General features: G+C 68.5%; 54 protein-coding genes and 1 pseudogene. 21 read left to right on the top strand and 34 right to left on the bottom strand.

What is annotated here, in order from left to right:
- Positions 1-197: 197 nt before the first annotated feature.
- Positions 198-839 carry a LysE family translocator gene (locus DFR50_RS23450; protein ID WP_113891691.1) on the bottom strand — a complete coding sequence of 214 codons (642 nt, stop codon included), beginning with the start codon at positions 837-839 and terminating at the stop codon, positions 198-200.
- A 268-nt stretch (positions 840-1107) separates the two neighbouring features.
- On the opposite strand from DFR50_RS23450, the gene DFR50_RS23445 reads away from it, so the two are divergent.
- From DFR50_RS23445 to gltS, 3 genes are read left to right on the top strand one after another with little or no spacing between them, the layout of a single operon-like run.
- On the top strand, positions 1108-1992 hold the full coding sequence (locus DFR50_RS23445) for a transglutaminase family protein (RefSeq protein WP_113891690.1): 885 nt from the start codon (positions 1108-1110) through the stop codon (positions 1990-1992).
- Entirely contained in the window at positions 1989-2984 is a 996-nt protein-coding gene (glsA, locus tag DFR50_RS23440) for a glutaminase A (RefSeq protein ID WP_210209016.1), read from the top strand. Before DFR50_RS23445 ends, glsA begins: the two co-directional genes overlap by 4 nt.
- 58 nt (positions 2985-3042) lie before the next feature.
- Positions 3043-4248, top strand: a complete 1206-nt coding sequence (gene gltS / locus DFR50_RS23435; protein ID WP_113891689.1) for a sodium/glutamate symporter — start codon at positions 3043-3045, stop codon at positions 4246-4248.
- Positions 4249-4456: 208 nt separating this feature from the next.
- Here gltS and DFR50_RS23430 read toward each other — a convergent pair whose 3' ends face one another.
- Genes DFR50_RS23430 through DFR50_RS23420 form a run of 3 tightly spaced genes read right to left on the bottom strand, consistent with a single transcriptional unit; the run spans position 4457 to position 6713 of the window.
- Entirely contained in the window at positions 4457-5377 is a 921-nt protein-coding gene (locus tag DFR50_RS23430) for a sugar kinase (RefSeq protein ID WP_113891688.1), read from the bottom strand.
- The gene (locus DFR50_RS23425; RefSeq protein ID WP_113891687.1) at positions 5374-5982 is read right to left on the bottom strand and encodes a LysE family translocator; all 609 of its coding nucleotides are present in this window, start codon (positions 5980-5982) and stop codon (positions 5374-5376) included. Before DFR50_RS23425 ends, DFR50_RS23430 begins: the two co-directional genes overlap by 4 nt.
- Complete coding sequence (locus DFR50_RS23420; RefSeq protein ID WP_113891686.1) at positions 5982-6713, bottom strand: TerC family protein; 732 nt, start codon at positions 6711-6713, stop codon at positions 5982-5984. The genes DFR50_RS23425 and DFR50_RS23420 overlap by 1 nt, the downstream gene beginning before the upstream one ends.
- Before the next feature lie 732 nt (positions 6714-7445).
- Between DFR50_RS23420 and DFR50_RS31625 the strand changes: the two genes are divergently transcribed.
- Positions 7446-8126: a hypothetical protein gene (locus DFR50_RS31625; protein ID WP_147262877.1), complete on the top strand. Its 681-nt coding sequence runs from the start codon at positions 7446-7448 to the stop codon at positions 8124-8126.
- A 373-nt stretch (positions 8127-8499) separates the two neighbouring features.
- On the opposite strand, the pseudogene DFR50_RS33705 reads toward DFR50_RS31625, so the two are convergent.
- From DFR50_RS33705 to DFR50_RS23400, 5 genes and pseudogenes are all read right to left on the bottom strand, one after another.
- Positions 8500-8757: pseudogene (locus DFR50_RS33705) on the bottom strand (ScoMcrA-related endonuclease); the annotation flags it as partial.
- A 175-nt stretch (positions 8758-8932) separates the two neighbouring features.
- Positions 8933-10090, bottom strand: coding sequence for an extracellular catalytic domain type 2 short-chain-length polyhydroxyalkanoate depolymerase (locus DFR50_RS23415; RefSeq protein WP_170153360.1), 1158 nt, complete (start codon positions 10088-10090; stop codon positions 8933-8935).
- Between the two features lie 86 nt (positions 10091-10176).
- A complete protein-coding gene (locus tag DFR50_RS23410; protein WP_113891728.1) occupies positions 10177-10656 on the bottom strand; it encodes a ferritin-like domain-containing protein in 480 nt (159 codons plus the stop codon).
- Between the two features lie 79 nt (positions 10657-10735).
- A complete protein-coding gene (locus DFR50_RS23405) occupies positions 10736-11623 on the bottom strand; it encodes a 2Fe-2S iron-sulfur cluster-binding protein (protein ID WP_113891727.1) in 888 nt (295 codons plus the stop codon).
- Between the two features lie 313 nt (positions 11624-11936).
- Positions 11937-12404: an SRPBCC family protein gene (locus DFR50_RS23400; protein ID WP_113891684.1), complete on the bottom strand. Its 468-nt coding sequence runs from the start codon at positions 12402-12404 to the stop codon at positions 11937-11939.
- A 56-nt stretch (positions 12405-12460) separates the two neighbouring features.
- Between DFR50_RS23400 and DFR50_RS23395 the strand changes: the two genes are divergently transcribed.
- Complete coding sequence (locus tag DFR50_RS23395; RefSeq protein ID WP_113891683.1) at positions 12461-13546, top strand: adenylate/guanylate cyclase domain-containing protein; 1086 nt, start codon at positions 12461-12463, stop codon at positions 13544-13546.
- Between the two features lie 269 nt (positions 13547-13815).
- Positions 13816-16095: a hybrid sensor histidine kinase/response regulator gene (locus DFR50_RS23390; RefSeq protein ID WP_113891682.1), complete on the top strand. Its 2280-nt coding sequence runs from the start codon at positions 13816-13818 to the stop codon at positions 16093-16095.
- Between the two features lie 18 nt (positions 16096-16113).
- On the opposite strand, the gene DFR50_RS23385 is transcribed toward DFR50_RS23390, so the two are convergent.
- From DFR50_RS23385 to DFR50_RS23360, 5 genes are all read right to left on the bottom strand, one after another.
- Positions 16114-16731 carry a 2-hydroxychromene-2-carboxylate isomerase gene (locus DFR50_RS23385; protein ID WP_113891681.1) on the bottom strand — a complete coding sequence of 206 codons (618 nt, stop codon included), beginning with the start codon at positions 16729-16731 and terminating at the stop codon, positions 16114-16116.
- Positions 16731-17474: an SDR family NAD(P)-dependent oxidoreductase gene (locus DFR50_RS23380; RefSeq protein WP_113891680.1), complete on the bottom strand. Its 744-nt coding sequence runs from the start codon at positions 17472-17474 to the stop codon at positions 16731-16733. Before DFR50_RS23380 ends, DFR50_RS23385 begins: the two co-directional genes overlap by 1 nt.
- Positions 17467-19158, bottom strand: a complete 1692-nt coding sequence (locus DFR50_RS23375) for a lysoplasmalogenase family protein (protein ID WP_210209015.1) — start codon at positions 19156-19158, stop codon at positions 17467-17469. The genes DFR50_RS23380 and DFR50_RS23375 overlap by 8 nt, the downstream gene beginning before the upstream one ends.
- 476 nt (positions 19159-19634) lie before the next feature.
- Positions 19635-19967, bottom strand: a complete 333-nt coding sequence (locus DFR50_RS23365) for a BrnT family toxin (protein WP_210209014.1) — start codon at positions 19965-19967, stop codon at positions 19635-19637.
- A gap of 194 nt (positions 19968-20161) precedes the next feature.
- A complete protein-coding gene (locus tag DFR50_RS23360; RefSeq protein WP_245428084.1) occupies positions 20162-21382 on the bottom strand; it encodes an NRAMP family divalent metal transporter in 1221 nt (406 codons plus the stop codon).
- Positions 21383-21852: 470 nt separating this feature from the next.
- Here DFR50_RS23360 and DFR50_RS23355 point away from each other — a divergent pair, with 470 nt between their 5' ends.
- Positions 21853-24528, top strand: coding sequence for a PAS domain S-box protein (locus tag DFR50_RS23355; RefSeq protein ID WP_113891676.1), 2676 nt, complete (start codon positions 21853-21855; stop codon positions 24526-24528).
- 23 nt (positions 24529-24551) lie between these two features.
- Here DFR50_RS23355 and DFR50_RS23350 read toward each other — a convergent pair whose 3' ends face one another.
- Positions 24552-27071: a glycogen/starch/alpha-glucan phosphorylase gene (locus DFR50_RS23350; RefSeq protein ID WP_113891675.1), complete on the bottom strand. Its 2520-nt coding sequence runs from the start codon at positions 27069-27071 to the stop codon at positions 24552-24554.
- 631 nt (positions 27072-27702) lie between these two features.
- On the opposite strand from DFR50_RS23350, the gene DFR50_RS23345 reads away from it, so the two are divergent.
- Genes DFR50_RS23345 through DFR50_RS23335 form a run of 3 tightly spaced genes read left to right on the top strand, consistent with a single transcriptional unit; the run spans position 27703 to position 28543 of the window.
- Positions 27703-27978 (top strand): type II toxin-antitoxin system VapB family antitoxin, encoded by a 276-nt coding sequence (locus DFR50_RS23345; protein WP_113891674.1) that lies wholly within the window; start codon positions 27703-27705, stop codon positions 27976-27978.
- Between the two features lie 9 nt (positions 27979-27987).
- On the top strand, positions 27988-28266 hold the full coding sequence (locus DFR50_RS33665; RefSeq protein WP_425376090.1) for a PIN domain-containing protein: 279 nt from the start codon (positions 27988-27990) through the stop codon (positions 28264-28266).
- Between the two features lie 28 nt (positions 28267-28294).
- On the top strand, positions 28295-28543 hold the full coding sequence (locus DFR50_RS23335) for a PIN domain-containing protein (RefSeq protein WP_113891673.1): 249 nt from the start codon (positions 28295-28297) through the stop codon (positions 28541-28543).
- Between the two features lie 42 nt (positions 28544-28585).
- Here the strand turns inward: DFR50_RS23335 and DFR50_RS23330 are convergent, their stop codons facing one another.
- The 5 genes from DFR50_RS23330 to DFR50_RS23310 form a co-directional block, all read right to left on the bottom strand.
- On the bottom strand, positions 28586-29476 hold the full coding sequence (locus DFR50_RS23330; protein ID WP_113891672.1) for an NAD-dependent epimerase/dehydratase family protein: 891 nt from the start codon (positions 29474-29476) through the stop codon (positions 28586-28588).
- 195 nt (positions 29477-29671) lie between these two features.
- Positions 29672-29968, bottom strand: coding sequence for a nucleotidyltransferase family protein (locus DFR50_RS23325; protein WP_113891671.1), 297 nt, complete (start codon positions 29966-29968; stop codon positions 29672-29674).
- Positions 29969-30049: 81 nt separating this feature from the next.
- On the bottom strand, positions 30050-32449 hold the full coding sequence (locus DFR50_RS23320) for a phosphoketolase family protein (RefSeq protein ID WP_113891670.1): 2400 nt from the start codon (positions 32447-32449) through the stop codon (positions 30050-30052).
- A 42-nt stretch (positions 32450-32491) separates the two neighbouring features.
- The gene (locus DFR50_RS23315) at positions 32492-32713 is read right to left on the bottom strand and encodes a DUF2934 domain-containing protein (RefSeq protein WP_210209013.1); all 222 of its coding nucleotides are present in this window, start codon (positions 32711-32713) and stop codon (positions 32492-32494) included.
- Positions 32714-32785: 72 nt separating this feature from the next.
- The gene (locus DFR50_RS23310; RefSeq protein WP_113891669.1) at positions 32786-32980 is read right to left on the bottom strand and encodes a DUF2934 domain-containing protein; all 195 of its coding nucleotides are present in this window, start codon (positions 32978-32980) and stop codon (positions 32786-32788) included.
- A gap of 194 nt (positions 32981-33174) precedes the next feature.
- On the opposite strand from DFR50_RS23310, the gene DFR50_RS23305 reads away from it, so the two are divergent.
- From DFR50_RS23305 to DFR50_RS23295, 3 genes are read left to right on the top strand one after another with little or no spacing between them, the layout of a single operon-like run.
- Positions 33175-34503: an MFS transporter gene (locus DFR50_RS23305; protein WP_113891668.1), complete on the top strand. Its 1329-nt coding sequence runs from the start codon at positions 33175-33177 to the stop codon at positions 34501-34503.
- A gap of 44 nt (positions 34504-34547) precedes the next feature.
- Positions 34548-34943 carry a cupin domain-containing protein gene (locus DFR50_RS23300; RefSeq protein ID WP_113891667.1) on the top strand — a complete coding sequence of 132 codons (396 nt, stop codon included), beginning with the start codon at positions 34548-34550 and terminating at the stop codon, positions 34941-34943.
- A 21-nt stretch (positions 34944-34964) separates the two neighbouring features.
- Complete coding sequence (locus tag DFR50_RS23295) at positions 34965-35828, top strand: class I SAM-dependent methyltransferase (RefSeq protein ID WP_113891666.1); 864 nt, start codon at positions 34965-34967, stop codon at positions 35826-35828.
- Between the two features lie 43 nt (positions 35829-35871).
- On the opposite strand, the gene DFR50_RS23290 is transcribed toward DFR50_RS23295, so the two are convergent.
- The 3 genes from DFR50_RS23290 to DFR50_RS23280 are packed head-to-tail and all read right to left on the bottom strand — an operon-like array spanning position 35872 to position 37708.
- Positions 35872-36573, bottom strand: coding sequence for a 4Fe-4S dicluster domain-containing protein (locus DFR50_RS23290; protein ID WP_210209012.1), 702 nt, complete (start codon positions 36571-36573; stop codon positions 35872-35874).
- Positions 36563-37099: a YceD family protein gene (locus DFR50_RS23285; protein ID WP_113891665.1), complete on the bottom strand. Its 537-nt coding sequence runs from the start codon at positions 37097-37099 to the stop codon at positions 36563-36565. Before DFR50_RS23285 ends, DFR50_RS23290 begins: the two co-directional genes overlap by 11 nt.
- Before the next feature lie 3 nt (positions 37100-37102).
- Positions 37103-37708, bottom strand: coding sequence for a ubiquinol-cytochrome C chaperone family protein (locus DFR50_RS23280; RefSeq protein WP_245428080.1), 606 nt, complete (start codon positions 37706-37708; stop codon positions 37103-37105).
- A gap of 63 nt (positions 37709-37771) precedes the next feature.
- Between DFR50_RS23280 and DFR50_RS23275 the strand changes: the two genes are divergently transcribed.
- Positions 37772-38248, top strand: a complete 477-nt coding sequence (locus DFR50_RS23275) for an outer membrane protein assembly factor BamE (protein ID WP_113891664.1) — start codon at positions 37772-37774, stop codon at positions 38246-38248.
- Here the strand turns inward: DFR50_RS23275 and DFR50_RS23270 are convergent.
- The 4 genes from DFR50_RS23270 to DFR50_RS23255 form a co-directional block, all read right to left on the bottom strand.
- Complete coding sequence (locus DFR50_RS23270) at positions 38241-39011, bottom strand: endonuclease/exonuclease/phosphatase family protein (RefSeq protein WP_113891663.1); 771 nt, start codon at positions 39009-39011, stop codon at positions 38241-38243. The two genes, DFR50_RS23275 and DFR50_RS23270, sit on opposite strands and share 8 nt — an antisense overlap.
- Before the next feature lie 154 nt (positions 39012-39165).
- A complete protein-coding gene (locus DFR50_RS23265; RefSeq protein ID WP_113891722.1) occupies positions 39166-40698 on the bottom strand; it encodes an acyl-CoA carboxylase subunit beta in 1533 nt (510 codons plus the stop codon).
- Positions 40699-40870: 172 nt separating this feature from the next.
- Positions 40871-41077 carry a hypothetical protein gene (locus DFR50_RS23260; RefSeq protein WP_147262874.1) on the bottom strand — a complete coding sequence of 69 codons (207 nt, stop codon included), beginning with the start codon at positions 41075-41077 and terminating at the stop codon, positions 40871-40873.
- Positions 41078-41153: 76 nt separating this feature from the next.
- Complete coding sequence (locus tag DFR50_RS23255; RefSeq protein WP_113891661.1) at positions 41154-42011, bottom strand: AraC family transcriptional regulator; 858 nt, start codon at positions 42009-42011, stop codon at positions 41154-41156.
- A gap of 117 nt (positions 42012-42128) precedes the next feature.
- Between DFR50_RS23255 and DFR50_RS23250 the strand changes: the two genes are divergently transcribed.
- The 3 genes from DFR50_RS23250 to pstS all read left to right on the top strand — a co-directional run bounded on the left by DFR50_RS23250 (position 42129) and on the right by pstS (position 46324).
- Complete coding sequence (locus tag DFR50_RS23250) at positions 42129-43346, top strand: MFS transporter (protein WP_113891660.1); 1218 nt, start codon at positions 42129-42131, stop codon at positions 43344-43346.
- Between the two features lie 357 nt (positions 43347-43703).
- Positions 43704-45206 carry an MFS transporter gene (locus DFR50_RS23245; RefSeq protein WP_245428078.1) on the top strand — a complete coding sequence of 501 codons (1503 nt, stop codon included), beginning with the start codon at positions 43704-43706 and terminating at the stop codon, positions 45204-45206.
- Positions 45203-46324 (top strand): phosphate ABC transporter substrate-binding protein PstS, encoded by a 1122-nt coding sequence (gene pstS, locus DFR50_RS23240; protein ID WP_113891659.1) that lies wholly within the window; start codon positions 45203-45205, stop codon positions 46322-46324. The genes DFR50_RS23245 and pstS overlap by 4 nt, the downstream gene beginning before the upstream one ends.
- A gap of 200 nt (positions 46325-46524) precedes the next feature.
- On the opposite strand, the gene DFR50_RS23235 is transcribed toward pstS, so the two are convergent.
- From DFR50_RS23235 to DFR50_RS23225, 3 genes are read right to left on the bottom strand one after another with little or no spacing between them, the layout of a single operon-like run.
- Complete coding sequence (locus tag DFR50_RS23235; protein ID WP_113891658.1) at positions 46525-46908, bottom strand: hypothetical protein; 384 nt, start codon at positions 46906-46908, stop codon at positions 46525-46527.
- Positions 46909-46967: 59 nt separating this feature from the next.
- Entirely contained in the window at positions 46968-47714 is a 747-nt protein-coding gene (locus DFR50_RS23230; RefSeq protein WP_113891657.1) for an ATP12 family chaperone protein, read from the bottom strand.
- On the bottom strand, positions 47707-48804 hold the full coding sequence (locus DFR50_RS23225; RefSeq protein ID WP_113891656.1) for an RluA family pseudouridine synthase: 1098 nt from the start codon (positions 48802-48804) through the stop codon (positions 47707-47709). Before DFR50_RS23225 ends, DFR50_RS23230 begins: the two co-directional genes overlap by 8 nt.
- A gap of 108 nt (positions 48805-48912) precedes the next feature.
- On the opposite strand from DFR50_RS23225, the gene DFR50_RS23220 reads away from it, so the two are divergent.
- The 3 genes from DFR50_RS23220 to DFR50_RS23210 all read left to right on the top strand — a co-directional run bounded on the left by DFR50_RS23220 (position 48913) and on the right by DFR50_RS23210 (position 50831).
- A complete protein-coding gene (locus DFR50_RS23220) occupies positions 48913-49497 on the top strand; it encodes a DUF4334 domain-containing protein (RefSeq protein WP_113891655.1) in 585 nt (194 codons plus the stop codon).
- Between the two features lie 119 nt (positions 49498-49616).
- The gene (locus DFR50_RS23215; protein WP_113891654.1) at positions 49617-50009 is read left to right on the top strand and encodes a translational machinery protein; all 393 of its coding nucleotides are present in this window, start codon (positions 49617-49619) and stop codon (positions 50007-50009) included.
- An 81-nt stretch (positions 50010-50090) separates the two neighbouring features.
- Positions 50091-50831: a glutathione S-transferase gene (locus tag DFR50_RS23210; protein ID WP_113891653.1), complete on the top strand. Its 741-nt coding sequence runs from the start codon at positions 50091-50093 to the stop codon at positions 50829-50831.
- 681 nt (positions 50832-51512) lie between these two features.
- Here the strand turns inward: DFR50_RS23210 and DFR50_RS23205 are convergent.
- From DFR50_RS23205 to DFR50_RS23195, 3 genes are all read right to left on the bottom strand, one after another.
- Positions 51513-51860, bottom strand: a complete 348-nt coding sequence (locus tag DFR50_RS23205; RefSeq protein WP_113891652.1) for a cupin domain-containing protein — start codon at positions 51858-51860, stop codon at positions 51513-51515.
- Positions 51861-51862: 2 nt separating this feature from the next.
- Positions 51863-52675, bottom strand: a complete 813-nt coding sequence (locus DFR50_RS23200) for a DUF429 domain-containing protein (RefSeq protein WP_245428076.1) — start codon at positions 52673-52675, stop codon at positions 51863-51865.
- Between the two features lie 198 nt (positions 52676-52873).
- Positions 52874-53095, bottom strand: a complete 222-nt coding sequence (locus DFR50_RS23195; RefSeq protein ID WP_147262873.1) for a hypothetical protein — start codon at positions 53093-53095, stop codon at positions 52874-52876.
- A 438-nt stretch (positions 53096-53533) separates the two neighbouring features.
- Between DFR50_RS23195 and DFR50_RS31620 the strand changes: the two genes are divergently transcribed.
- Positions 53534-54046 carry a hypothetical protein gene (locus DFR50_RS31620; RefSeq protein ID WP_147262872.1) on the top strand — a complete coding sequence of 171 codons (513 nt, stop codon included), beginning with the start codon at positions 53534-53536 and terminating at the stop codon, positions 54044-54046.
- 2 nt (positions 54047-54048) lie between these two features.
- Here DFR50_RS31620 and DFR50_RS31615 read toward each other — a convergent pair whose 3' ends face one another.
- Complete coding sequence (locus DFR50_RS31615; RefSeq protein ID WP_210209011.1) at positions 54049-54345, bottom strand: hypothetical protein; 297 nt, start codon at positions 54343-54345, stop codon at positions 54049-54051.
- Positions 54346-54854 lie beyond the last annotated feature (509 nt).

Here is a 54854-nt window from a genome sequence, read left to right as displayed (position 1 = left end):
GCGTCGCCCTTCGGGCTCCTCGCGAGGACGGCGGGAAGCGTCATCGCCCCCACCTCGGCATTGACGACCGCCCGTCATTCCCAAGGCGCGCCATGGCTTGGGAGTTGCAACCGCCCGAAAAATCCCGCGCAACCGTCTGAAAGGATTGATTCCGCGCCCGAGGCCCGGTGGCGCGCACGGATGCCGCGTCGCCGCGGTCAGCGGCCGCGGCTGAACGCCAGCCTCAGCGCGAAGGCGCTCATCAGCGCGGCGAAGGCGTAGTCGAACAGGCGCAGCGCGCGCGGATTGGCCCTGGCGGCGGCGACGAAGCGGCCAGCGACCAGGATGACGACCGCATTGACCGCGGTCGTGATGGCGATGAAGCCGAGGCCGAGCACGAACAGCTTCGCGCCGGCGTGGGGATCGCGCGCTTCGATGAACTGCGGCAGGAAGGTCACGAAGAAGATCACGATCTTCGGGTTCGTGAGGTTGATCAGGAGGCCGTTCAAAAATGCGCCGCGGAGCCCCCCCGCCCCGGTCCCGGCCTTGACCTTGAGCGCCGTCCCGTGGCGCAGCGCAGCGACGGCGAGCCAAAGGAGATAGAGCGCGCCGGCGATTCTGACCGCCTGATAGCCTGCGGCCGAGGCCGCGAGCAGCGCCGAGAGCCCGAGCGCGGCCGCGCAGCTATGGACGACGAGGCCGGCGTTGGCCCCGGCCTGCGCGGCGAACCCCTGCCCTCTGCCGCCGGCGAGCGTACGCGACAGGAACAGCGCCATGTCGGCGCCCGGGGTCGCGGCGAGCAGCACGCAGGCGAGGCCATAGCCGAGGGCGAGCGCGGGGCTGGGAAAGAACGGAGCCATGGGCGCCGAGGGTGGCGCCGAAGGCGGCCGGGGTCAAAGGCCCTTCTCCGCGAAGCGGGGAAGGTGGCGCGAAGCGCCGGATGGGGTGCGGAAAGCAGGTATGGCCCGAGCGAGGTTCGCGGTGACGGTCGTGCAATCCGACCCGAGGTCGCGTCGGCGGCCCACGCCCCATCCGGCCTTCGGCCACCTTCCCCAGCAAGGCTGGGGAAGGCTCTGCGCGCCGGCGCCGCTCGACACGTCGGCGCGCGGCCTTGCTATAGTGGCGGCCATGGCCAGAATCAAAATCGTCCACACGACGGAATACCGCTACCGCAATCCGGTCGGCCTCGGCCGCCACCGGCTGATGCTGCGCCCGGACGACAGCCACGACCTGAGACTCCACGAGGCCGTTCTCGCGGTCGATCCGAAGCCGTCGCTGATCCACTGGACCCACGACGCCTACGACAATTCGGTGTGCTTCCTCGAATGGCCGGAGACGCTGCGCGCCGACCGCCTGACCATCGTTTCGACCCTCGACCTGACCCATCACCCGGACGGGCCGCCGGCGCCGGTCTACAGCCTCGACCCGAGCGCCGAGTTCTTCCCCTTTTCCTACGACCTCGAGGACCTTCCCGACGTCGCCCGGCTCGCCGAGCGGCAATTGCCCGATCGCAACCGGACGGTTCACGCCTGGGCGCGCCGCTTCGTCGCCGACGTGCGCAACGCCCGCACCCTCCACGTCCTCGAGGCGATGACCCACGCGATCAAGGCCGAGTTCCGCTACGGCGCGCGGCACGAGGAAGGCACGCAGACGGCGGCCGAGACGCTGGCGCTCGGCACGGGCACCTGCCGCGACCTCGCGGTGCTGATGATGGAGGCGTTGCGGAGCTTCGGAGTCGCGACGCGCTTCGTCACCGGCTACCTCTACGACGACCTCAGCGGCGAGACGCGCGGCGGCGGCAGCACCCACGCCTGGTGCGGCGTCTACCTGCCGGGCGCGGGCTGGGTCGAATACGACCCGACCAACGGCCTGATCGCCGGCGCGAACCTGATCCGCGTCGGCATGACGCGCACCGCGGCGCAGGCGATCCCGGTCGCCGGCGGTTATGTCGGCGGCGCCGACGATTCCGAGGGCCTGTGGGTCGACGTGACGGTCACGGGAGCGAAATCGTGAGCGCCGGCGACGCCCGCGCGACGCCGGGCTTCGTCTCGACCGGGCGCCTGCCGGCCCCCGAAACGGTCGCGGCCCTGGTCGACGAGGCCTTCGCACGCTTCCGGGGCGATACCGACGGCGCCGTCTCGAGCGTCTATCCGACGCTGGCCCGCGCGCCCGCCGACGGCTTTGGCCTGTGCGTCGCCGGAACGAACGGGGCCGTTCACACCGCCGGCGACTGGGACACGCCCTTTACAATCATGAGCGTATCAAAACCGTTCGTGTTCGCGCTCGTCTGCGACCGCCTCGGCGCAGACGCTGCGCGCGAAGCCATCGGCGTCAACGCCACCGGCCTGCCGTTCAACGCGCTCGCGGCGATCGAGCGCGACGCGCACGGCCGCACCAATCCGATGGTCAATCCCGGCGCCGTCGCCACGACCAGCCTCGTCCCGGGCGCTCGCCTCGACGAACGCTGGGCCTTCCTGCGGGACGGGCTGTCGCGCTTCGCCGGCCACGCGCTGGCGCTCGACGAGGAGGTGCTCGCCTGCGCGCTCGAAAGCAACGCGCGCAACCGGGCGATCGCCCAGCTTCTGCACAGCTACGGCCGGATCGCCGGCGATCCGGCGGAGGCGCTCGAGCTCTACACCCGGCAATGCGCGCTGACCGTGACGGCGAAGGACCTCGCCGTCATGGGCGCGACGCTGGCCGACGGAGGGGTCAATCCGCTGACCCGGACGCGGGTGGTCGAGCCGGAGAGCGGCAAGCGCGCGCTCGCGGTCATGGCGACGGCGGGCCTGTACGAAACCTCCGGCGACTGGCTCTATGACGTCGGCCTGCCGGGCAAGAGCGGCATCGCCGGCGGGATCGTCGCCGTCTCGCCCGGCAAGGGGGCGCTCGGCGCCTTCGCGCCGCGCCTCGACGCCGCCGGCAACAGCGTCAAGGGGCAGCTCGCGGCCCGCTTTCTGTCCGAGGGACTGGGCCTGAGCCTGTTTGCCTCCAGCGCCGAAGCGTGATTGAAGCGCCGGCCGCGGAGTCGACGCGGGCGCCCGGGGTCCGGAGACGAAACCGAACATGACGTCGATTCAGGTCCCCGGGCTTCTGAGCTTCACCATCGCCATCGTCGTGTTCTTCGTCGGCGCGGGCGTCAACAGCGCGATCAAGCCGCTGAAGACCTGGAACATCCCGGAGGCGGTGACCGGCGGCATGCTGGCGGCGGCGGCGACGCTGGCCGCCTATCTCGTCTTCGGGATCGAGGTGAATTTCTCGCTCGAAGCGCGCGACATGCTGCTGCTCTATTTCTTCACCGGCATCGGCCTCAACGCCCGGCTCGACGACCTGATCTCGGGCGGAAAACCGTTCCTGATCCTGCTCGGGCTGACGCTGGTCTATCTCGTGCTCCAGAACGTCATCGCGGCGGGCGGGGTTTTCGCGCTCGGCCTTCCCGCCGGCATGACCCCGCTGCTCGGCTCCGCCGCCCTGATCGGCGGCCACGGCACGACGATCGCCTGGGCGCCGATCATCGCCGAGCGGTTCGGCCTGAGCAACGCGCTCGAGGTCGGCGTCGCCACCGCGACGCTCGGGCTCGTGGTCGCGAGCCTCGTCGGCGGCCCGATCGCCGGATATCTGATCCGACGCTACGCCCTCGCAGGGCCGAAGGCGCCGGATCCGGTGGTCGGCGTGCCGGACGATCCGGCCGACAAATACGCCGACGACCTCAACCACATCACCTTTTTGCGCACCTTGCTGATTCTCAACCTGGTGATCCTGATCGGCTTCGCGTTGCAGGAACTCGTCGATCGCGGCCCGATCAAGCTGCCGCTGTTCGTCATCTGCCTGCTGGTCGGCATCGTCGTCACCAACATCGTCCCGAGATTGCTCCCCGCCATGCAATGGCCGACCCGGTCGCGCGCGCTGGCGCTCGTGTCCGACCTGTCGCTCAACGTGTTCCTCGCCATGTCGCTGATGAGCATGCAGCTCTGGACGCTCGGCGGGCTCGGCCTCGCGCTGGTCGCGGTGCTCGCGGTCCAGACCGCCGCGGCGGTCGCCTACATCCTGTTCGCGGTCTTCCCGCTGATGGGGCGAACCTATGAGGCGGCGGTGATCTCCGCCGGCTTCACCGGCATCACGCTGGGCGCGACGCCGACCGCGATCGCCAACATGACCGCGGTCACCAAGCTGCACGGCGCCTGCGCCCGCGCCTTCATCATCCTGCCGCTGGTCTCGGCCTTCTTCATCGACATCGCCAACGCGGTCGCGATCGGGCTGATGGTGAGGTAGGGGCGGACGAGCGCGGAGAGCGGCCGTCTATTCCCTCTCCCCGCTTGCGGGGAGAGGGTTAGGGTGAGGGGCGCGGGGATTGGCCGCGGCGGCTCGTCCCCCAAGCCCCTCATCCCGGCCTTCTCCCCGCAGGCGGGGAGAAGGGGCGAGAGGCGCCCGTCTTTCGACGGACAAGGGGTGCGCGAGACGCGCGCCCTCCCATGAAGCTTCACCCGCCCGCCAGCGCCGCCTCGACCTCCGCCCTCCGCGGCAGCGGCGCGACGGCGCCGTAGCCCAAGGTCGACAGCGCCGCCGCGACATTGGCGAAGCGGGCGGCGGCGAAGGGATCGGCGGTGCGCACGAATTCGCCGAGGAAAGCGCCGTCGAAACAGTCGCCGGCGCCGGTCGCGTCGACGGCCGCGACCGCGCGCGGCGCGATCCGCTCGCGCCGCGAAGCGGTCGCCGCCAGCGCGCCCGCCTTGCCGAGTTTCACCACGACGAGGCGCGCGCCGAGGCGGAGGTAGAAGTCGGCGATTGCGTCCGGGTCCGTCAGCCCCGCGAGCTCGCGCGCGTCGTCGAGGCCGGGAAGGGCGATGTCGCACGACCGCATCGCCTCGTGGATCACCGCGCGGGCCCGCCGCAGCGGCCAGAGCTTCAGCCGCAGATTGGGATCGTAGGAGACGAGCCGCCCGGCCTCGTGGGCGATGTCGATGGCGGCGAACACCGCATCGGCGGCCGAGGACGAGATCGCCTGGCTGACGCCGGAGACGTGAAGGATCTGCGTGGCCTTGATCCGATCGACCGGCAGGTCGCTCTCGCCGATCCGGCTCGCCGCCGAGCCCGCCCGCAGGTAGGAGAACTGGTGGCCGTCGGTCCCGTGGGTGACGAAATAGAGCCCGGTGTGCGCCCCGCCGTTGATGACGACCCGGCTCGCGTCCACCCCTTCCCGGAGCCACAGTTCGGTCAGCGCGTGACCGAACCGGTCGGCGCCGATGGCGGTGAAATAGGCGGCGTCCGCCCCGAGGCGGGCCGCCGCGATCATCGCGTTCGAGGTGTCGCCGCCGAACCCCTGCACGAACGGCGCGGCGTCGTTCGCCTGATTGAGTTCGACCAGCGGTTCGCCGATCGCGAGCAGGTCGGACACGCTCATCGCGTCGCCACCGCGACCGCGACCCCGGCCATCACGCCCGCGGCTGTGCGGTGGGCGATGCGCATGGCTTTGGCCGACCGGAACAGCGCGCGCGCCCGGTTGGCGGCCAGCGCATAGGCCGCGAGCGTTCCCGCGATCACCGGAATCGAGATGGCGAGCAGAACCGCGATGCCCGCCGCCGTCAGGCTTTTCACGTCGACCACGAGCGGCATGATCGACAGGAAGAACACCATCACCTTCGGGTTGCCGAGCGTCAGGGAGAGCGAGCCCAGGAATGCGCGAGCCCCACGCGAGGCGGGCGGCGGCGCTTCGCCCCGCGCGGCCGGCGCGGTCGCCGTGCGCCAGGCGAGATAAAGCAGATAGGCGGCGCCGGCGTATTTGACCGCAGTGAAGGCGCCGGCGAAGGCGTTGGCGAGCGCGGCGAGGCCGGTCCCGGCGACGAGCAGCCAGATCATGTCGCCGACCACGTAGCCGAGGATGAACGGGGCGACGCCGACCAGGCCGTAGGCGAGCACCCGCGCCACCAGCGCCGCGAGGCCGGGGCCGGGCGTGGCCACGGCGGCGAAATAGACCGCGGCGAAGAGAAGAAGCGAACCGGGCGTCATCAGACCTTCCGCTGCTTGCGCCGGGCGAGGGTGTTGAGCGTCTCGACCAGCGAGGAGAAGAACATCGCCGCGTAAATATAGCCCCTCTCGATATGGAAGCCGAAGCCGTCGGCGATCAAAGTCATGCCGATCATCAAGAGGAAGCTCAGGGCCAGCATCAGCACCGTCGGGTTGCGGTGGACGAATTCGCCGAGCGGCGCCGAGGCGATCATCATCAGGACAACGGCGACGGTCACGGCGACCACCATGATCGGGAAATGGTCGGTCATGCCGACCGCGGTGATGATGCTGTCGACCGAGAACACGATGTCGATCAGAATGATCTGGACGAGCGCCGCCAGCACGCCGAGGCGCGGGCCGGTCTGCGCGCCCTCCTGTTCGCCGTCGGGATCGACGCGCTCGTGAATCTCCCCGGTCGCCTTCCACACCAGGAACAGGCCGCCGGCGAGCAGCAGAAAGTCCCGCCCCGAGAAGGCGTGGCCCCAGACCGTCGCGAGCGGCTGCTTGAGGTGGACGATTTCGGCGGCGAAGGCGAGCAGGACGAGCCGGAACACCAGCGCCAGCGCAAGGCCGAGGGTGCGGGCGAGCGCGCGGCGGCTCTTGTCGACGCGATTGGCGAGAATGGCGATGAAGACGAGATTGTCGACCCCGAGCACCACCTCCATGGCGATCAGGGTCGCGAGCGCCGCCCAGGCGGATGGTTCGGCGACGAGCCGGGTGATCTCTTCCATGTCTTCGCCCCCTGCCCGGGCGTGCTGGAAAAGCGCCCGTGTCGGCGACGACGTTCATACGGAGTCGCGCCGCCGGTTTCCAGCCTCAGCACGCGCTCACCCCGACGGTCGGCGGCGGCGTGGGTCCGCAAGGCTTCTCCCCTTCCCCAGGCCCCGCCGGGGAGGGCGCGTGCGGCCCGGGGCGGTGGGATCGCGCGAACTTGGAGTCGCCTCCGCCTTCCGCCGCCGCGCCGCGCCCGTGGGCCAGGGCGGCCGAAACATGGCCCGGAGGCATTGGGTCTTTCTTAGATTTCCTCCTGCGGAATAAGACTTTTCAGTGCCTTGCGGGCGGCGCGGTGGGGAGGCTTTTCGCCCGGTCCCGCCTTGGCGCTGTCGGGCGACACGGAAGACTGCCCCCTTGGCGACAGGAGTAACTGCCCCCTGTCGTTTTAGGAGGGTTGGCCATGTTTGGAGAAGGGTTAGGCGTTCCGTCGCGTTTCGAGGAGCGGCGCATCCCCAGGCAGAAGGGGGCGGTTCCGAGGCAGTTCCGCATGTCGCTTGACACCAAGACCGCTCTCCGCGGAAGATACCGCCACAGTACCTCCTCGGCTCCCCCTATCGCCGGCAGACTCTTTCTAGTCCAACGCTTGACCGTCTGACCCCAGCGCGGCGCGGAAAACTTTACAGCGCTCCTGAAACACACTGCAATAACCTATTTTACTTTGTGCCAATTTTTCAGTGGGAGGAATGACAATGGCCAACGGCCTTTCAGACCCGCCTTTCTCACGAACCTTTGATCAATCCCTAGTAATCAGGCCACGGTTGCCAATTTATGACGGAATTTTCCACCTAGGCCCAGACACCTTGATAGCATCTCATCCGCCACACAAACATATTGCCGAACATCTTCATGATCATCTATATCATATGCATATCAGGTATGGTTTTGAACTTCCCGCTCAGCCTCTGCATTTCATTCCGGACAGCGGAACTGCTCTCCAAGTGGCAATGGCGATCGATGTTTCTCAACGGGTAGATTGCAATCCGGTGTTCGTGGCAAAAGGTAATAACGGAGAGGGCATTTGCCTTAAGATAGCCGGGCAAGATGTGCATTGGGTACACGATGACGAGGTCGCGAAAAAAGCGACCGAATTGTATCAAGCAACCGGCCGTACAATTTCGCCAAATGTAAGATTCATAGGGTTCTCTACCAGCGATCTTGATGAGCGTCGATTACGAAAATATACTGCAGACGAACTAAAGGCAGTCATTGGCAATGGGCTTCGGGTGGATCAGCATTTTCAGGCCACATGGATTGAGCCTAAAGAAACACCAATCGCACCGTATGATGTCACGATATTTTTGTCGGACGACGTATCGGAGTACTATACGTTCTTTGAACTATTTCCGACCGTAAAACTCGGGCTATTTTGAAGATGGAGGCACGATTGGATACGGTGCTCTGCGGTAATATGCTTGGGGAAAGAGGTCATGAAAGAAGCGAAGCCAGCTATATGTCAATTGTTGTCACACAATCAGATGAAACGCCGGAAGGTCCAGCTATAAACGCGTTTGTTGTGATCGACTATAACTTCACACCTCCGAGAGCCAGATATGTTTCTTGGATAAATTTATTTGACGTCGAATATGCAGCACGATTTGATGCGCGATGGCACACGGTCGAGCCGCCCTCAGCTGTAAGGGAACGTGTCAGGTGGTTCCCGTACGGATGGAATGGCGAGACGCTGCGATCGGTCGCGGATTAGCAAGTTTGAGATGATAGAGTTCCCCTGCTTTGCCGTTCGCCCTAAACGTAGGCATCGGCTTGATGTGGGTCGGACTGTGAATTCCGTGAAGCGCAACGCTTGATCGTTGGCTTTCCGCCGTGGAAGTCATTCCGCCCGAGCGGCTGCCATGCCTCTCCAGAGTACTTTTGCCCAACACCAAGGACCGCCATGGATGAGTAGGCTTTGCCATCGAAGAGCACAAAGTGGGTTCTAGCTTGGCGGAATTCGTGGCGGTGCAAGAACTCGTCCTCGCCGAGACGTTCTTGCTCAGCCATTGCTGCGACAACCCCCGTCGCGCGTTACGTCCTCAATGCCCATTTGAAATCCTCGCGCATACAATACAGGACATTGTCATATTTCAACTCAAAGACGGGGCTTGGAAGGGGTTCGGCGGTACGGGTGGCGACACGTCCAGAAGCACAGCCGGGGGAGGCCGCGGCCGGGCGTCGCGCCTCACCTCCCCTCGAGCCGCTCGATCATCCTCCAGATCGCCTCGACCTGCACGCCCTTCCTCGTCAGATACTGCGTGTCGCCCGCGTAGCCCCACCAGTTCCAGCACCCCATCGGGTTCAGGGCCGACGGGCCGAAGCGCACGAGGGCCGCGGGCGCCTCGGACAGGTTGGTCGCGTGCGCCTGCGGGTAGAGCAGCACGATCCGATTCGCGTCCGCCCACGGGTCGAGCCCGATCTTTCCGTAGACCGTGTCGCCGACCGTTTCCGCCGATTGCGTGCAGCCGTGCAGCACGACCTGGAGGCGGCATCGTTCGGGCGCGCCCGCCTCGCACGCCTTCGGCACGTAGAGATAGCCGGTCTCCGACAGGCCGTTGGCGAGCGCGTCCCGGCCGGAGACGAATTCGCTCTGGTCGAACGGGACAATGCGGCCGGTCGCCGCCGCCGCGGCGGGTTTCAGGCGCGGCCCGTAGAGCGCCGAAAATTCCGCCCCGGCCTGGTCGTAGCCGCAGGCGTTGACGAACGGGGGCGCGTTGGAAGCGCAGGCGCCGCCGAAGGTTTTGGTCACCCAGCCGTGTCCGGCGCCGGCGGCCGGCCCGGAATGGTCGACGAAGGTCACGTTGGCCGGCCGCACGCCGAGGGCGAGATAGAGGTCGCGCGCCATGCCGACCGTCGCGGAACCGACGAAGGCGTCCGAGCCGCCGCTGAAGAGATAGACCTTCGCCCGCCCGAGGTTCGAGGGCTGGTCGATCCAGCCCCTGGCCGCGAACGTCTCGACGGTCGCCTTGTAGGGGCCGACGTCGCCGAGCATGACCGGCGGCGTCATGCAGCGCAGGGTCGCGAGCGTTGCGCTCGCCGTCACGCCGTCGGCGGTCACGGACTCGACGGCGACGCCGTAGAGGCCGCCGGCGACCAGCGCCGCGCCCGCCACCCCGGCGGAATGGGCGATGTGAATCTGGTTCGCCATGAAGGCGCCGGACGAGAACCCCGCGACCGTAACCTGCGCAGCGTCGATCGGCAGCGGGCCGAGCCGCTCCGCCGCCCCAGCCGGCGCTGCGACCAGGAAGGCGACGGCCGCGGCGCGCCATCGGCGGGTTCGGCGCGCAGGCTCGCCGCGCGCGGCCGCGCAAGCCCTCGACCCTGGCGTACAGGCGCGACGCATCGGGGACCCCCGGAAAGCCCTTTGCCTTTCGGGCGATCATAGCCGGATTCGCGCGCGCCGGGCAATTTGTCCGGGCGTTCGGCCGCTCAGGCGTCGATCGGCAGCGGCCGCCCGGCCTTGTGCGCCGCGATCCACTTCTCGAGCGCGGCGACGTGCTCGGATTCCTCTGCGACGAATTCCTTCGCCAGCACCTTGATCTCCGGGTCGTCGGTGGTATCCAGCACGGCCTGATAATAGCGCAGGCCCGCCAGTTCCGCCTGCAGCGCGACCTCGAGCGCCTCGCCGCGCCCGAGCATCGGGTCGGCCGCCCAGATCGCCGCCGCCTCCGGGCTCTCGAGGTCCGGCCAGACGAAGTCGGACGGGCTGAGCTTCGGGATGTCGCGGAAGCCGGAGCGCGCCTGGGCCTCGGCCTGGTGCATCCGCGAGTAGTCTGACAAACGCCGGAACAGCTTGGCGACGGCGGCGTTGCCGCTCGCCAGCATCGCGTCGGCGAGCTGGCCGAAGCGGTCGGCGGCTTCGCTTTCGAGCTTGACCGCATAAGCGAGAAATTCCTCGACCGATTCCATCATCTCTCCTCCAACGAACGTATCCACGCCCCGGCGGCGAGCCGCCGGGGCGTGGAAGCGGGAAACCTGCGGCCGGCGCTCAGTGCTTGGCCGCCCATTCCTCACGGGTGATCCAGGCCTCGAGCACCTTCACCCGCTCGCCCTCGGCCTTGATGAACGGGCGCGCGGCCTTGGCGACCTCGGGCGATTTCGCCGTCGCCTCGGCGGCGACGTAGAACTCGTAGCACCGGCGCTCGCCCATCAGCGACGCCTTGAGCGCGTCGAGCCGCGACAGCGTGGCGTCGCCCGCCCACAGGGCGTCGGCCTCCGGCGTCGCATAGTGCGGCCAGACGTAGTCGTCGGGGACCTCCTTGTCCGCGTCGGCGCCGGCCGCCTGCGCCTTGGCGCCCTCGGCCAGCGTGCGCGACTGACCGGCGAGCTGGGTGAACAGGGTTGCGAGATCGTCGGCCTTGCTCGCGGTCATCGCCTTGGCGAGGTCGTCGAAATGCAGGGCGGCGTCGGCCTCCACCTTGGCGACGTAGCCGAGGAAGTCGGGGACGGTCGCGATCACCATGCCGCCCTTGTAGCGGCGCGCCGCCGGCGTCGTATGCGGAGCCACCGCGGGGAGCGACTTGTCGCCCTCGAAGCTGACGAGAATGTCCTCGTGGCGCACGAAGCACTGGCAGGCGAGACGATGCCGCGGCGGCATGTCGTTGACTTCGGCGTCGACGATTTCCTTCTTGGTGATCTTGCCGAGCTGCTTCAGCATCTCCTTTTCTTTCTCCGTCAGCGCGATCGCGTGGCGCGCCAGCGGATCGAGGTGCTTCACCTCGATCAGGCACGAGCCGCATTCGCCGTCCTGACAGTCGAACGGAATCGGAATTTTGTTGGCCTTGGCGATCGCCAGCACGGTGCCGCGGTCGCCCGCGACGGCGTAGACGGTGACGTCCCGCGCCATCGACGGGGATGAAAAGGTAATGTTGGCCATGACTCTCCTCTGGGGCGGCGCGACGCCGACCATGACGTCGCCCTTCCCGAGCAAGCCGCGGGCCAAAGGAGAAAACCCTGTGTTTTCATTGCCCTGAGCCAGCCTGCGGCCGGAGGCGGACACCGGCGTTGGCGTTTTGCCGACAGAAGGGAGCGAAACCCAACAGCCCATTGTCGATGACGCGCCCGACCGGGTCGCGGTCACGGTTCGCCGATCAGGGCCATGCCGAGGATCGCCATCGCGGCGCCGCGCCACACGGGCGCGGCGGGCCGCGTCCCGCTGCGAATCCAGACCATCGGCAGGATGGTCGGCCTTATCGGGCCGCGTGAATTCCGGCCGGGCCGCGATCCTCGCCCGGATCGTCGCCGGACGCCGCGGCGCCGAGCCGGTCGAGGTAATGCGCCCATCCGGCGCTGTGGCTGGCGCACTGGAGCGCGTCGGGCAGCCCGCTGTGGGTGAGGCGCAGCAGCGTGCCGCCGTTGCTCTCCACGAGGTCGATCTCGACGAGGCTCGATCCCGGCGGAACCGCGTCGTTCGCGTCCCAGCCGAAACTGTAGGCGAGGCGATGGACCGGCACGACCTCGCGGAACGCGCCGCGCGCCGCGCGCGCGTGATCGCCGCCAACCCCCCTGACCAGATAGAGCCCGTCGGGATGCGGCTCCGTCGCCGCCTCGGCGCCCATCCAGCTGATGATCCTTTCCGGATCGGTCAGGAAGGCGAAGACCGTGGCGCGCGGCGCCGCAATGTAGGTCTCGCGCCGGACGACGAGGGGGTCCGACATGGGCGCCTCCGATTAACCCCGTGACAAGAGCGCCCAGCCAAGCCGACAATCGCGGCATGCGCATGACCTCGACCCTCGCTTGGCTCGTGGACGACGCGGCGGACGCGGCCGACGCCGGCCAGTTCCTGGCCGCCCTCGCGGCCCGCCTCGTCGCCGACCGCCTGCCGCTCGCCGGCGGCGCCCTCGTCCTCGACGTCCCCCATCCGCTCGTCGCCCGCCGCGCCTTTCTGTGGCGCTCCGTGAGCGGCGACGTCATCGAGCGTGTTGGCTTCGCCTCGGAAGGCATAGCGCCCGCGAGCCCGCGGGGCTGGGCGGCTCGGCGCTGGCTCGCTGGCGTGGCGGCAGGCCCGGCGCGCGAAACCCCGGTCGGCCGGCGACCGGATGGGCCGACGCTGGCGTGGGTCGGACCGCGGCCGTTTACGCCGGAAGAGGAAGACGAACTCGATCTCGTGGCGCGTTTCAGCGCCGCGCCGCTCTCGGCGCTCGCGGCCCGGGCGACCCTGACGGCGGCGCTGGAAGCCTACATCGGCCGGCGGAGCGCGGCCCGGGTGCTCGCCGCGCCGCTCCGGCGCGACGAAGGCGAGACCATCGCGGCGGCGCTCCTCTACGCCGATCTGCGCGCCTTCACCGCGCTCTCCGAAAGCCAGCCCGCGGTCGCGGTGATCGCCGCGCTCAATCAATGGTTCGAGCGCATCGCCGGCGCCGTCCACGCCTACGGCGGCGAGGTGCTGAAATTCATCGGCGACGGCGTCCTGGCGATCTTCCCGGTCGTCCGGGAACCGCGGGTGGCCTGCGACGCGGCGATCAGCGCCGTCTCGGCCGCCCGGCTCGGCATGGCGCATCTGGACACCGAAAGGCGCGCCCAAGGGCTGCCGGCGCTGCCGTTCGGCGCGGCGCTGCATCTGGGCGAGATGGTCTGGGGCAATATCGGCGCCGCCGACCGTCTCGACTTCACCGCGATCGGCCCCGCAGTCAATCTGGTCAGCCGCCTCGAAGGCCTGTGCCGACCGCTTCACAGGACGGCGCTGGCGTCGGGCGCGCTCGCGGCGGAAACCGACGCGCCGCTGTCGGCGCTCGGAACCTACGCGTTGCGCGGAATCCCGGCGCCGTGCGCGGTGTTCGCGTTGCCCGAACTGCAATGAGTGCGGGCGAACGCCGTGGTCCCCGACCGGATCGCCGAACCGGCGGATAATACAAGGCCGGCGCGCCCGACGATCGGATATTTTCAGGCGCATTCATGAATTCCTATTTTGTAAACACCGATTCAAGCGTAACATCCATTGGTTTTTGCTGTCGATTGCGTGTGGGCGTATCGTTCGTTCAACAACTTTGCCAATGTTTCGATTGTCTTGGGCGACTCTGTCCGCCCACGCTGATGCGATTGCGCCTCGACTGTTTTGACGAGTGACACATGGTCGACACCGCGAAAGATGAATTGTGGGTCGTCAGGTGGACGACGGACGGCGCCGGCGCCGCCAGCTTTGACGAGACATGGTCGGACCTGACCGGTCAGACGCCGTCGGAGGCTTCGCCATGCGGCTGGCTGGACGCCATACACCCGGAGGACGCGCCCGCCGCGGCCGATGAATTGAGGGCGTGCCTCGCGCAGCGGACCGCCTTTCGCCACGCGGCGCGGGTGCGATTGCGGAACGGCTCCTACCGATGGATGCTCGGCGCGGGCGCGCCGCGCTTCGACGCCCTGGGATTCGTCGGTTTCGCCGGCGCGATCCTCGACATCCACCACAGCCGCGCGGCGCGGCGCGCTCTGAGCGACAAGGAAGAGAAGCTCCGGCTCGCACTCGCGGCGGCCGAGATGGGCACGTTCGTCTGGGACCTCGAACAGGAACGCTGCGAGCGCGACGCGCGCATGCTCGAACTGTTCGGCCGCCCGCCGGACGGCTCCCTGTCCCTGAACTCGGCGATCGAGCGGGACCTTCACCCTGAGGATCGCCAGCGGTTCGCGGACGCGCTTGCCCGCGCGCGCGACCCGGCCGGCGACGGCCGCCTGTGCGAGGACGTGCGCGTTCCGTGGCCGGACGGGACGATCCGCTGGCTCCAGATTTCCGCGCGCGTCCGCTTTTCCGAACAACCCCGGCGCCCTGTCCGAATGGTCGGGACCGCGATCGACGTCACCGCGCGCGAGAAGGCCAAGGACGCCATTCGCGAAAGCGAGGAGCGGCTGTCCCTTGCGCACGAACGCATGGCGGCCGCCCTGCGCGCGTCGCCGGTCGTGGCCTTCGAACACGACCGGGAGCTGCGCTTCATCTGGATCCAGAATCCCGCCCCCGACTTCAGGCCCGAGGACGTCGTCGGCAAGACCGTCTCCGAGGTCATCGAAAGCCCCGAGGACGCTCGTCCCGTCATAGCGATCAAGCAGCGCGTGCTCGAAACCGGCGTTCCGGCGCGGCAGGACTTGCAAATTCCGTTCAGGGGCGTGGCGCGCTGGTACGATCTGATCGTTCAGCCGCGCCGGAACGCCAGCGGGGAGATCGTCGGGCTCCTGTGCACGGCCACCGACATCACCGAGCACAAGCGGGCGGAGGAATCCCTGCAGGAGGCGGACCGTCGCAAGGACCAGTTCCTCGCCGTCCTCGGCCACGAACTGCGCAACCCCCTGGCGTCGATTCAGAACGGCGTCTCGACGCTGAGATTGGGGAACGGGCCCGCCGACCCGGACACGGCGGGACGGATCATCGACCTCATGGCGCGCCAGGCGGCCCATCTCGGCCGCCTCGTCGACGACCTCCTCGACGTTTCGCGCATCAACCGGGACAAGATCGAACTGCGCCGCGAGCCCGTGGACATCGGTTTCGCGGTGCGCGAGGCGTTGGAGACGACCCGGCCGCAACGCGACGACAAGCGCCTGCGCGTCGACGTGACGCTCCCCGCCGAGCCGCTGACGGTGACCGGCGATCCCACCCGTCTCTCGCAGGTCGTCACCAACCTGATCCACAATGCAATCAAGTATACGGACGACGACGGCTCGATCCGGATCCGCGTCGAGCGCGAGGACGAGCATGCGCTGGTGACGGTCGCCGACAACGGCGTCGGCATCGCCCCGGAGATTCTGCCGCGGGTGTTCGACCTGTTCATGCAGGCCGATCCCGCTCCGATGAGCGGCCTCGGCATCGGCCTCATGCTGTCGAAGCGACTGGTGGAGTTACACGGCGGGACCATCGAGGCGAACAGCCCCGGGCTGCACCAGGGAAGCGTCTTCACCGTCCGTCTTCCACTCCAGAGCCAAACGCCCGAGTCGAGCGTCCCGGGGGACGAGGGGAATCACGACGGCGCGGACATGGGCGTCAAGGTCCTGGTCATCGACGACAATCGGGACGTCGCCGACAGCTTCGCGACGTTGCTGAGGAGCTTCCGAGTCCCAGTCCGGGTCGCTTATAGCGGAAAGGCCGGCGTCGCGGCGGCGGCCGACTTCGGCCCCGACATCGCCTTCATCGACATCCGCATGCCCGGCATCGACGGCTATGAGACGGCGCGCCGCATCCGCGCGCTGCCGCTCGCACACAGGCCCACTCTCGTCGCCCTGTCGGGCCTCGCCCGGCGCGAGGGCGAGGAGACGGCCGAGGCGGCCAGGGCCGCCGGTTTCGACCTCCATATCAACAAACCCGCGAGCGTCGAAACGATCCGCGACGTGATCGCGAGGAACGCGGCGACAACCGTCTCGCCGAGTTGGTGACGGCCTTCGCGACGCAGCCTACGCCGAAGCCTTCGCCGCCTCGACGGCCTCCTCGACCTGACCGAGCCGGTCCTTGCCGAAAAACATCTCCGGGCCGACGAAGAAGGTCGGAATGCCGAACACCCCGCGCGCCACGGCCGCCGCGGTGGTGTCGGCCAGCTTCTGCTTTACGCGATCGCTCCGCACGGCCGCCATCAGGCTTCCCGAATCGAGCCCCGCGGCGTCGATCGCGTCGGCCAGCACGTGCCGGTCGTCGAGCTTGAGACCCTCCTCCCACATGCCCCTGAGGCCCATCTCGAGATAGGCCGGGCCGACGCCCTCATCGCAGGCTGCGATGTAGCCGCGCATCAGCATCAGCGAATTGACCGGGAAGTTGGGGTTGAGGGCGTAGCGGTCGAGCCCGTGCCGCGCGACGAAGCGCCGGATCTCCAGAATCTCGTATTCCAACTTGCCCTTGATCTCGGCGAAGGCTGCGAACGGCGCCCTGTTGCCGGTCGCCTGGAAGATGCCGCCGAGCAGGCAGGGGTTGATGTCGAGCCGCGCCCCGGTTCGCGCGAGGATCGGCGGCAGCGCCCGATAGGCCAGATAGGCGTTGGGGCTGGCGAAGTCGAAGATGAATTCGATCACCGGTTGCATCAAAAGGACTCCGTCCAGGGCCGCAGGTCCATCTCGAACGTCCAGGCGCTCCGCTCCTGGCGGTGCAGCCAGACATAGTTCTTCGCGATCGCGTCCGGGACCAGGATCTCCTCGCGCCCGCGCTTCTCGGCGGCGTCGGGCATGAGCGAGCGGATGAAGGCGCCGTCGATCGCCCCGTCGATGACGATGTGGGCGACGTGAATCCCCTTCGGCCCGAGTTCGCGGGCGAGGCTCTGCGCCAGCGCCCGAAGCGCGTGCTTGGCGCCGGCGAAGGCCGAAAAGCCGGCGCCGCCCCTGAGGCTCGCGGTCGCGCCGGTGAACAGCACCGTCCCCCTGCCCCGAGGCGCCATCGCCCGCGCCGCCTCGCGGCCGGCGAGGAAGCCCGCGAAGGCCCCCATCTCCCACACCTTGGAATAGACCTGCGCCGTGGTCTCGACCACGGGAAACCGCACGTTGGCGCCGATGTTGAAGACCACGACCTCGATCGGCCCGATGCTTCGCTCGACCTCGCTGAAGAAGGCGACCACGTCGGCCTCGTTGCGCGCGTCGAGCCCGAAAGCGTGCGCATCGCCGCCCGCGGCGCGGATGGTTTCGGCGAGGGTTTCCAGCGCGTCGAGATGGCGCGGTCGGCGGGTGACGACGGCGGCGAGTCCCTCGCGGGCGAAGGCCCGCGCGACCGCCGCCCCGAGGCCGTCACCCGCCCCGATCACCACGCAGACGCCGCGTCGTTGCGATTCAGCCATCGACTCCGCTCCTCGGCAGGACGAAGAACGCGATCAGCGCCTGCGCCAGATAGTAGGTCGGCAAGGTCGCCTGGGCGACGAAAGCGGGCGCGCCGGCGAAGGTCGTCAGGGCCAGCGTCAGATCGGAGGCCATGAACACGGCCGCGCCGACCGCGACGAGCGCCGACGCACGGTCGGCGAGCGCCGTCGCCCGGCCCGCGCCCTGCGCGACCATCAGCCCGAGCATCGCGACATAGGCAGCGACCGGCGCGCGCAAGCCCGCCTCGATGTCCGGCCACAGCGTCGCGAGCACGACAATCGCAAACGCCGCCACGGCGGCGAGCGCCGCGCGCGACGGGAGAAAGCCGACGCCGCGCGAAAAGGCGAGCCCGTAGAGGACCTGCGCGATCAGGAACGCGACCAGCCCGGGCAGGAACAGCGCCGGCCAGAGCAGCAGGACGTCGCCGGCCAACGACGCGACGAGCGCCGCCAGGACCAGCCGCTTCACCCACGGCTCGCCGCGGCGCGGCGCGAACGAGGCGATCAGCAAGGCGAGCGCGAGCGGCTTGGCCACCATCTCCACCGTCGGCCAGCCGAGGGAAAAGGCGGCCGAGGTCAGCGCGGCGGCGAAAACGAACGCCGCCTCGAGGACGGACAGGCGCCCGTCGAGCAGCGCGCCGATCGCCGAGAGGGTCGCCGCGAGCGCGAAGAACACCGCGAGGGCGTTGGCGAGCGGCAGGCTCGGGCCGCCGGCGAGGAACGCAGCCGTGGCGCACACCATCGCGATCAGCGCCGCGAAGGCGAGGCCCGACGCCGCGGGTCCGGCGGGCGGATCGTATGGGGCGGAAGCGCGGGGGTCGAACGGCGGCGGAGGCGCCGCCGGCCGGAGGTTGGCCGGCAACCAGCCCGGCGGCGCGAACCACACTTTCAGCTTGTCCCGCGGATCGGTCGCGCGCCGGCAAAGGTCGGCCATGGTGGCGTAATAGGCGAGGTTGGCGCCGATCGCGTCGAACGAGCCCAAGCCGCCGCGCACGCCGAACACCGGCTTTTCCTCTTCCACCTCGAAGGTGCCGAACAGGCGGTCCCACAGGATGAAGATGCCGCCGTAATTCTTGTCGAGGTAGCGGTCGTTGACGCCGTGATGCACCCGGTGATTCGAGGGCGAGGCGAACAGCCGGTCGAACCAGCCGAGCCTGCCCACGAGCTCGGTGTGAATCCAGAACTGGTAGAGGAGATCGATCAGGCCGACGCCGACGAACACCACCGGCGGCACGCCCGCCACCGCCATCGGCAGATAGAAGATCCAGCCGAGCAGGCTGCCCGTGCTCGACTGCCGCAGCGCCGTCGACAGGTTGAAATGGTCGCTCTGGTGGTGGACGACGTGGGCCGCCCAGAACAGGCCGACCTCGTGGTCGATGCGATGGTTCCAGTAGTACAGGAAATCGTAGGCGATCAGCGCGCCGACCCACACCCGCCAGTCGTCCGCCCGCATTGCGACTAAAGAAAAATGCTTATAGACAAGGACATAGATGCCGACGCTGAGCGCCAGCATGAACACGCCGCTGATCTGGCTGAGGATGCCCGCGGTCAGCGACCCGATCGCGTCGTTGAGCCGGTAGACGTTGCGCCCGGTCGCGACCCCGATCGCGAACTCCGCCGCCATCAGGACGACGAAGACAGGGATCGCATAGACGATGACGTTCAATCGTTTCCCCTCGTTGACTCTTGTTCTGCTCTACCGCTGAACGCGGGAAAGGCGACCCCGCGCGAGATCGGACCATACCGGCGCTTACGCGGTCTCAAATGGCCGCCGCGCTGATCGCCGGACGCCGTTACGAAGCGCCCCGCCTTTTTCGGACGCCGGGCGGCTTCACTGGCCTGGCGCCGTCAACAATCGCCGGGGCTTTGCCGGTCCCAGGGGCTTTCGTGACCGCCCCCTTACGCTCGATTGCGCCCGGCCGCGCAATCGCGGACTTGACCGCGCCCGGCCGCGTGACCGTCCCTGTCGTCTCGACAGTCGGGGCGCGCGCGACCGCCTTCGTGACCGCAGTGGGCTCGACCTCCATCGTCAGTCGCATGCGGAGACGCTCCACCGCCTCGGTGAATCCGGGCGTGACCTCTCCGATCGGGCGCAGGCGCTTGCCTTCGGCGCGCGTCAACGGCCGAATGACTTCGCCGTCCTCATCGGTCAGTGGCCTGCGCATATTGCTCCATCTCGCGTGAGTTGGCCTTGCGAAAACTGATAATGCGAAACGCGGCGCCGCGCATCGTGTAGCATACCACATGCAACCGCCTCTCGATCGGGACATAGGCGACAAAACGCGTCTCGCCATAGTCCTGACGATTGTCAACAACAGTGAGAGCCGCCGACCAATCGGCCTCGACCACGAGTTCAAATGGCAGGCCCCGCTCCACCCGGTTCCTGTGGCTCTTGGCCGGATCAAATTCGATCTCCACCGCGGCCCCATTTTCAGCCGGCAGCGGTTGGTCGCGAACGCCCGCGCCCCCCGACATGAAACATGATCATCTTGCCCAATCCGAAATCCGGAGCAACAAGAGAAGAGGGCGAGCGCCTGGCGCGATCCCGGCGCTGACGAGGCGCAGTCAACAGGGCCATACCGCACCTTGCGCTGACCCCGGATGCGGTCGCGCCACCCCGGCCGGCCTGAATCCACGCCGGCACGGCGTCCTCACCGGGCGCCGCCCCCTCACATCAGCCCGGCGATCCCGCTCGCCACTGCCAGCGCCGACACGAGCGCGCAGACGGCGACGGTCAGCGCCAGCCGGCCCCGCCGCAGCCGATGGGCTTCCGGAAGCGCGGTCGCGGCGAGCGCGACGAGGAAGCCGACCACCAGCGGCATCAGGAAGGCGTTCAGCACCTGCGCCGCGATGTTGAGCCAGACGAGGTCCGAGGCGGCCCAGACGGCGAAGGCTGCGCCGACGACCAGAAGCGCGTAGACGCCGGTGAACCAGCCGGCGGCGAACGGGCGCCGTTCCAGCGCGCGCTTGTAGCCGGCGATCTCGCCGACCCCCCAGGCGAGCGCCAGCGAGGCGACGATCGCGGCCACCATCGAGGCGCCGAGCACCCCCGCCCCGAACACCACCTTTCCCGCGACGGCGCCCAGCGCCGGCGTCAGCGCGGCGCTGACGTCGCCGACGCTGGTCAGGGCTTTCGGCTGCGCGCCGTAGGCGAAGGCGGCGGCGCCGGCGATCAACACCGCGCCGGTCAGACATTGGGTGAGCGCGGCGCCGATCGCCGTGTCGACGCGCGCGTGCCCGAGGTCGGCGGGCTGCAGCCTTTTGTCGACGGTCGCCGACTGCTGGTAGAACACCATCCACGGGTTGAAGGTCGCGCCGATGATCGCCGCGACCATGTAGAGGAACGCCCGGTCGCCGACCGGAAAGCTCGCCGCGTCGGCCGCGATCTGCGACAGCTTCGGCTGCGCCGCCCAGGCGACGGCGAAGAACGCCAGTTCGAACAGGCCGATCAGCAGCGCCGCGCGCTCGACCCGCCGGTAGGAGCCGGTGCCGACGATCGCCAGGATGGCGGCGGCCGCCAGCGGCAGCGTGACGCTGCGCCCGAGGCCGAACAATTCGCCGATGCCGGCGACGCCGGTGAACTCGGTGACGAGCGAGCCGATCGCCGCCGCCGCCAGGCCCGCCACCGCGAGCAGCGCCCAGCCGAGGCCGTAGCGCTCGCGGATCAGTTCCGCGTGGCCGCGTCCGGTGAAGACGCCGAGCCGCGCGGTCAGTTCCTGAACGAGATAGAGCATCGGGGCGAGCAGGAGGACGAGCGGCAGCAGGCGATAGCCCCATTGCGCCCCGGCTTGCGCCGCCGTGACGACGTTGCCGGCGTCGGTGTCGGCGAGCATCACCAGGACGCCCGGCCCCCAGACGGCGAGCGCACGCAGGACGGACGCCGGAGTCATCTTCGCGCGCGCCTGGTCCATTCCCAAAAATTGCTCTCGAGGTTCGGCGACTTGGGCCGGAAAGGCAGGGCCAAGTCAACCGGCAAATCGGGAGGTCGGGGACTGCCGCGCGCGCTGGCCGCGGGCGTTGGGGGGTTCGCCAAGGCTCCGTCGCCCCGCCCGGGGAAACCGCGCTCGCCGCACCTCGGACCGTGCAAGAACCTGATCAGGAGATGGCGCCACGGCCGCGCCTGGGAAGCCGACCTCGTAAATTCGTTGGGCGGGTCCCGCGACGAGGATCTTCATTGGCGTGCGCCGACCGAGCCGAGGCGGGATTCCTCCGCGGGATGTCAACGCCCGAAAGGCGCCGGGGCGGCGTGACGCAGGTTTCTCGTCGATTGCTCCCAAAGTTGACGACACGCGCCACAATGAGCCGCTAGTCTGGCGCGGATGGATCCGTTGCGGCAAGCCCTTGACGGGGAGGTCAGACCTTGACGATCGGACACGGTCCCGATGTCCAGCTCGGCGCCTTCCTCACCTACGCGCCGGGCGCGATGGCGATGTTCGACCCGGAGATGCGCTATCTCGCGGTCAGCGAGCGCTGGCTGACAGACTACGCCCTCACCCGCTCGCCGGTCGGCCTCTGTCATTACGACGTCTTTCCGGACATCCCGGAGGCATGGAAGGCCGCGCATCGCCGATGCCTCGCGGGAGCAAGCGAGAGTTCGGAGGGCGAAGCGTTCCAGCGCGCCGATGGACGAGTCCAATGGGTGAAGTGGACGGCCTGTCCCTGGCGCGACGGCGACGGACGCGTAGGCGGCCTCATCCTGACGACCGAGGACATCACGGCGCGCAAGGAGCGGGAGGCCGAGGCCGCGCGATCCCTGCGGGCCAGCGAGGAACGGTTTCGCACGCTGGTCGAGGAAGCGCCCGACGCGATCCTGCTCTACGATGTCGACAAGAGCCGGCTGCTCGCCGTCAACAAGGCCGCCGAACGCCTGTTCGGCCTGTCCCGGGACGACTTGTTCAAAGTCGAGCCGCAACGCCTCTACGCGCCCGAACAACCGGACGGCCGGCCGGCGGCGGAGACCTTTCCGGAGCACAACAGCCGGGCGCTCGGCGGCGATGCGGTGACGTTCGAGCGGCTGATCCGCCGGCCGTCGGGCGAGGACCGCTTGTGTCGCGTGACGCTCGTCCGGCTGCCGTCGAGCGCCCGCCTGCTGCGCTCCAGCCTGGTCGACATCACGGAACACAGGAAGGCGGAGGACTCGCTGCGCGCCAGCGAGGCGCGCTTCCGGATGCTGGTCGAGGCGGCGCCCGACGCGATCCTGCTTTACGACTTCGACCACGACCGCGTCGTTGCTGCGAACAAGGCCGCAGAGCGGCTGTTCGGCGTTCCGCGCCAGGAAATTTGCCGGCATGGACCGGCGCACTACTACACATTGGAGCAACCAGACGGGCGACCGGTGGCGGATTCCTTTTTGGAGCGCAACACACGCGCCCTGGCCGGCGAGGAAGTGAGTTTCGAGCGGCGAATCCGCAGGCCCTCCGGGGAAATACGGGTGTGCCGCGTCGCCCTTGTCCGACTGCGGGACGATGTCCGGCTGGTTCGCGCCAGTTTCCTCGACGTCACCGACCGCCGGCGCGCGCAGGAAGCGCTGAGGAGAAGCGAGGAGCAGCTCAGACTGGCTTTGCAGGGCGCGCGCGCAGGCGCGATGCGAGTCGACTTCGTCACCGGGGAAACGGAGTGGTCGCCCGAGGCGTGCGCGCTCCACGAATGCGATCCGGACCGCGCACCGCCGACGCGTGACCAGTGGCTGGCGAGCATGCATGCCGACGATCGCGCCGTCGTCCTCGCCCGCATCGAAGCCGGCCTGGAAAAGCGCCTGCCGGAAGCGAGATTCGAGTACCGCGTCGCTCTGCGATCCGGCGAAATCCGGTGGCTCGCCGCGCTCGGCAAGGCGGAGTTCGCCGACGATGGGACGCCGCTCCGGGTATCGGGGCTCGTTCTCGACATCACCGAGCAGAAGCGCATCGAGAGCGAACTCGCCGCGGCGAAGGCGGAGGCCGAGCGCGCAAACGAGGCCAAGTCGAAGTTCCTCGCGGCTGCGAGCCACGATCTGCGTCAGCCGGTGCAGTCGCTCGTCCTTTTGATGGCGCTGGCGGAGCGCCAGAACGCCGCCAATCCGCCGGCGCTCGAAACGCTCGGAAAGATGCGGGGGTCGCTCGATGGGCTGAACGGGCTGCTGAACGCCATTCTCGACGTCTCGCGGCTCGACTCAGGGGTCGAGGCCCGGTCGGAGGCGGTCGACCTCGAAGACCTCATCGGCCGTCTTGCGCTCGAATACCGGCCGAAGGCCAGGGCGCGTGGGCTCGTCTTCCGGCCGGTTCCGCGAAAACTCTGGGTCGACGCCGATCCGACGCTGCTCGAGCGCGCCTTGCGAAACCTGATCGAGAACGCGTTGCGCTACACGCTTGCAGGCGGCGTTCTGGTCGGGCTCAGGCGGAGAGGGGACCGCGTCCGCATCGACGTCGTCGACACCGGCATCGGGGTGCCGAAGCACAAACGCGCCGACATTTTCGGAGAGTTCGTGCAACTCGGCAATCCCGGGCGCCAATTGGGCCTGGGCCTGGGCCTCGGGCTCGCGATCGTCGATCGGATCGCGAAGCTCATGGGCGCGACGATCGAGGTCGATTCGAACGAGGGAAAGGGATCGCGGTTCTCATTGGCGCTGCCGTCGGCCAAGGCTGCCCCGGCCGATGGTCGCAACGCCGCCGCCGACGACGTGCAGGACCCGGGCGGGCGCGTTCTGATCATCGAAGACAACCTGATCGTGCGGGAGAGCCTCGAGGCGCTGTTGGGGCGATGGGGCTACGAGACCGTCTCGGCGTCCGACGGCGAACAGGCGGTCGCCGTCGCGGACCGGGACGGCTGGCGCTTCGGCTGCATCGTCACCGACCAGCGGCTCGGCGCGGGCCGGACCGGCGTCGAGACCGCGAAGGAGATTCTGCGCCGCTCGGGCCGCGCGCTGCCGACGCTGGTTCTCACCGGAGACACCGCCAGGGAGAACATCGCCGAAATCGCAGCGAGCGGATTCGAAGTCCTGCACAAGCCGATCGGATCGGAGATCCTTCGCCGGGCGGTCGCACGCATGATGAGCGCCTGAGCGCAAGCCTCGCGGGCGCCGCCCTACCCCGCCGGGCAAGGCTTCGCGCCCCAGATCTCGGTGGCGTATTCGTGGATCGTGCGGTCGCTCGAGAACTTGCCGGAGGCGGCGATGTTGTGGATGACTTTTCGCGCCCATTCGTCGGGCTGGCGGTGGAGCGCCGACAGCGCCGCGTCGGCTGCGAGATAGGACGTCAGGTCGGCGAGGTGCATGTACGGGTCGCCGTTGGTCAAGAGCGCGCCGCGCAGCGGCTCGAACACGCCGCGCTCCTCGCGGCTGAAATGATCGGAGAAGATCAGGTCCAGCGCCTTGCGCGTTTCCGCCTCGTTCTCGTAGTGCCAGTAGGGGCTGTACCACGGGCGGCTGTTGGCGACCTCGGCCGCGGTCAGGCCGAACAGGAAGAAATTCTCCTCCCCCGCCTCCTCCGCCATCTCGATGGTCGCGCCGTCGCGAGTGCCGAGGGTCAAGGCGCCGTTCATCATGAACTTCATGTTGCTGGTGCCGCTCGCCTCGTAGCCGGCGGTCGAGATCTGGTTCGAGACGTCGGCCGCCGGAATGCAGCGCTCGGCGAGCGTGACGTTGTATTCCGGCAGGAACACCACTTTCAGCTTGCCGCCGACCACCGGGTCCTCGTCGAGCGTCTGGCCGAGGTTGTTGATGAACTTGATGATCACTTTCGCCAGATGATAGGCGGGGGCCGCCTTGCCGGCGAAGAAGAAGGTGCGCGGACGCATGTCGAGCTTCGGATTCTCGCGCAGCCGGTCATAGAGGACGACGATCCGGAGCGCGTTCAGGAGCTGCCGCTTGTATTCGTGGATGCGCTTGATCTGGCAGTCGAACATCGAGTCCGGATCGACCACGACGTCCGTGTGCCGCTTGACCCAGTCGGCGAACCGGGCCTTGCAGGCGCGCTGCGCCTTGTGAAGCTCGGCGCGGAAGGCGGCGTCCTCGGCCAGCGGCTTCAGCTTCTTCAGTTCGGCCAGGTCGGTGATCCACGCGTCGCCGATGCTGGCGGTGATCGCCTCCGCGAGCCAGGGATTGGCGAGGCGCAGCCAGCGTCTCGGCGTGACGCCGTTGGTCTTGTTGTTGAAGCGCTCGGGAAAGGCCTCGGCGAGGTCCTTGACCGTGGTCGTGCGCAGAAGCCGGGAATGGATCGCGGCCACGCCATTGGTGCTGTGGGAGCCGACGATCGCCAGGTTCGCCATGCGGATGTGCTTCGTCTGGCCTTCCTCGATCAGGCTGGTGCGCGCCACGCGCGCCTCGTCGCCCGGAAAGCGGGCGCGAATGTCGGCGACGAGGCGGCGGTTGATCTCGTAGATGAGCTCGAGATGGCGCGGGATGAGGAGCTGCATCCAGTCGACCGGCCAGCGCTCGAGCGCCTCCGGCAGGAGCGTGTGGTTGGTGTAGGCGAGCGTGCGGCGGGTGATGTCCCACGCCTCGTCCCAGTCAAGGCGCGCTTCGTCGAGCAGAATGCGCATCAGCTCCGGCACGGCGAGCGTCGGATGGGTGTCGTTCATCTGGATCGCCGCCTTGTCGGGCAGCGTCCGCCAGTCGTCATTGGTCTCGCGGAACCGGCGAACGATGTCGCCGAGCGAGCAGGCGACCAGGAAATATTCCTGCATCAGCCTCAGTTCGCGCCCCTGCACCGTGGTGTCGTCCGGATAGAGGACGCGGGTCAGCGATTCCGCGTTCAGGGCCTCGGCGATAGAGGCCACGAAATCGCCGCCGCTGAAGCGCTGGAAGTCGAACGCGTGCAGGGCGGTCGCGCTCCACAGCCGCAGCGTGTTCACCGTCTCGCCGCCGTAGCCGATCACCGGCCGGTCGTAAGGGATGCCCACCAGCGACGAGGGGCTGTTGGGGATCATGCGCAGCGCGCCGGCGCGCAATTCGAACGAGCAGCCGAACGTCACCTCGACGCTTTCGCTCGGACGCACCACTTCCCAGGGGTCGGGATGACGCAGCCAATTGTCGGGGCGCTCGTCCTGCCAGCCGTTGCGAATCGTCTGACGGAAGATGCCGTGCTCGTAGCGCAGTCCGTAACCCATCGCCGGCAGTTGCAGCGTGGCCATCGAATCGAGGAAGCAGGCCGCCAGACGGCCGAGGCCGCCGTTGCCGAGGCCGGCGTCGGGCTCCTGGTGCAGGATCTCCGCCCACTGGTGGCTGTCCTCGCCGAAAGCCCGCTCGATCACCGGATCGAGCATCAGGTTCATCACGTTGTTGCCGAGCGAGCGGCCGATGAGAAACTCGATCGAGAGGTAGTAGACGCGCTTCGGATTCTCCCGCGCGTAGGTCTCGTCCGTGCGCAGCCAGCGGTCGGCGACGATGTCGCGCACCGCGCGCGCGGCGGCCTCGTAGCGCTCGCGGGCGTCGGCGCGGTCGGGCTCGACGACGTTGTCGAGCTTGAGTCGCCGCTCGTAGAGCGCGTCGGGCGCGCCAGCGAAGCGCAGCGCGTTCGAGCCGTAGCGTTCGAGAATGACCGCCTCGTCGATCGCCTGCGGCTTCGGCCCTTTCGGTCCGCCGCCCGTCGCCCTGCCCTGCGCCATGGTTCGCACTCCCGGATGATTCGGTCTGGAATTCCTGTTTTGAACCAACCCGATGTCGGTCGCATGACGCGCGCGCGACATGCAAGTCTGTCGCCACCGCGCCCGGATCCGCGCCCCCGCCGGCCGCCGCGCCGGCGCCCGCCGGGTTCATCGCCGGCCACGCCGCTTCGACGAGGCCCTGGCTCTGAGGCTCGCGAGCGTGCGGGCGCCCCGCTGGCCCCGGCCGGCTTCGCGCGATTCCAACCGCTTCCGGCGACCTTTGCGGGCGCGAGTATCTGCCAAGGTGGGGTCCTTGCCCTTCGTCATCGCGAGGAGCCCGAAGGGCGACGCGGCGATCCAGGAGCCGTCTGCGCTGCCGGCTGCCGGAGCGCCGGACTCCACTGGCGGCAGGCGTCGGCGTCCCGGACTCCTGGATCGCCACGTCGCTTCGCTCCTCGCGATGACGGCCGAAGCGAGCCCCGCCCTGGCCGTTACGGGCGCCAGTCGCTGGCGGCAGACGCTCGGCTCGGCTCATTGGGAAACGAGTATCGAGAATTCCGAGGCTCAGAAATGAGAACGCTCTCTTAATCGGAACTCGCTGAGAACTCGAGCTTCTCTGGGCTCTTACAGAGAGCTGTGCTAAACTGTGAATATGACGAGTCTTTCTCAGGAAACCGAGGCTCTTATCGAGGCGAAGGCCGCCCGCACAGGCCGTACGCCCGACGAAATCGTGCGCGACGCCGTCTCTCGTACCGGCGACATTCTGCCGTGGCGTAGCCCCGCGAGGCCGCTGCCGCCTTCCGGGACAAAAGAGGAACTGATCGCGGGCATGGAGGAAATTGCAGCGCGTAGCGCGGCGAGGCCTCTGGTTGACCCGAGGTCTGCTGACGAAATCATTGGCTACGATGATTTCGGCTTGCCGCGATGATCGTCATCGATACATCGGCATTCGTGGCGATGCTCAACGACGAACCGGAACGGACTTTACGACTTCGAGGACTTTCTCGCCCTTATCAAGGCCGAAATCGTCCCCCATGACGTGCATCTGGCCGCGTTCGCCGTCGCAGCGTTCCAGCGTTACGGAAAGGGCGTCGACCCGAAGGCGCGGCTCAATTTCTGCGATTGCGCGGCCTATGCGCTCGCCAAGGCAATGAACGCGCGTCTATTGTATAAGGGTTACGATTTCACCGCAACGGACGTGCGCGCCGCACGCTAACCGATTGTCGGACTCACGCTGATCCCGGTTGTGGAACCATCATTCTTACGACGGCGCGGGCGGCTTCACGCTCCTGCCGCTCGACGACGAGGATCCGCGCGAGGCCGCCGACATTCGCGCCCATCTCAGGCGGACCGGCGCGCCGATCGGACCTTACGACGTCTTCGTCGCCGCGCAGGCGCGGCGGCGCGGCGCGACGCTCGTCACCGCCAACAGGCGCGCGTTCGAGCGCGTGACGGGGCTCAGTTTGGTGGATTGGGCGAGGTCGGCGGCATGAGCGCTGTGGCGCGGCGCGCCCGACGTGGCGACGGCCGCGGCGCTACACGTACTTGCGCCAGTCGTGACTCTCCCGGAAACCCAAGACTTCGCGGATCTTTCGATTGGAGAGCGGCGCCGCGAACCCTTCGATCGGACGGCGGATCTCGACATTGGGACAGGCCTTGCGAAGAAACGCCTCGGTCGGCGTGTTCAAGGTGATCGTGTCGTTGACCGCGTTGAACGCCTGATAGCCGAGGCCGTCCTTCTCGAGGCAGAGATGCACGATCTCGCCGAGATCGCGCGCGTCGATATAGCTCCACGCGTTGCGCTTGCGCGACATCGGATTGTCGAGAAAGCCCTTGAACATCGAATATTCGTGCGGCTCGATCACATTGCCGATGCGCAACGCATAGATGTCGGCATGGTAGCGCATGGCGAAGGCGCGCGCCGTCTTTTCGTTGCAGACCTTCGAAAGGCCATAAGAATCCTGCGGGTCGGAGTCGTAGTCCTCCTCCAGCGGGAAGTGGTGAAAGTCCTTGTCGCCCTCGGCGAAGCAGACGCCGTAGGTCGTCTCCGAGGACGCGACGATCACCTTGCGGACGCCGAGCTTCATCGCCGCTTCGATGACGTTGTAGGTGCTGACCACGTTGGCCGTGAAGGTCTTGTTGTCGGGCTCGATCAGCACCCGCGGGATGGCGGCGAAATGAACGACGGCGTCAGGCGGCGGAGCGGGCCGCCCAGCCTCGAAGCCGTCGAGGCCGAAATGGGACGTCAGCGCGTTGAAGGCCTGCCCGTTGTCGGTGAGATCGGCGATCAGCGTGTTGACGCCCTTCTGCTCCAGCGGCTTCAGATCGACGTTGAGGATCTTGTAGCCTTTCCCAAGAAGATACGGGACGACATGGCGGCCCGCCTTGCCGGTTCCGCCGGTGAATACGATCCGTTTGGGCATGATTGAGCGCCTTTCGCTATGGACGGAAATCCGCCTGGGCGCGCGGAAACCTTCGATGCCGCCTCGCCGACGATCTGAAGGGCCTGCACACCTGCGAACACCAGCATCGCATCTGTTCCAAGCGCTTCACGGCGCCTTCCGTCGACGAAGCTGCAGGCCTCTTGCGCGGCCTCGATCCTATGACGGATGCGGATGGCGTCATCGGGCGTCAAACTGGGGCTCCGCCCGGCGCACGACGTCATCGCGAACATATCGGCTCAAGTCTTCGGCCGTGCGGAGATCGACGCGGCGCCCGCCCAGAAGCTCCGACAGGTCGATCTCGATTTGCGCCATCGTCAGGAGTCCCGGGGTCGCATCCGGCTCGAACGCGACCAGGAGATCGACGTCGCTGTCCGGCCCGGCGGTCCCCCTGAGCGTCGAGCCGAACAGGGAGAGCGTGCGGATGCGGTCGCGACGGCGGAGCGCGGCGGGATCGGAAAAGATCGGCTGCTTCATGGGCCTTTTCTAACTCGGCGGCCGGTCACCGCAACCCCGACGCCGGGCGCGTCACCGACGCGCCCCCCGCCACCCATCCGCCTACACGTTGTCGCCGCCGGTCGAGCTGTGCTGCGAGGCGACGGTCTTGCCGCCCCACGTCCAGTTCTTGATCTCGGGCAGGTCGTCGCCGACGCGGCGGATGTATTCCTTGTGCTCGATCAGCTTGTCGCGGATCGCCTGCTTGACGTAGGCGGCGTGCGAGGCGAGGCCGGGCACGCGGTCGATCACGTCGTTGACCAGGTGGAAGCGGTCGAGGTCGTTGAGCACGCACATGTCGAACGGCGTGGTCGTCGTCCCCTCCTCCTTGTAGCCGCGCACGTGGATGTTGTCGTGGCCGTGGCGGCGGTAGGTCAGCCGGTGGATGAGCCACGGATAGCCGTGGAAGGCGAAGATGATCGGCTTGTCCACGGTGAACAAAGCGTCGAAGTCGCGGTCGGGGATCCCGTGCGGATGCTCGCTCGGCGGCTGGAGCCGCATCAGGTCGACGATGTTGACGACCCGCACCTTCAGCTGCGGGAAGTAATGGCGCAGGAGGTCGACCGCCGCCAGCGTCTCGATGGTCGGCACGTCGCCGCAGCAGGCCATCACCACGTCGGGCCCGTCCTCCTTGTCGTTGCTCGCCCATTCCCAGATGCCGAGCCCCGCGGTGCAGTGCTTGATCGCCTGGTCCATGTCGAGCCACTGCGGCGACGGCTGCTTGCCGGCGACCACGACGTTCACGCAGTTGCGGCTTCTCAGGCAATGGTCCGTCACCGACAGCAGGCAGTTGGCGTCCGGCGGCAGATAGACCCGCACCACCTCCGCCTTCTTGTTGATGACGTGATCGATGAAGCCCGGATCCTGGTGCGAGAAGCCGTTGTGGTCCTGCCGCCAGACGAGGCTCGACAACAGGTAGTTCAGCGACGAGATCGGCCGGCGCCACTCGATGTCCTTGCACACCTTGAGCCACTTGGCGTGCTGGTTGAACATCGAGTCAATGATGTGGATAAAGGCCTCGTAGCACGAGAAGAAGCCGTGCCGGCCGGTGAGCAGGTAGCCCTCGAGCCAGCCCTGGCACTGGTGCTCCGACAGCATCTCCATGATGCGGCCGTCCGGGGCGAGGTGGTCGTCGTAGGGAAGCGTCTCGGCGACCCAGGCGCGTTTGGTGACCTCGAGCACGTCCTGCCAGCGGTTGGAATTGCTCTCGTCGGGGCTGAACAGGCGGAAATTGCGGAACTCGAGGTTGAGCTTCATCACGTCGCGCAGAAACGTTCCCATCACGCGCGTCGCCTCGGCGATCGCGGCGCCGGGCGACGGGACGGCGACGGCGTAGTCGCGGAAATCCGGCAGCCTGAGCTCGCGCAAGAGGGCGCCGCCGTTGGTGTGCGGGTTGGCGCTCATGCGCCGCACGCCCGACGGCGCCAGCGCCGCGAGCTCCGCCTTGAGCCTGCCCGACTCGAACAGCTCCTCCGGGCGATAGCTCTTCATCCAGTCTTCGAGGATGCCGACGTGCCCGGGCTTGTCCATGTCGCCCATCGGCACCTGGTGGGAGCGCCAGTATCCCTCCTCGCGCTTGCCGTCGATGAACTTGGGGCAGGTCCAGCCCTTCGGCGTGCGCATGACGATCATCGGCCACTTGGGCCGCTTGCTGAACCCGTTGGCGCGCGCGTCGGCCTGGATGGCGCGGATGTCGTTGACCGCCTTTTCCAGCGTTTCCGCCATCAGCGGATGCATCGTGTTCGGGTCGTCGCCCTCGACGAACCGCGGATCGTAGCCGTAGCCGCGGAACAGCGCCTCGAGCTCGTCGTGCGGGATGCGCGCCAGCACGGTCGGGTTGGCGATCTTGTAGCCGTTCAGGTGCAGGATCGGCAGCACCGCGCCGTCGGCGACGGGATTGAGGAACTTGTTCGAGTGCCAGCTCGTCGCCATCGGGCCGGTCTCGGCCTCGCCGTCGCCGACCACGCAGGCGACGATCAGATTCGGATTGTCGAAAGCGGCGCCGTGAGCGTGCGACATCGCATAGCCGAGTTCGCCGCCCTCGTGGATCGAGCCCGGCGTCTCCGGCGCCACGTGGCTCGGGATCCCGCCCGGGAACGAGAACTGGGTGAACAGCCGCTTCATCCCCTCCTCGTCCTGCGACACGTTGGGGTAGACCTCGCTGTAGGTTCCCTCGAGATAGGCGTTGGCGACCAGCGCCGGGCCGCCGTGGCCCGGCCCGGTGACGTAGATCATATCGAGGTCGTATTTCTTGATCAGCCGGTTGAGGTGCACGTAAATGAAGTTGAGGCCGGGGGTGGTGCCCCAGTGGCCGAGCAGGCGCGGCTTGACGTGCCGCCTTTCCAGCGGGGCCTTGAGCAGCGGATTGTCGAACAGGTAGATCTGGCCGACGGACAGATAGTTGGCCGCGCGCCAGTAGGCGTCGATCAGCGCCGATTCTTTGTCCGACAGGACGTTCGTCATTCCGCATTCCTCCGGGTTGTAAAGCAAAGCGGAGCCGACTCGTCAGTCCGACTCGCTCAGTGACGAAGTTTCTCCTTCGGCGAACCGCAGCTTCTGCTCCGACTCCGCCCTCAGGTCCTGCTCGGCCCGGGTCCAGTGCTCGAGCGAGCGCCCCTGAGGCCGGCCCTCCTCCTCCCAGATCTGGTAGGCGCGTCTCTGGATGCGGACGTCCTCGCCCGCCATATCGAGTCCGGGGATTTCGTAGAGGGTCTTACCGTCGGTCATCGCGTCCGTCTCCGCCAGGACATCGTCTGGACAATGGCGCGGAGCATCCGGTCGCAATGTGACATTGTCGCGTCACTCGAGCCCGGCCTCCCGTTCGAGCTCGCGGCGCGCCCGCATCCAGTGGTCGACTTCCCGCCCTTCGGGCGTGCCTTCGGCGAGCCAGATCGCGTGCGCGCGCTCGCGCACTTCGGCTTCCGTCGGCACGCGCGGCGCCGCCTCGGGGGGAGCGGGCGCCCGCTCGGCCGCGGGCTTCGAACTCTTCGCCATGACTTGATCCTTTCGACATCCGACTCGACGACCAGGCCGTTCCCAAAGGAGGGACTGTGCCGGATCGTCGCCGATTGGGCAACGTTCCCCTGCCTCGCGGCGGATTGTGCTTGCGCGGTCGGGCGAATTTCCGCACACTTGACCGGCGGACCCGGCGAAAGACCGGGCGCGGGCTGGAACGACAGGAGGAAGGAATGGCGGAGGCGGACGCCATCGAGGCGCGCACGCTCGGCCGGGTCGCGAGGCGGTTCATACCGTTTCTCGTGCTGTGCTATTTCGTCGCTTATCTCGACCGGGTGAACGTCGGCTTCGCCAAGCTGACCATGGACGCCGACCTCGGCCTGTCGGAGACGGCCTTCGGCTTCGGCGCCGGGGTGTTCTTTCTCGCCTATTTCCTGTTCGAGGTGCCCTCCAACATCATCATGGACAAGGTCGGCGCGCGGGTGTGGATCGCGCGCATCATGCTGAGCTGGGGGGTGATCTCCGGCATGATGGCCTTCATCCCGCAGATCGCCGCGGCGACGACCTTGAGCGCCGAGCACACGTTCTACCTGCTGCGCGTCCTGCTAGGCTTCGCCGAGGCCGGCTTCTTCCCCGGCATCATCTTCTTCCTCACCCTGTGGTTTCCGGCCTCGCACCGGGCGCGCATCGTCGGCTATTTCATGGCCGCGATCCCGCTGTCCTCGGCGCTGGGCTCGCCGGTGTCGGCGTGGGCGCTCGGCCTCAACGGCCTGATGTCCTTACGCGGCTGGCAGTGGCTGTTCATCATCGAGGCCCTGCCCTCGATCGTGCTGGCGTTCGTCGTCTTCTGGTATCTGACCGACCGGCCGGCCGACGCGACCTGGCTCGACCCGCGAGAACGCGCCTGGCTGCAGCGCCGCCTCGCGCTCGAGGACCAGCGGCGCGAACACGTCTCGCCCAAGAGCGCGCTCGCGAGCCTCGCCGATCCGCGCGTGCTCGCGCTGTCGCTCGTCTATTTCGGCGCGGTGGCCTGCCTCTACGGCGTCGGCTTCTGGCTGCCCACGATCGTCAAGGGCTTCGGCCTCACGATCGCGATGACCGGATGGGTCAACGCCATCCCCTACGCCGTCGGCTTCGTCGGCATGGTGTGGTGGGGGCTGCGCTCCGACCGCGAGGGCGAGCGGACGATGCATCTGGCGGTCGCCCTGGCGCTGGCGGCGATCGGCGTCGGTTCCTCGGCCTTCCTCGCCGACCCGACGTTCAAGATGATTGCGCTGACCGTCGGCGCCTTCGGCGTGTTCGCCTCGCTGCCGATCTTCTGGACCTTGCCGACCGCGTTCCTCGCCGGGGCGGCGGTCGCGCCGGGCATTGCGGCGATCAACTCGATCGGAAACCTGTCGGGATATTTCGGCCCGTTCGTGATCGGCTGGATCAAGGACGCGACCGGCGGCTTCGTCTGGGGACTCGTGTCGATCGCCGCCTGCGCGGTCGTCGCGCTCGGCATCACGCTGGCGCTCGGGCACGACCCGCATCTCGAGCGCGCGCCGGAGGCGGCGGAATGAGGTTTCGCGAAAGGACGAATGGCGTGACGAGCAGGACGACCCCCATGTTGACGCGACGCGCTTTCGCCGCCTGCGCCCTGTGCGCGGCCGGCGGCTTTCTGGCGACCGCGGCCGAGGCGCAGACGCCCGGGCTCCGGCGCATTCTGATGAAGCGGACCGACGGGCCGATCGACGGCTACGAGACCCTGGAGATGCGGGTCGAGTTCGACCCCGGGACGGTCGTGCCGCGGCATACCCATCCGGGCGTCGAATCCGGCTACGTGCTCGAAGGCGACATCGAACTCAGCGTCGAAGGCGAGACCCCGATCGCGCTGAGGGCCGGCGAGGCGTTCCAGGTTCCGACCGCGCGGCCGCACAGCGCCAGGACGGGCGCGGCCAAGACCGTGCTCGCCGACACCTACGTGGTCGAAAAAGGCAAGCCGCTGGCGTCGCCGGCATAAGAAGGCAAGGGAGGTAACACGATGTCCATGGCTTCCATCGACTTTCTTAACACGGCTCAGGCCGCGTACTGGAACGGCGCCGGCGGCCGGCGCTGGGCCGACCATCTCGATCGGCACGAGGCGCTGTTCAGGCCGATCTCCGACCGGCTGATCGACGTGGCCGACGCGCGCCCCGGCGAGTTCGTGCTCGACATCGGCTGCGGCAGCGGGGCGACGACGATCGAGTTCGCCGCGCGCGTCGCGCCCGAGGGCGAGGCGCTCGGGGTGGACGTTTCCGAAACCCTGCTGCGGCACGCCCGCGAGCGCGCGCCCGAGGACGTGCCGGCGCGTTTCATCCACGCCGACGCCACGCTCTACGAGGCGCCGCCGGGCGAGATCGATCTCGTCGCCTCGCGGTTCGGGGTGATGTTCTTCGCCGACCCGACGCGGTCGTTCGCCAATCTCCGCGCCGGGATGAAGCCCGGCGGGCGGCTCGCCTTCGCCTGCTGGCGGGCGGCGCGCGAGAATCCATGGATGATCGTCCCCTTGCGCGCGGCCGCCGGTCACGCCCCGCCCCTGCCCGAACTCGGGCCGGAGGACCCCGGCCCGTTCGCCTTCGCCGACGAAAACCGGGTGCGGCGCATTCTGTTCGACGCCGGCTTCCTCGACGTCGACGTCGAGCCGGAAGATTACCAACTCGACATCGCGCTCGGCGGAGGCCTGGACGCGGCCGTCGACGCGGCGCTGTCTCTGGGGCCGGCGAGCCGGATGCTGGAAGACCAGCCGGAGCCGGCGCGCGCGGCGGCGGCGGCCGCGATCCGGGACGCGTTCGCCCGGCATGCCGACGGCGACCGCGTGCCGCTCGGCGCCGCGGTCTGGTTCGTCACCGCCCGCAACCCGGACTGATCGGCAAGGGCGGGGCGGCGTCTCGCCGCCCAGCTTTCGCCCGCTACCCCGCCAGGGCGGCGCGGGCGCGCAGGAACGCGCGCATGGCGAACGACGCCTGCGCGGCCCCGTAGGCGTATTCCGCCCCGACCGGACAGGCGCGGCGGGCGAGACAGCCGCGCCCCATGCAGTCGGCGCCGTCAGGCGCGCCGAGATGGCGGGCGCAGGCCGGGACGTCGTAACCGCCCTGCGTAAAAGCGCCGACGGGACAGGCGGCGAGACACGGTCTTGCAACGCAGGCGGCGCAGGGGCTCGGCCGCCGATCGGCCTCCGGAAGCGAAAGGGCGTCGAAAAACCCGAGCGCGCCGCGATAGCTGTGCCACAGGCCGTAGGTCGAGTGGATCAGGAAGCCGATCGGCGAGGGATGGACGGGCTCGGCCCTCTGCGCCCATTGCTGGAACGGAGAGCGGGGCGGCCCGCCGAACGGATAGAGGGCGACCGCGCCGAAGCTTTGCGCCAGCGCGCCGATGACGCGACGGCTGAACCGGTCGAGCGGATCGGCCTCGCCGTCCTGCGCCTCCGGCGCCGCCGCGAACGCGTCCCAGCCCTCGCCGCCCGCGACCCCGACGAGCGCGATCGTGCGCACCCCGGCGAGCGCCCCGACGCGCTCCCCGGGCGTGAGCGAGAAGGCGCCGCGGGGCGCGAGGCCGGCCGCCTCGATGGCCGCGAGGACGGCGCCGATCGTCGGCCGCGCCTCAGTCGTCATTCGCCGGCTTGCCGCCGCGCAACACCGCGAACGGCGTCGCCGCGGCCTCGGGCTCCGGCTCGGCCGGGGGCTCGAACGCGACCTCGGGCTTGCGTGGATAGGGGTCGAGGCCGAGGGCGAAGAACTCGGCCGCCAGCGCCCCGAGGTCGATCTTGCCGTCGATGATCGGGTCCGGCTCGTCCTCGCCGATCATCGAAACGACCTCCGGCGCCTCGCCCGGCCGGCGCGGACGGTCGTCGTCGGGCGGCGCGAAGCGGACGTCGACCGCCTCCTCGACCGTGGCGGGGAACGGGTCGAGGCTGACGATGCAGGTCTGGGTGAGCGCTCCGCGCACCATTCCGGTGACGCGCGCGCCGCCCCTCGCCGCTTTCCGGACGGTGAGCGTGGCGGTCAGCCGCTCGATCGACGGCAGTTTGAGGAATCCGGCGAGCGCCTCGCGCTCGGCGGGGGTGGCTTCGATCGTCACGGTCTCGCCGTCCCGCGGCAGCTTGTCGACCCTGACGATGCGGCTGAGCGGCTCCTGCATGATCTAGTCTCCGGCGAGCGCGCCGTCCGGGTAGCGGAACCGGCCGGCAGCGAAATCCTCGATCGGCGTGCGCGCGAGCGCGGCCTCGAGCGCGAGCACGTAGTCGGCGAGCGCCGCAGCATGGCCGTCGCCGGCCGGCGCGCCGTAGACGTTGCGCGAAAGCGCGGCTTCGAGCCGTTCGCGCGAGCCCGAATCGAGCGCTTCGGCGTAAGCCGCGTTGCGGCCGTAGAAAGCGCTCTTCATGGCGGAGAGCCGCTTCGACACGGACACATCGCTCAGCGCCTGCTCGCGCAACGTATCGTCGAGATGCATGAAGAGGGCGTTCACCAGATCCTGCGCCATCGGCTCGCCGAGACCGCCGAGCGTCATCAGACGCCGCAGCGCGAGACCGGCATGCAGGGCGAGGAGCTCGAAACGCCCGTCGACCCGGTCGGGCGCCCCGAGCGCGGCATAGAGCGCCGGACGGCGGGCGGCGGCCACGATCTCGCCGCGAAGCTCTTCGATGAGGGCGAGGCTGGCGCGCCGCGCGCGCCATCGGGCGAAGATCATGAGGGCGCCTTCATGCGACGGTCGGACGTCCGCCGTCGCCTTGCATTTGTTCGACCGCATGGGTTAGGCATCCCGGGTCGCGCTGGCAAGACCAAAACGGGCGCGATGAACCGGAGTGTTGCAATGGGCGGCAAGTCGAAGGGCGGCAAGTCGAAAGCCCGCGCCGCGCGGGGGCTGGCGCTGGGGAGCGCGCTGACGCTCGGCGCCGCGCTCGGCGGCTGCATCGGTTATGACGGCGACTTCGATCGCGGCTATCAGGTCGACCAGGAGTCGATGGGGCAGATCAAGCTCGGCGCGACCACCAAGCCGGAGGCGCTGGCGATCCTCGGGACCCCGTCGACCACGTCCACCGTCGGCGGCGACGCCTGGTACTACATCGGCCAGAAATACCACCGCGCGCTGGCCTTCCTGCCGGCGCAGTTGACCGACCAGCACGTCGTCGCCGTCTATTTCGACAAGAGCGGCAAGGTCGACCGGATCGCCAATTACGGCATGCAGGACGGAAAGGTGTTCGACTACGTCTCGCGCACGACCCCCACCGGCGGCACGGAACCCGACTTCCTGCGCAACATGATGGGCGGGCTGTTCCGGTTCAGCTGAGGTCGAATTCCAGCCTCAGCGGGACGTGGTCGGAGACCTCGTCGGGCAGCACGGCGAAGGCGCGCACGTCGACGCCGGGGCTGACGAACACATAGTCGGCGAATCGCTCCGGCCGCCGGTAGAGGCGCGTCCGGGTCGAGGCGACGCCGAATTCGGCGACGAGGTTCCTGAGGCCCGCCGCCTCCAGCATTCTCAGGCTTTGCGTGCCCGGGGCGAGGTTGAAGTCGCCGCACAGCACGAACGGCTCGCGCCGGCCGGCGAGGAAGGCGACGAGCCGCCGCGACTGGGCGAGCCGGTCGTCGCTGTCGCCCTTCCCCCGCCCGTTCCACAGGCCGTGGAAATTCATCACCCCGACCCGGCCGCGCGCTGTCGCGACCGTGACGAACTGGACGTTGCGGGCGTGATGGCCGATGTCGCCCTCGGGAACGTAGCCGCGCTCGCGGTGGACGAAGACGTCGCCGGACTCGACCACGTCGAGGCGCTTCGAGACCAGCGTCATCAGCCCGTAGTCGTCGAGATGATGCGGGTGGAAGAACGCCGCGTGGCCGCCGAGCCGCGCGCCGATCTCCTGCTTGCCGGTGACCATGATGGCGTCGTGGGCGAGCGGCGCGCCGCCGGCCGGCGCGCCTTCGAGCCCGGCGTAGGGCGCCGACCAGATCTCCTGCAGGCAGAAAAAATCCGCGTCGCGATGGGCGTCGAAGAAGCCGAGCAGGTTTTCCCTGCCGGCGCGGCCGCCCCAGGTGTTCAGGCAGATGAGTTTCATTGGCGACCCGAAACCTTGGCGGCGAGCGCCGGGGAGTGGTCCTCCCTGACGCGATCGGCTCGGCCATGACGGCGCCCGCTAAGGTCGCCGCGTCCCCCGCGATCAGGAAGCCCGGGGAGCGCGACGAGGGCGCAGCGCGGCGCTCACGCTGCCCTTAGAGCGGAATGTTGTCGTGCTTCTTCCAGGGGTTCTCGAGCTTCTTGTTGCGCAGCATGTTGAGCACGCGCGACAGCCGCCGCCGGGTCGAGTGCGGCATGATCACCTCGTCGATGTAGCCGCGCTCGGCCGCGATGAACGGCGACAGGAATACGTCCTCGTATTCCCTCGTCTTTTCAGCGATCCGTTCCGGATTGTTGATGTCGGACCTGAAGATGATCTCGACCGCGCCCTTGGCGCCCATGACCGCGATCTGCGCCGTCGGCCACGCGAGGTTGATGTCGCCGCGCAAGTGCTTGGAGGACATGACGTCGTAGGCGCCGCCGAACGCCTTGCGGGTGATCACGGTGACCTTCGGCACGGTCGCCTCGGCGAAGGCGAACAGCAGTTTGGCGCCGTGCTTGATCAGGCCGCCGTATTCCTGCGCGGTGCCCGGCAGGAAGCCCGGCACGTCGACGAAGGTGACGATCGGGATGTTGAAGCAGTCGCAGAAGCGCACGAACCGCGCCCCTTTTCGGGAGGCGTCCGAGTCGAGCACGCCGGCGAGCGCCAGCGGCTGGTTGGCGACGATGCCGACCGTCGTGCCCTCGATCCGGATGAAGCCCGTCACCATGTTCTTGGCGTGCGCTTCCTGGATCTCGAAGAAGTCGCCCTCGTCGGCGATCTTCAGGATCAGCTCCTTGATGTCGTAGGGCTTGTTCGGGTTGTCCGGCACGAGCGTGTCGAGCGACATGTCGATTCGTTCCGGATGGTCGAAGCTCGGCAGCTTCGGCGGCTGCTCGAGGTTCGAGGACGGCAGGAAATCGATCAGCCGGCGCATCTGCAACAGCGCCTCGACGTCGTTGTCGTAGGCGCGGTCGGCGATCGAGGAGCGGGTGGTGTGGATCTGCGCGCCGCCGAGTTCTTCCGCGGTGACGGTCTCGTTGGTCACGGTCTTGACCACGTCCGGGCCGGTGACGAACATGTAGCTGGTTTCGCGCACCATGAAGATGAAGTCGGTCATCGCCGGCGAATAGACGTCGCCGCCCGCGCACGGCCCCATGATCAGCGAGATCTGCGGGATCACGCCGGAGGCGAGCACGTTGCGCTGAAACACCTCGCCGTAGCCGCCGAGCGCCGCCACGCCCTCCTGGATGCGGGCGCCGCCGGCGTCGAACAGGCCGATGATCGGGGCGCGGTTCTTCACCGCCATGTCCTGGATCTTGGTGATCTTCTGGGCATGCGTCTCGCTCAGCGAGCCGCCGAACACGGTGAAGTCCTTGGCGAACACGTAGACGGTGCGGCCGTTGACCGTGCCCCAGCCGGTCACCACGCCGTCGCCGGGAATCTTGGTCGCCTCCATGCCGAAGTCGTCGCAGCGATGCTGGACGAACATGTCGAATTCCTCGAACGAATCGTGGTCGAGCAGCAGTTCGATTCGCTCGCGCGCCGTGAGCTTGCCCTTCGCGTGCTGCGCCGCGATGCGCTGCTCGCCGCCCCCGAGACGCGCCAGCGCGCGACGGGCGTCGAGATGGGCGAGAATGTTCTTCACGGTCTTCTTGGCTCCGAAACCTTGCGTCGCCCCGGAATAGCACGTCGCAGGCGGCGCCGGAACGGCTTCCGCCTGCGACGTTCGCATGACAGGGGCGCCGGCCCGAAGCGGCTCGCGCCCGCGCCCGCACGGAGGCGCCCCCCCACGACGGGCGAAGCGCGCCCCTGGCGGTTCAACGCACCACGCAACCTTTCGGGTAACCGACCCGCTTGCAGTAGACGACCGGTCGGGCGACGGCCGGACGCGCCACGCAGCCCTTCGGATAGCCCACCGTCTTGCAATAGACGACGGCGCCGGCCGGCGCCGTCGTCGCGAGCGTCGCCCCACCCCCGATCATCGCGACCAGCGCCGCCGCCGCGGCCATGCGAATCGTCTTCATCGATCGTTCCTCCCTGGCGACCCCGAAGGGCCAATGCATCCGGCCGTCACGGCCGGGATTCCTCGACAGGGCGAGGCTAGCACGGGTCGGACGGAAACGCATGACGCCGGGTCGCGGGCGCCGCGCCGGTCCCGGAGCTCCCCGCTGCGTCGTCTCCGGCTCGCGCCTCGCGAAAATAGCTGCGCGGGGGAACGCCGAGGGCGCGCTGGAACATGGCGGTGAACGCCGCCGGATTGTCGTAGCCGAGCGCCATGGCGACCGACGTCACCGTTTCCCCCGCCGCCAGCCTGGGCAGCGCCGTGACGAGGCACGCCTGCTGGCGCCAGGTCATGAAGGTCATGCCGGTCTCGCGCCGGAACAGTCGCGTGAAGCTGCGGCGATTGAGGCCGAGCGCGTCGCACCAGGCGCCGATGGTCTCGTGCACGTCCGGCCGGCGAAGGAAGGCGCGGCAGCGGCGCGCCAGATCCTCGCGCGCCGGCAACGGCAGAGACAGCGGCAGATGCGGAAGCTGATGGATCTCGTGCTCGACGAGCCGCATCAAGGCGCCCTCGCGGCCGTCGACGTCATATTCGCGCGGCAGCCGGACCGCTTCCTCGATCAGGCTGCGCATGAACGGCGAGACGCCGACCACCTGGCAATGCTCCGGCATCCCGGCGATCGATTCGGGATCGAAATAGAGGCTGTTGACCCGCACCGCGCCGACCATGCGCACGCTGTGGGTGATCCCGGCCGGGATCCACATCCCCCGTTGTGGCGGCGCCACCCAGGCGCCGTCCGCCGCGCTCACCACCACCACGCCCCTCGTGCTGGTGAGCAGCTGATGGCGGCGGTGGCGGTGCGGACGGATGGAATGGCCGTCCGGATAGGCGGCGCTGCGCGCCACCACCGGCCGGCCGACCTCGGCGAAGAATGTTTCGGCGTGCGGCTCGAGCATGGCCCACTCTCGTAGGAAGACGGCCCGGACCCGGTGGCGGGCCAGTCGACCAAAGTCTAGTAGGGGCGTCCTCCGCGCCGGGCAAGGCTGGCGGCGCCGGGAACGGAGACGCCTTCCATGACCCCTGTCGCCCTGGCCCGCCGGGGTCCTGTCGGACTCGCCCTGCCCGTCCTCCTGGCCGCCAGCGTCTGCCATTTCCTGAACGACGCGACCCAGTCGCTGTTCACCGCGAGCTATCCGATCTTCCGCTCGAGCTTCGACCTGAGCTTTGCCCAGATCGGCCTCCTGACGCTCGCCTACCAGCTCTCGGCCTCGATCCTTCAGCCGCTGATCGGGCTGTATACCGACCGTCATCCGGCGCCCTATTCGCTTCCGGTGGGCATGGGCATCTCGGCGGCGGCGCTGGTCACCCTGGCGTTCGCGCCGACCTATCCCGCCGTCGTCGCCGGGGCGGCGCTGCTCGGCGTGGGATCGTCGATCTTCCACCCCGAATCGTCGCGCCTCGCGCGCCTCGCCTCCGGCGGCGCGCACGGCCTGGCGCAGTCGATCTTCCAGGTCGGCGGAAACATCGGCGCCTCGGTCGGCCCCCTGCTCGTCGTCTTCTTCGTCCTGCCGGGCGGCCAGAGCCGGCTCGCCTGGTTCGCCGGCATGGCGCTGTGCGGCATCGCGATCCTGACCCGGCTCGGCCAATGGTACTCGGGCGTCCTGCGCGAGCGGCCGCGCGCCGGCGCCGCCCGCGCCGCGGACGCGGCGCCCCCCGCGCGGGTCGGCCGGGCGATGGCGATCCTCGCCGCGCTGATCTTCTCCAAGTATTTCTATATCGCAAGCTTCACCAGCTACTACGTGTTCTACCTCGAGCAGCGCTTTCAGACGACGCAGCGGACCGCGCAGATGTGCCTGTTCGTGTTCCTCGGCGCGGTCGCGCTGGGCACGCTGATCGGCGGCCCCGTGGGCGACCGGATCGGCCGCAAGACCGTGATCTGGGGGTCGATCCTCGGCATCCTGCCCTTCGCGCTCGTCCTCCCTTACGCGACCCTGCCGGTCACGATCGCGCTCAGCGCCGTGATCGGGGTGATCCTCGCCTCCGCCTTCTCGGCCATCGTGGTCTATGCGCAGGAGCTGATGCCGCACCGGATCGGCATGGTGTCGGGACTGTTCTTTGGCCTCGCCTTCGGCATGGCCGGTCTCGGCGCCGCCGTGCTCGGGGTCCTCGCGGACGCGACCAGCATCGTGTTCGTCTACAGAGTGTGCGCCTTCCTGCCGCTGATCGGCATGCTGGCGGCGCTGCTGCCGGAGACGCGGACGCGCCGCGCCGCGACGCGCGGGACCGCCTGACCGCCCGCCGTCACGAGCCCACACGGCGCGCCCGGCGCACGGGCGTCCGCCGGCTGACGGGAGCGGCCCGGCGCCGGCGCCGCCGCGACGCCGTCACGGGGCGCGGCCTGCGAACTCGCACGACAGGCGCGAAAAAACCGCCGCAAGCGGCGCTCCGCCGCCCGACGCGCCGGCGCAGTTCCCGGCCGCGCCGCCCGCCCGAGCGTCACACCCGTGTCAATCACGGGCGCGAAGACAGCCGTCGGCGACGTCGAGCGCCAAAGCATTTGAATCGAGCAGGCGGCGCGTCTGGGTTGAAAGTCCCCAGGCCTGCGAACTTCGCGTCACGGCAATCTTGCTTGCGATCTGGAGAACGCGATGGCTGACAACGCATCTCTCAGCCGAACCGATTCGACGCTCAGGCGAACGGTCCAGGATCATATCGACGAATTGCCGATGTGGGCCGATGGGACGACGCTTCCCTCCGTCCCCATGACCGGGATGCAATGGCTGATCTGGTCGCTCGCCGCTGCGGGAAAGTTCTTCGAGGGTTACGTCGTCTTCATGACCGGCGTCGCGCTGCCGTTGTTTTCGCGCGAGTTCAACATCGGCGCCTTCGAGCACGGCCTCATCGGCGCGGCGAGCCTGTTCGGCATTCTGGTCGGCGCCATCACGCTCGGCGGCCTTTCGGATCGCTTCGGGCGAAAGCCGATGTTCGTGATCGAGATGATCATCTTCGTGGCGTTCCTGGTCGCGCTCTGCTTCGCAACCAATTACATCCAGGTGGTTTTTTTCCTGTTCGCGCAGGGTCTCGCGCTGGGCTGCGACTACCCGACCGCGCACATGATCATTTCCGAGAACATTCCGAGCAGCAAACGCGGCAAGCTGGTGCTGGGCGCCTTCGCATTCCAGGCGGTCGGCGCGCTGGTCGGCACCGGGATCGGCTTTCTGGTGCTGTCGCTCCTGCCCGAACTGGGCGCGTGGCGATGGATGTACGCGAGCGCCGTCATTCCCGCGGTGCTGGTCACGATCGGCCGCTTCTACATCGTCGAGAGCGCGAACTGGCTGCTTGGTCGTGGCGAGGTCGCGAAGGCCGAGCACGAGGCGAAGCGGCTTCTGGTGCGCAAGCCGCAATATCCCGGAGACATCAAACTCGCGGCCGCAGCCGCTTCGCAATCCCCGGCCGAGTCCGGACAGAGCTTCGCCGCCCTGTTCAACAGCGTCAACCGGCGCGCGACGATTCTCGCTTCGGTTCCCTGGTTCCTCCAGGATCTCGGAACCTACGGCATCGGAATTTTCACGCCGACCATATTGGCCGCGGCGGTCGGCGGAACCTCGGACCACGCCCGCAGCATCGCGGACGTGATCCTGCAGGATATGGTCGCCGCGAAGGGCGCCGCGCTCATCACCTCGCTGCTGATCCTCGGCATCCTGTTCGCGGTTCTGCTGGCCGACGTGGTCGGCCGAATTCGGCTCCAGGTGTTCGGTTTCATCGGCTGCGCGGTCGGTTTGTTCCTTGCGTCTCTGTCGGCGTATTTCGCGGACGGCGAGGAATTGCTGCTCATTTTCGCGGGCTTCATGCTGTTCAACTTCATGACCAATCTCGGTCCGAACGCGCAGACCTACCTTCTCGCGGGCGAAGTGTTTCCGACCGCGATCCGCGGCAAGGGCGCTGGTTTCGCCGCGGCTTTCGCCAAGGTCGGCGCGGTGCTGACCGCCTTCCTCTTCCCGGTGCTGCTCGACTCCATCGGCACGCAGGCCCTGCTTTACGGCCTGATCGTCACGTCGCTGCTCGGCGCGGCCGTCACCTGGCTGTACCGGATCGAGACGACCGGCGTGAATCTCGAAACGCTGAGCGCCAAACCCGGGAGCCTGCGATGATCTCCTCCGCCCGCCCGGCGTCGACCGGGCTCTCGGGCCGCATGCGCGCGGCGGTCCCGGTTTGCGTCCTCGCGCTCGGGACCATGGCGCCCGTTCACGCCGCGGAATTGACGCTGACGGAGACGGGATCGAGTCTGATTTATCCGCTGTTCAAGGTCTGGGCCGACGAATACGCGAAGACTCATCCCGGCGTCGCCGTCGACGCCAATTCAACCGACTCCGGCGCGGGAATCGAGAAGGCGGTTTCCGGCGCGGTCCAGATTGGCGCTTCCGACGCCTACATGTCGGACGACGAAATCAAGCGCAATCCGCAGATCGTCAATGTGGCGTTGGCCATCTCCGCGCAGTCGATCAATACCAATATCCCGGGCCTCAACGATCAGACTCTGAAGCTGAACGGCCCCGCGCTCGCCGGAATCTACACCGGAAAGATCCGGCAATGGGACGATCCCGCGATCGCGTCCCTCAATCCGGGCGTCAAGCTGCCCCATAACGACATCGCGCCCATTCACCGCAGCGACCCCTCGGGCGACACGTTTGTCTTCACTCAATATCTGACGTTTTCCACCGAGCGGTGGGAGAACCGCATCGGCTTCGTTTCCCCGGAATCGTGGGAGAAGAGGCTCGGCTATGGCGTCACGGTCGCGTGGCCTGCGGTTCCGGGAGCGTTGGAGGCCACGGGCAACACCGACGTGGTGGCGAAACTCCGTGAGACTCCCTATTCGATCGGATACGTCGGCGTCAGCTTTCATCAGGAAATCGAGAAAGCGGGATTGGGAACCGCGGCGGTGCAAAGTTACGACGGCGCGTTTCTTCTGCCGACCGCCGATTCGATCGCCGCGGCCGCGCGGGCGCTGTGGCCGCGCACGCCAGCCGACGAACGCCTGACGCTGGTCAACGCCCCCGGCGCAAACGCTTATCCGCTCGTCAATTATGAATACGCGATCGTTTCGACCAGACAATCCGATCCCAAGGTTGCGGAAGCGCTGCGCAGGTTTCTGCTGTGGTCGATCGCGCCGGATGAAACCAACGAAAAATACCTTGCCGACGCCCACTTTGTCCCTTTGCCGGCGCACGTCTGGGTGCTGAGTCACGATCAGATCGAGCGCATAAGGTAGCGGTTGCGACGTCTTCTTCGGCCTGCCGGGCGGCCAGGGCCGGCTCGCCTGGTTCGCCGGCATGGCGCTCTGCGGCGTCGCGATCCTGACTCGGCCCGGCCAACGGCGCTCAGGCGTCCTGCGCGACCGGCCGCGCGGGCCGCGGACCCGCCTCCGTCAACCCCGAGAACGCAGGGGGCGACTGGACACGTCGGCGGCGGTCACCGGTTCGCCTCGCCTTCGTCGACGGGCTTTTTGCACACATCGCCAAAGTGATAAGTATTGTACTTCCTTTTCGCGACGTGCACCCGGAACTGACCGCTGGGCAGCACGACCACCTCGCGGTAGCCGCGCCCAATCTGGATGACGCCCGGCTCGACAACCTGCCAGTGGGCCTCGTCGCCGTCGCTGTTGGCGAAACGGCCGTCCCTGCCGTATCGGGCGACGACTCCCGTGTCCCAGCAGATCGTCCTGCCGGCGAGGTCGCTGGCCTGAACCGGCCGCCCGTCGTTATCGGGCAACAGCAGATATCCCGATCCCGCCCAAGCCTCCGAAGCCACGAGCGAGGCCGCGGCGAACGCGGCCGCCGCAAACCTGTTCCCCATCTCTCCCCCTCCCACGGCGCCGGAGCGAGCCACGGGAAGCCTACGCGGAAAGCGCGCCCTCAGGCAAGGACCGAGGCCGCGGCCTCCATGTCCCGCCAGCGGGCGGCGCGGCGCGCCGTCGCCTCCTCGTCGGCGCCCCACGTCTCGATCTGGAAGTCCTCGTCGACATGGGCGAGGCGCCACGCCTCCTCGGGCGCGAGGCGACCGCGCGCGACAGCCAGCGCCAGCACGGCCGACCCGGTCAGCGTCGTCGCCACGCTCAGCGCCGCGAGCGCCACCGGATCGTCGACCGCCTCGACCGCGGCGCGAACCGCCGCGAGCGTTTCGGCCGGCTGCTCGACGTGGAGGATTCCGCCGGCCAGCGCGAAGCGCGCCCCGAGCGTTTCGGCGGCCCAGTCGAGAATCGGATCGAAGGCGAGCCGCTGCCGTTCGGCCAGCGCCTCCGGCGCTTCGGCGCGGTAGCACAGGAGGTCGGAGCCGGCGTAGCGGACGATCTCCGCCCGCGTCGCCTCCATCGCCTTCGCCACCCCGTCGACGGCGGAATTGACCAGCCGGGTGATCGGCATGTCGGCGGGGTCGATGATTTCCCGCTGCCGCGCCCACTCTTCCGCCACGCGCTCCATCACCGCCCGGCTCCTCGCGGCGAGCCGGTTGCGGCCGGGGGTGCGCGCGCCCCGCCCGTCGAGCGTCAGCGCGAACAGGCCGTCCGCCTCGCGCGCCTCCGCGGTCTTGTAGAAGCGCCTGAGCGGGGCGGGACGCATGTTCGCCTGGGCGGCGCGGATGGAGTCGCGGCCGTCGTCAGGCATCGGGCGCGTCCTCGATCGGGTCGCGCGCGGGCGTCTCGAAGCCGAACATGGCGAAGCTCGCCTTCATGTGCTCCGGCAACGGCGCGGTCACGTCGATGGTTCCGCCGCGCGGATGGGGCAGGACCAGCCGGCGGGCCATGAGATGCAGCTTCGCCTCCAGCCCCGGCGGCACGGCGCGCAGCGGATCGTGGCGGGCCGGGTCGTTCACTGGCTTGCGATTGTATTTCGGGTCGCCGACGATCGGATGGCCGATCGCCTCGCAATGGGCGCGCAGCTGATGGGTGCGGCCGGTAATCGGCCGCATCGACAGCCAGGCGAGGCGCGGCGCGACCTTGTCGACGACGGCGTAAAGGGTCAGCGAATGCTGGGCGTCGGGGTCGCCGTGCTTGGCCACCCGCATGCGCTCGATGTCCGCCCTGCCCGCCCCCTTCGCCCCGCGCTCGTCGCCCATCCCCTCGCCCTTGGCGAGGAACATGGAGATGCGCCCCTGCGCGGGTTTCGGCACGCCCTCGACCAGCGCCCAGTAGATCTTGCGCGCCTGGCGCGAACGAAAAATCTCGCCGAGGTCGGCCGCCATTTTTCGCGACTTCGCCAGCAGGAGGACGCCCGACGTGTCCCGGTCGAGCCGGTGGACGAGCACGGGCCGCGTCCCGTCCTTGTCCGCCAGCGCCTCCAGCATGCCGTCGATGTGGCGCTTCGTGCCGGAGCCGCCCTGCACGGCGAGCCCATAGGGCTTGTTCAGGACGATGACGTCCTTGTCCTCGTAGAGCGTCATCGCCCGGATCGCCTCGGCGTCGGCGGGGTCGACCCGCTTCACTTCCGGCGCGGCGCGGGGCGGCAGGCGCAGGGGGGGCGCGCGCACCGTCTGGCCGAGCTCGAGACGGGTCGAGATCTCGGCGCGCTTGCCGTCGACCCGCACTTCGCCCTTGCGCACGATCTTGTTCAGGTGCGACTGCGGCAGGTCGGGAAAGCGGCGGCGGAACCAGCGGTCGAGGCGCATCCCGGCCTCGTCCTCGCCGATGGCGTAGACGGCGACTTTTTCGGGCGGGGCGGCGGACGTCGCGCGGTCCGGGTTCTTGGGGTTGACCATGGCGCGCTCTTACCTCAGCGCCCGGGCGCGCGATAGGGGAGCGCGAAGCCGGATGGCGGGGCGGCGGCGGTTGCGATAGACTCGAAGCCTCGTCACGAGGAGGCAGCCATGACCGCGCGGGTGGTCGTCGATCCGCGGGCGTCCGAACTCGCGGCGCTGAGGCGGCGCGCGACGCCGGCGGAGGCGCTGGCGTTCTTCGATCGCCTGCCGCCGATGCCGGCGACGGAGATGCTCGGCGCCTGGGAAGGCGCGGGCCTTCACACCGGCCATCCGCTCGACGGGCTGCTGGAAGCCGTCGGCTGGCGCGGCAAGCGGTTCGACGGGCCGGAAGCCGTCCATCCGCTCGTCTTCGGCAAACCGGGCGCGACCTTCAGCGTCAATCCCGCGCTGGCGCCGCTCGCGCTCGGCCACCCCGGCCTCGCCCGGTCGGCGAGCCGGTTCGCGACGCCCGCGCTGGCGCTCCTGAGCACCCGCGAGCCGAAGGCGCGGCTTCGGATGACCGAATTCCGCGGCGTCGTGACCGCGACCATGATCTATGATCAGCTCCCGATCAACGACGTGTTCCGCCGGGTGGACGCCGACACGGTTCTCGGACTGATGGATCAGCGCGGCGCGGAGGCGCCGGACTACTTCTTCTTCACGCTGACCCGCGAGCGGTCGGGAGAGCGGCGCGCCGACCCCCGGGGCTCGTGAGGGCCGATTTCCGCCTGGCCGCACGGCCCCCGGGACACGAATGCGCGCCCAAAGCTATTGGACAGCCCGCGGAGCGGGCGCAGAGTGGTCCGCAGACCCCTCACCCTCGGAGACTCGCCATGCCCGGTCACTACCACGCAGTCGTCTGGATCGATCAGTCCCGCGCGCGCGTCTTCCACTTCAGCCTCGACGAGGCGGACGGGACGACGATCCGGCCCGACCATTCGGTCCACGACGTCAGTCACGGCGAGCGGCGGACCGGCCATCGGGTCCCGATCGACCGCGAGTTTCTCGAAAAAGTCGCCGCGGCGATCGCCGACGCGGGCGCGATTCTGATCGTCGGTCCGGCGCAGGAGAAGGACGAACTGGCGAAATACCTGGCCGAGAAGCACCCCTCCATCCGCGCGCGGGTCGAGGCGGTCGAGAGCGCGGATCATCCGACCGACGGCGAACTCCTCGACCACGCCCGCCGCTTCGCCGAGGCCGCAGACCGCATGCGGCCGCAGACCTGAGGCGCGGCGAATAGCGAGTGGTCTTGCGCCGACCTGTCCATTCTCCACTCGCCATTCGCCGCCAGATGACGGAGACATCGCATGCCCTACGAACTGTTCTACTGGCCCGGCATCCAGGGTCGCGGCGAATTCGTCCGACTCGCGCTCGAGGAGGCGGGCGCGCCTTATCTCGACGTCGCGCGCGGGCGAGGGCCCGGGCGCGGCGTCGAGGCGATGACGGCGTTGATGGGGGCCGCGCCGCTCGCCCCGTTCGCGCCGCCCTTCCTGCGCGACGGCGCCGTCGTCGTCTCGCATGTCGCCAACATCCTGGCCTGGCTCGGCCCGCGGCTCGGCCTCGCGCCCAAGGACGAGGCGCTGCGCCTCTACGCTCATGGCCTGCAACTGACGATCACGGATTTCGTCGCCGAGGTCCACGACACCCACCATCCGATCGCGACCGACCTCTACTACGAGGACCAGAAACCGGAGGCGAAGGAGCGCGCCAAGGCGTTTCTCGACCATCGCGTCCCGAAATACTTCGGCTACTTCGAGCGGGCCCTGGCGGCCAACCCGGCCGGACCGGCGCACGCCGTGGGCGATGCGCTCACCACCGTCGACCTGTCGCTGTTCCAGCTCTGGGCCGGGATGGCCTATGCCTTCCCGCGCGCCTTCGCCGACGCCCCGCAGCGTTGGCCGCATGTCGCGGCGCTCGCGGCTGTGGTCGAGAAGCGTCCCAACGTCGCCCGCTATCTGGCGTCCGACCGGCGCCTGCCGTTCAACGAATCCGGAATCTTTCGCTATTATCCGGAGCTCGATCAGGCGGCGGCGAAGGACCGCGGCTGAGCCCGGGCCCGGTCCGGCGCGCCTTCGCCGCGCGCCGAACGCCGGCTGGCTGCGGCTGCCGGCCGCATAGAGGACACACGCCGCCGGTCTGAACGCTTCTGCGCGGCCGGCCATGGGTCCCATCGATCGCCTGCTGGACCGAGGCGCCGCGGCCGCAGGCCGCTCGTCGTCGCCGCGAAGGGGCGCCGGCCCGAGGCCGCGACCTAGGCGGTCGCGGCGCGCGCTGCGAACGCGAACGGCAGTTCGCTCGCCGTCCCGCCCGCCCGGCCAAAGACGCCTGCCCCGAATCCCTCGTCGCGACGCCTCGAACGGCTCAGACGCGACCTTATCGCCGGCCTCGCGCCGAGCGCGGCCCCGTGACGCGCCGGCGACTTTTCATGGAACTTTTCGCCCGCTCGGCGAATGCCGGCTTGACTCGTACGAAAAGAGAACATACAACGCACATAACGTGATCACACGACCCAGCGGAGGTCCTGATGCGCGAAGCTGCCCTTCTCACCCTGCGCGACGCGGCGGAACTGGTCTCGCTCGCCGCCTTTGTGGCCATGATCGCGCTGGCGGCGCGCGCGTTCGGCGCGTGAAGGCGTCCCGGCGGACGCGGGTCGCTCCGGCGGTTGCGGGCGGCGGTCGCGCCCGACGTCGTGGCGAGGGTTCTCGCCCGCGACGCGGGCCGCGACCCGCTCACGCGGGCTCGGCGCGCCCGCCCTTCCAGTGCACGGCGAGCCACACCGTCGGCGGATCCGCGAGCGTCCATTCCACCCGGTGCCGGACATGCTCCGGCAATTCGAGCCAGTCGCCCGGACGCAACGTCCGCAGAGCCGCTTCGCCCGCGATGGCGAGACGCGCTTCGCCCGCGAGCACGACCACCCACTCCGTCCAGTCCTGATCGTACCAGAAGCCGGCGGGGCTCGCCTGCCCGGTCGAGACGATCCGCTCGACGACCGCGCCCGGCCGTTCGGCGAGCGTGGCGAAGGCTTCTGCCTCCCTGTCGGGCCGAACGCCGGCGAACACGTTGCCGCTGCGAAGCATGGCTAGCCCTTTGCCCGCGGAATCCAGATCGCGCCGTCCGCGTCGCCGTGAGGCGCGGCGTCGCCGTTCAGCGCGGCGATCGCGACCGCGGCGCAGACGACCGCGTCGAGCTTGTCCTCGAACGCTTTCAGGCGCCAGCCGCCAACGTCCGGCTCGGGGATCGGCAGGGCCGCCGCGACCCCTGCGATGCGCGCGTCCAGCGCCGCGACGATCCGCGCCCAGGTCGCCCGCAGCTTGGCGCGGCGCGCGTCGGCCGGCAGGTCCGGCCAGTAGGTCGTGGTCTTGCCCGCCTTGTAGGGCAACCGCTCGCGCGCCTCCATGAACTCGATCAGCGCGGCGTGGGGATAGACCTCGATCAGGCCGTCCGCGGGCGGCTCGACGCGGAGGGCGAAGTCGAAGGCGTCGAAGTCGGCGCGCAGCGCGTCGCTGAGCTCGCCCGGCCGCGCCGCGCTCGGCGAATGGACCGCGGCCTTGCGCGCGCCGTAGGCCCGCGAGACGAGGTCGTCGCAACGCCGCCGGCCGACGATCGGCCGCGGTCCGACCGGCATGTCGAGGGCGACGCAGTCGAGCGCCCGGCCGCCGAGCAGGAAAGCCGCGCCGAGAAGCGCGCCGGCGTCGGGGGGCGAGCCGGCCGGCCGCCCCTCGGCGGGCGTTCCGCGCGCCCGGGCGGAGAAATGATCATACGAGGCTTCGACGGTGTGTAGCCGCCAGCCGGCGTCCGTCTCGACGGCGAGCGCCACGCCGCTCGGCTCCGTTTCGGTCCAGGCGGCGTCGACGCCGAGAACCGCGCGCAGAGGTCGCATCCCGCCGGTCATCGGCCTCCTCCCCGTCGCGCAGTGTTGCGCTCGGCGCGCGGACGGCGCAAGCGCCGGCAGTCGCGCGCGGGCCGCGCCCGCGAGTCCTCCGGGCGGCGCCGGCGGGCGGCGGCCGTTTGCGACGCGCCGCCGACCCGACTTCGGCGAGCGGCCCGAGGACGCGCGGAGCCGCCGCGGACGCTGACCGCCGCGAGACCCCTACCCCTCGAAGCCCCTGCCGAGCGCCGCGGCGCCGACCTCGGACGGCCGCTTCATGACCACGAAGCCGGCGCGCGAAAGGTGCTCCGCGAGCCGTCTGGCGACGATTTCGGCCATGATCTCGTCGGCGTTGTGGACGCGCTTGCGCCCCTGAAACCGCAGGGCGAAGGCGAGCGCGGCGACGAGGTCGTCGGCGGAAGCGGGGGTGAGGGCGTCGGGCATGGCGGCCATCATAGCCGGGAGCCCGGTACAAAACAAGAACGCGCTGCTCGGGCCGACGAGGTGGAGGGTCGCTTCTCGGGGGGGCGACGCGGGAAAGCGGCAGCGGCGCGCCGCCCCGGCGCCCGGAACGGGCGGCCGTCCCGGGCGGCGCTCTGGCTCAGGATCTAGATCTCAGCACAAGCTATTGAAAAGATTGAAAAGCATGAACTTCGCCAAACAGCGCGGGATCCGCCGCGACGGAGCCGCAGCGCGGCCGCGGGCGCAGCATCGCCCGCAACGCCCAAGCCGCCATCATCCCGAGGAGCCAAGCGACGTGGATCGTCATCGCGAGGAGCAAAGCGACGTGGTCTGCCGTGTGCCAGGATTGGCAGTTGTTCAAGACTGATAATTTGATACAATATTCGATGGGGTGCTTTCCATTTTTCAAGGAGGCCGCTCATGCATCGCATTCGTAACATTGTTACTTCTTTGATTATAGCGGAAGCCGTTTTGCTTGGCGTGAATACAATTCCGGCCGAAGCCGTTCAAGCGCGTCTAGCGAGCAAGGCAGAACTTGCCGAGCTTATGAAATCAAAGCCGGATTATTTGTCAGGTTTCAAGACTACGGGAGGCCATCCCGTAAATTTCGTTAAGACAGTCAGTGGTGGCTTACAATTTGAAGTCAAAGGCAAGGATGGTGATGTACTTACTATGACGGTTACCGGGCCTGTTGAAAGCTTACGAGACGCGAGAATGCCTGCCTACATTCAAGCTTTTATTAACGGTTTTGATAAGGGGCGTACAGAGAAACTGACCGGCGACCAATCGGGAAGCGGCGGCTGTACCAATGTAGTTATAAATATGACCATGACTATCGGGTCCGGCGCCACAATAAGTGGGGGATTGACCCAGCAGGGTAGTGCTGCTGGCAACAGCGGCACATCGACATGTACTTCAGGCGTAATTGAGTAACGTTATTCGTTCGGCGCCATCGGACCCGGCGTCGACGCGTCCCACAGTTGTTCGATCAGAAGCGCGCTGCCGGCGTTCCTCCTCTTCTTGAGCGCAGCCATTCCGCCTGTCGCGTAGTGGACGACGGCCTTGAGCAGCTCTCCCAGCTGCTTCGCGGCCCCGGCGTCGTACTTGGCGTAAGCCCCTCCTGTGCCCGCCGCGATCTCCTGAAACGCCCGCTCGACGGCGGGGGTCGTCCCCTCTTGAAACATGAAGACGGGCTTGCCCACCTTGCGCCCCACGGAGCCCGTAACGACCAAGATGGCTGTCCGCGCGGAGCCGAACAGGGCGCGCCCTGGGAGGGTGCGCGTCTCGGGCGCCCCGGCGGCGAGACGCCGCCGCTCCCGTTGAGCGCCGTGACCGCCGCTCGTACGCCGGGCTTGGTCATTACGATCGCCTGTAACTCCCAAGCCGGCAGCGAATAGCGCCGTCATCGCGAGCGACCCCCGGGTCGAAGAGCCCGGGGGGAAGCGATCCAGGGCCGCTGGGCCGCTGTCGCGCCCTCTGGTCGTCCCGCCGCCCTTCGTTGCGAGCAGAAGACGGAGCGATTTTTTCCGCAGGAAGCAAGCGGCGGCATGGATTGCTCTTATGTCCTTCGTCAAGAGGTCGGACACGCGATCTCGTCTCCGCTCCTTGTTGGGAGGAAGGATGGCCTCGGATGATTGCGCAGGGGTGGGGGCGAAGCCTGTTGGACGTCGGTGATCAAACTCTAATACGCGGGTTTGTTCCGCATGTCCGAGTTGCGTCCGGGGCTGCTCCGCGTCTTCGT

Origin of the sequence: Roseiarcus fermentans (assembly GCF_003315135.1) — a bacterium.
Classification (GTDB): Bacteria; Pseudomonadota; Alphaproteobacteria; order Rhizobiales; family Beijerinckiaceae; genus Roseiarcus; species Roseiarcus fermentans.
The sequence above is the reverse complement of the archived record's forward strand: the minus strand, read 5'-3'. Positions and strand labels throughout refer to the sequence as shown.

Excerpts from the sequence above, each read along its gene's own strand:
- DFR50_RS23215 (WP_113891654.1), top strand. The coding sequence starts at position 49,617 with ATGCCCGGTCACTACCACGCAGTCGTCTGGATCGATCAGTCCCGCGCG.
- DFR50_RS23365 (WP_210209014.1), bottom strand. The coding sequence starts at position 19,967 with ATGTCGGGGGGCGCGGGCGTTCGCGACCAACCGCTGCCGGCTGAAAAT.
- DFR50_RS23290 (WP_210209012.1), bottom strand. The coding sequence starts at position 36,573 with ATGACGACTGAGGCGCGGCCGACGATCGGCGCCGTCCTCGCGGCCATC.
- DFR50_RS23445 (WP_113891690.1), top strand. The coding sequence starts at position 1,108 with ATGGCCAGAATCAAAATCGTCCACACGACGGAATACCGCTACCGCAAT.
- DFR50_RS31625 (WP_147262877.1), top strand. The coding sequence starts at position 7,446 with ATGGCCAACGGCCTTTCAGACCCGCCTTTCTCACGAACCTTTGATCAA.
- DFR50_RS23295 (WP_113891666.1), top strand. The coding sequence starts at position 34,965 with ATGTCCATGGCTTCCATCGACTTTCTTAACACGGCTCAGGCCGCGTAC.
- DFR50_RS23255 (WP_113891661.1), bottom strand. The coding sequence starts at position 42,011 with ATGCTCGAGCCGCACGCCGAAACATTCTTCGCCGAGGTCGGCCGGCCG.
- DFR50_RS23285 (WP_113891665.1), bottom strand. The coding sequence starts at position 37,099 with ATGCAGGAGCCGCTCAGCCGCATCGTCAGGGTCGACAAGCTGCCGCGG.
- DFR50_RS23420 (WP_113891686.1), bottom strand. The coding sequence starts at position 6,713 with ATGGAAGAGATCACCCGGCTCGTCGCCGAACCATCCGCCTGGGCGGCG.
- DFR50_RS23270 (WP_113891663.1), bottom strand. The coding sequence starts at position 39,011 with ATGAAACTCATCTGCCTGAACACCTGGGGCGGCCGCGCCGGCAGGGAA.
- DFR50_RS23305 (WP_113891668.1), top strand. The coding sequence starts at position 33,175 with ATGGCGGAGGCGGACGCCATCGAGGCGCGCACGCTCGGCCGGGTCGCG.
- DFR50_RS23410 (WP_113891728.1), bottom strand. The coding sequence starts at position 10,656 with ATGGAATCGGTCGAGGAATTTCTCGCTTATGCGGTCAAGCTCGAAAGC.
- DFR50_RS23395 (WP_113891683.1), top strand. The coding sequence starts at position 12,461 with ATGCGCATGACCTCGACCCTCGCTTGGCTCGTGGACGACGCGGCGGAC.
- DFR50_RS23385 (WP_113891681.1), bottom strand. The coding sequence starts at position 16,731 with ATGCAACCGGTGATCGAATTCATCTTCGACTTCGCCAGCCCCAACGCC.
- DFR50_RS23450 (WP_113891691.1), bottom strand. The coding sequence starts at position 839 with ATGGCTCCGTTCTTTCCCAGCCCCGCGCTCGCCCTCGGCTATGGCCTC.
- DFR50_RS23235 (WP_113891658.1), bottom strand. The coding sequence starts at position 46,908 with ATGGGGAACAGGTTTGCGGCGGCCGCGTTCGCCGCGGCCTCGCTCGTG.
- DFR50_RS23380 (WP_113891680.1), bottom strand. The coding sequence starts at position 17,474 with ATGGCTGAATCGCAACGACGCGGCGTCTGCGTGGTGATCGGGGCGGGT.
- DFR50_RS23260 (WP_147262874.1), bottom strand. The coding sequence starts at position 41,077 with ATGAAGACGATTCGCATGGCCGCGGCGGCGGCGCTGGTCGCGATGATC.
- DFR50_RS23280 (WP_245428080.1), bottom strand. The coding sequence starts at position 37,708 with ATGCGGTCGAACAAATGCAAGGCGACGGCGGACGTCCGACCGTCGCAT.
- DFR50_RS31620 (WP_147262872.1), top strand. The coding sequence starts at position 53,534 with ATGCATCGCATTCGTAACATTGTTACTTCTTTGATTATAGCGGAAGCC.
- DFR50_RS23350 (WP_113891675.1), bottom strand. The coding sequence starts at position 27,071 with ATGGCGCAGGGCAGGGCGACGGGCGGCGGACCGAAAGGGCCGAAGCCG.
- DFR50_RS23225 (WP_113891656.1), bottom strand. The coding sequence starts at position 48,804 with ATGGTCAACCCCAAGAACCCGGACCGCGCGACGTCCGCCGCCCCGCCC.
- DFR50_RS23230 (WP_113891657.1), bottom strand. The coding sequence starts at position 47,714 with ATGCCTGACGACGGCCGCGACTCCATCCGCGCCGCCCAGGCGAACATG.
- DFR50_RS23310 (WP_113891669.1), bottom strand. The coding sequence starts at position 32,980 with ATGGCGAAGAGTTCGAAGCCCGCGGCCGAGCGGGCGCCCGCTCCCCCC.
- DFR50_RS23390 (WP_113891682.1), top strand. The coding sequence starts at position 13,816 with ATGGTCGACACCGCGAAAGATGAATTGTGGGTCGTCAGGTGGACGACG.
- DFR50_RS23200 (WP_245428076.1), bottom strand. The coding sequence starts at position 52,675 with ATGACCGGCGGGATGCGACCTCTGCGCGCGGTTCTCGGCGTCGACGCC.
- DFR50_RS23245 (WP_245428078.1), top strand. The coding sequence starts at position 43,704 with ATGGCTGACAACGCATCTCTCAGCCGAACCGATTCGACGCTCAGGCGA.
- pstS (WP_113891659.1), top strand. The coding sequence starts at position 45,203 with ATGATCTCCTCCGCCCGCCCGGCGTCGACCGGGCTCTCGGGCCGCATG.
- DFR50_RS23195 (WP_147262873.1), bottom strand. The coding sequence starts at position 53,095 with ATGCCCGACGCCCTCACCCCCGCTTCCGCCGACGACCTCGTCGCCGCG.
- DFR50_RS23345 (WP_113891674.1), top strand. The coding sequence starts at position 27,703 with ATGACGAGTCTTTCTCAGGAAACCGAGGCTCTTATCGAGGCGAAGGCC.
- DFR50_RS23400 (WP_113891684.1), bottom strand. The coding sequence starts at position 12,404 with ATGTCGGACCCCCTCGTCGTCCGGCGCGAGACCTACATTGCGGCGCCG.
- DFR50_RS23430 (WP_113891688.1), bottom strand. The coding sequence starts at position 5,377 with ATGAGCGTGTCCGACCTGCTCGCGATCGGCGAACCGCTGGTCGAACTC.
- DFR50_RS23405 (WP_113891727.1), bottom strand. The coding sequence starts at position 11,623 with ATGGCCAACATTACCTTTTCATCCCCGTCGATGGCGCGGGACGTCACC.
- DFR50_RS23425 (WP_113891687.1), bottom strand. The coding sequence starts at position 5,982 with ATGACGCCCGGTTCGCTTCTTCTCTTCGCCGCGGTCTATTTCGCCGCC.
- DFR50_RS23220 (WP_113891655.1), top strand. The coding sequence starts at position 48,913 with ATGACCGCGCGGGTGGTCGTCGATCCGCGGGCGTCCGAACTCGCGGCG.
- DFR50_RS23315 (WP_210209013.1), bottom strand. The coding sequence starts at position 32,713 with ATGACCGACGGTAAGACCCTCTACGAAATCCCCGGACTCGATATGGCG.
- DFR50_RS23360 (WP_245428084.1), bottom strand. The coding sequence starts at position 21,382 with ATGACTCCGGCGTCCGTCCTGCGTGCGCTCGCCGTCTGGGGGCCGGGC.
- DFR50_RS23300 (WP_113891667.1), top strand. The coding sequence starts at position 34,548 with ATGTTGACGCGACGCGCTTTCGCCGCCTGCGCCCTGTGCGCGGCCGGC.
- gltS (WP_113891689.1), top strand. The coding sequence starts at position 3,043 with ATGACGTCGATTCAGGTCCCCGGGCTTCTGAGCTTCACCATCGCCATC.
- DFR50_RS23205 (WP_113891652.1), bottom strand. The coding sequence starts at position 51,860 with ATGCTTCGCAGCGGCAACGTGTTCGCCGGCGTTCGGCCCGACAGGGAG.
- DFR50_RS23325 (WP_113891671.1), bottom strand. The coding sequence starts at position 29,968 with ATGAAGCAGCCGATCTTTTCCGATCCCGCCGCGCTCCGCCGTCGCGAC.
- DFR50_RS23415 (WP_170153360.1), bottom strand. The coding sequence starts at position 10,090 with ATGCGTCGCGCCTGTACGCCAGGGTCGAGGGCTTGCGCGGCCGCGCGC.
- DFR50_RS23275 (WP_113891664.1), top strand. The coding sequence starts at position 37,772 with ATGGGCGGCAAGTCGAAGGGCGGCAAGTCGAAAGCCCGCGCCGCGCGG.
- DFR50_RS23320 (WP_113891670.1), bottom strand. The coding sequence starts at position 32,449 with ATGACGAACGTCCTGTCGGACAAAGAATCGGCGCTGATCGACGCCTAC.
- DFR50_RS23210 (WP_113891653.1), top strand. The coding sequence starts at position 50,091 with ATGCCCTACGAACTGTTCTACTGGCCCGGCATCCAGGGTCGCGGCGAA.
- DFR50_RS23250 (WP_113891660.1), top strand. The coding sequence starts at position 42,129 with ATGACCCCTGTCGCCCTGGCCCGCCGGGGTCCTGTCGGACTCGCCCTG.